Raw genomic sequence first — 55,925 nt, forward strand, 5'->3', positions numbered from 1 at the left:
GACGTTCCGATCGCCGCTGTTTCCACCATCACCCCAACCTCACTGCCGCCCGTTGCCCGCAGTGTATTGGACGTCGCCGGACGGGGTCCGGACTCGGTCCGCGCCACCGCGCTATGCGGCTCCGACCTCGCTGACCGCATCCAGATGCGCGGCGAGCAGGTGCACCCGCAGCCGCTGCTGCGCGAGTGTTTCCACCGGATGATGGATCTCGATGCTCAGCCGGTCATCGAACGTGCTGATGATGATGGTGCCGCTCGGCTGTTGTAGCCGCCGCCCGGCTTTGTCCGGCTTCGCGATCATAATCGTGCGAAAGTCGTTGACCCGCAGACCTTCCGGTAGGCGCGGCCGGTCGATTCGGCCCCAGTTGGTCGCCAGCACGATGCCGGGAGCCCGCGGCGGCGGGCCGGACGCGATGTCGGGGATGTGCAGTGGTGTCTGCTGCACGACGCCGGTCGCGAGGCCGTTGCGCAGGGCATCGCTGATGCCGCGGGCCAGCGAGGTCAACGTTGTTCCGCCGCTGAGAGCGGGGATGAAATCGGCGAACCCGAGGACGTTCGTTCCCTCGGTGCTGCCGATCGCGGGGGTGACCCGGTTGCGCAGGTCGACGGAGTAGGTGTAGCTGAGTTCGGTCAACGGCAGGTCGCGCAGCTCTGCCTCGGTGAGCAGGATCGCGGCCGAGGCCAGCCCGTTGATCGTGGTCCCTTCCCGGTGCGCGAGGTCGGCGAGCGCGACGGTCTCCTGCCGGGTCAGGCGGCAGCGTGCCGTCAGTGGCAGCAGATAGGGTCGGTCCGCCGCGCCGACCGGTGGGACGGTGGCGGTGGCCGCGCTGACGGCGAGCGGTCGAGCGGACACCGGCAGGCCGGACATCTTTTCGACGCATCGGGCGAGCAGCAGGTCCTCCACGGCGGCCGGAAAGCGATGTGGCGTCAGCATCGGCGCGTGGCCGTCGCTGACCTGGGTGTAGCACGACCACAGCTCGGCGAGCACCGCGAGCGAATGGCACGCGTCCGCGATGCTGTGGTGGGTTATCAGCGTTACCCCCGTGCTGTCGCCGTCGCGGACCACGCACAGTGCGGCGAGTCCGGTGCGCTGGTCCAATCGCGCACCGCTCAGCAATTGTTCGGGATCGCCGTCGACGACGGTGATTTCCGGTGCGGAATCGAGGGAGTCGACGAGAATATGGCCGTGCCCGTCCTCTTCCAAATGGGCGCCGAGTGCGGGGTACGCGCGGACCACGGCATCGAACGCCGCGGAAAGCGCGGATAAATTCAACCGACCGGACAGTCGCATCGAATAGCCGACGAGGACTTCGCTACCGGCGAAGATCTCTTCGCTCGGTGCCAACGGCCGGATGACGGTAGCCGTGGTCATGTCGAATCCCTCCACATGAGACTGCCCATCGAGGCTAGCTCGAATACCGGGCACTCCACGGTCTTTCGGGATCATCACCTCTGTGTGTTGTATCGCTCGTACCGAATGAGCTGTTTCCGGTTGTGGCCACAACGAGACCATGTTCGGCGATCAGCCACTGGCCGCACACGCAGCGCAGGTACCGGACGCAGCCGTGCGCGGACACGACCGTCGGTGTCGGCCAGGAACAGGAGGGGCAGGTCAGGTCCATGCGGTCAGCCTGATGTAATGACCTAGTGCATTTCAACCCTTACGGTGGCGCCGCGGCCGAACTCGCCGCCAGGCTGGTGAACGCCGGCCCCGACCAGGACCTCCGGCAACTGCTCGCCGAATCCGACTACAAACCGCTCGGGACGCTTACCGCGTCGCAGGCCGCGGAACTGCGGCGGTGGATCGGTGAACTCGATGCCGTATTCGATCGCCCCACGGTGGACCGCCTCAACGCGTTGCTCGCCAAAACGACCAGTCGGCCCTATATTTCGACGCACGACAGCCGAGCGCCGCACCTGCATTTCGCCGACGAGACGGCACCCGTCGACGAACGGGTCAAGGCGTACACCGCGGTCGGGCTCGCCGCGCTGTTCTGCGACGACCCGAACCGCATCGGTCGCTGCGCTCGCGAGGGGTGTGCCGAGGTCTTCGTCGACACCTCTCGCAATGGCAGGCGCCGCTTCTGCTCGCCGCGGTGCTCGAATCGGGTGCACGTGGCCGAACATCGGTCCCGTCGCTCGGACTGAGCCTCAGTACGCCTTCGCCGCCACCTCGACCCGCCCGGATTCGATTGCGGCGAGCAGGGTTCGGTGGTCGAGGGCGGTCTGGTCGGCGTAGGCGACCGCGAAGTCGATCATGGCGCGGTCGAAGGTGTCGCTCGAGCCGAGGTAGGCGGCGATGGCGACCCGGTCGCCGGAGCGGGCGTGGGCGCGCGCGAGAGTGCGGCCGCACAGTGCCGAGTAGTCGCGCAGGTAGGCGCGCGACATCTCCTCGATGACGGCCGAGCCCTTCATATCGCGCAGTTGGCGCCAGTAGTAGTGCCTGCCGTCCGCGCCCGTAGCCCAGCCGAGGAAGATGTCGCTCGCGGCCTGGGTCAGCCGCTGTCCGTGCACGACCCGATGCCCTTGGTTGCGGAACCTGCTCGGCGCGGTGTGCGGCGCGAGCACCGACGGCTCGGCCTCCTTCACCTGCAGGAACAGCGGATCGCCGGTCATCCGCCCGGCCAGCAGGACGATGAAGCAGCGGGTGCCGACACTGCCGACGCCGACCACCTTGACCGCCATGTCCAGCATCTCGTGCCGGTCGAGCAGGACCCGGCGCTCCTCGGCCAGGGTGCGCCGGTAGTCGGAGAAGACCCGCCGGATGGTTTCGGCGTCGATCTGCTCGATCGGAATGAGCAGCGGCGGCCGGTGCCTGATGCGGGGGACGCCCTCGGCATCCGGCTCGGTCAACTTCCCGAGCGCCTGCAGGTTGGTGCGCGCCCGCGCCTCGGCGAGTGCTTGCTCGACGCCCTTGCGGCGCTTGGGTTTGCGCACCAGCGCGGCCAGCTGATCGGCGTCGATCCGCTCGTACCAGACGGCCAACTCGCCGAGACCGGCCAGCCGGATCATCGTCTCCCGGTAGGCCCGCGCGGCGGCGCCGACCGCGGTTTCGGCGTCGGTATCGGCGAAGCCGTTGGCGCGCGCGGCCACCGCGATGCTGGCCGCCAGCCGCTTGACGTCCCACTCGAAGGGGCCGGGCAGGGTCTCGTCGAAGTCGTTGACGTCGAAGACCAGTGCGCGTTCCGGCGAGGCGAACAGGCCGAAGTTGGACAGGTGCGCGTCACCACACAGTTGGACCGTCAGTCCGGTGGTGGGGGAGGCCGCCAGATCGGCGGCCATGATCGCGGGTGCGCCGCGCAGAAACGGGAACTGCCCGGCGGCCATTCGGGCGTACCGGATGGGAACCAGCTGGGGCACCCGGGTCGCGGCCTGGCGTTCGAGCACGGCGATCGGATCCGCACGGTCGGCGGGCGGGTCCCATACCGCCAACGCGCGCCGCCCGATCCGCTTGCGCGCGCGCCGCCCCACGTCGACCGCGCCGGGTTCCGCAATCGCCGAAGAGTTCGCCATCGGGCCAGTTTGTCATCAGATGGCAACTAATTAGCAAATATGCGCTGAGTGTCGGCGACCGAAGCGGATCGCAGCTCATCGGCGGTCCGGAGCGCCCGGCTGGCCGCGGCTGCGGTTGTTTCTCGGAACCTCCTGGTGCTCCGGCTAATTCAGGAGGTCAGCGTGGTGGGCGGGGCCAATGTGCATCGGCAGGTGGGCAACAGACCTCCGCCCGCGTGCGTTGACCGCCGAGCGGTTGCGCATCGGCGGCGGGTGATCAACAGTGGGTTATCCAACGGTGGTGTAGCGACGGGAGGCCGCATGGACCGCGCGGATGTGGTTGTCGTCGGTGCCGGATACGCGGGACTCTGTGCGGCGCGGGCACTGCGCGCGGCGGGGCGCGAGGTCGTTGTGCTGGAGGCGAGCGGACGGGTCGGTGGCCGGGTGCTGACCGACCGGATCGCGGGCGACTGGGTCATCGATCTCGGCGCCCAGTGGATCTCCGGCGCCCACACCCGGTTCGCCGCGCTTGCCGAGGAGTACGGCGCTGAAACCTATGCGGCGCCGTCGAACGGCGTGAATCTACTGGTCGAGGGCGCGGTGCGGCGGCCGTTCGTCGGTGCGCGGCCGCCGCTGCCCGCGCTCGTGCTGGTGGTGCTCGCACAGGCCTTGTGGCGGATCGAACGATTGGCGGCGCGCATCGACCTCGCGCGGCCATGGACCACTCCAGGCGCGGACCGGCTCGATGCGATGACGGCGGCGACCTGGTTGCGCCGCAACCTGCCCGAGCGGCGTGCCAGGAACCTGGCCGAGGTGATGATCGGCGAGGAGCTGTGCGTCGACGTCGGCAGCGTCTCGATGCTCGCCGTACTGACCACCATTCGCGCCGCGGGCGGTGTCGAGGCGGGCGTGACGGCCGAGACGGTGACCCGCCTGTTCGTCGACGGCGCCGACGGCCCGGCCAACTCGATCGCCGCCGAGCTGGGCGACGCACTGCGGCTCGACGCCCCGGTCGCCTCGATTCGCCAAGTGCCGGAGGGGCTTTCGGTGAGCGGCGAGTTCGGGGAGGTCCGCGCCGGACAGGTGATCGTCGCGTTACCACCCGCGCTGGCCGGGCGGATCGCCTACGACCCGCCGCTGCCCGCCGCCCGCGATCACCTGACCCAGCGGATGCCGATGGGTGCGGTGTTGAAGGCCTTCGCCGTCTACGAGCGGCCCTTCTGGCGGGACGATCGGCTCACCGGCCAGGCGTTGAACCTGCACGACCCGGTCCCGGTCACCTTCGACGCCACCCGTCCCGGCGGGCCGGGCTGTCTCGGTGCCCTCGTCCCGGGCCGCGCCGCCCATCGCCTCGCCGCACTCCCCGCCGCCGAACGCCGGGCCATGATCGTCGGCTCGCTGGTCCGCGCCTTCGGTCGCGCGGCGCGCGATCCGATCGATTGGCGCGAGAAAGTCTGGGCCGACGATCCGTACACCCGCGGCGGATATGGCGCTTTCTTCCCGCCCGGCGTGCTGACGAGCATCGGTTCGGCGTTGCGTCAACCGATCGGCGCGATCCATTGGGCGGGCAGCGAAACGGCCACCGAATGGGCGGGATATATCGAGGGTGCGATTCGCTCGGGTGAGCGCGCCGCAGCCGAGGTGCTCGTGGTTTCTCGGGACGCCACCGTTGGTTAACGGATCGATTCCCATGCCGCGCTGCGCATTCCGAATCGGAAATTACTGCTCACATTTGCGGAATAGCTAAACTAGTCAATCGTCCAGTTATGAGATTTGGATCATAGATCGATTGATAGTGCCCGTATATAAGCATTAACGCTTCCTTGACGCGGGCTCGGATTCTTGAAGCAAAAAGGCGCTGCTGACCTCGGCAAATCGGCGAATGTGATCTCCATTATGTTGACTGTGATTCTGCTCAAAGCGAAGCATGTAGCGCATGGCACATCTAGCAAACATTCAGCAAAGGTCGGTGTCGTCCGGCACGGGCCGCGCCTTCCCGGCCACGCTGCTGCTGCTGTGCACAGTGCTGGTCGGCGGATGGTTCGTCGGACCCGGCTCAGCGGCCGCGGACCTGTCCGGTTGCACGACCGACTCCTCGGTTCCCAATGAACTGACGGTCACCTGCGACCCCGGCTCCGGTGTCGGCGAGCACGCCTTCATCCGCTGCCGCGACCTCCTCGGCATGCCGCACACCCACATCGGCCAAACCATCGGTCCGGGTGGCGGTTGGTCCAGGGCGACGTGCGCCCCGGCCGAAACCGGTCCGGTCTGATCCGGGCGGGGCTTGTCCCCGATATCGCCTTCCGCGCCGGGAGCCCGTGAACCACACGAATACAGGGCCAGGGCGCATCGTAACCAGCACGTCCGCGGGACGGGTTCACGGAAAGGCTCCAGTCATGCGCGTAGTCACGAAGGAACGTCAGAGAGAAACCAAAGCGTCGGCACGTCATCGCAAGGGGGTCGAACGGTCCCGGCGCGGGATGTACGCCGCGGCGACATTCGCCTCGATGGCGACCGCCATGATCGGCGCCGGAAACGCCGCCGCCGATTTCGAGTTACCGCCACCTCCCGGTGACCTGAACGGCGTTTTGTCGGGCGCGGGCGACGTGGCGGGACAACTGCTCGACCCGTCGCAGCAGGATGCGCTGAACAGCGCACTCGGTGTCGCGGGCACGGTCGGTGCGGCAACGCCCTTCGGCGACCAAGTGAACTCGGCGATCGATGCTTATCGCGGGGGCGGCGCACCGCCACCGGGACCAGCGCCGTTCGCCGCGCCGGGCACTCCTGCCGCGCCGGGCACTCCTGCGGCGGTCGTTTCGGATGTGGTGGGCCGGGTTCCCGCGCCGGTCGCCGATCTCGCCGCGACCGCCGCGCAGATCGCCGGTGCGGGAATGCCGCTCGACCAGCTGGCCACCTGGGCGGACCGGACCTTCCCCGAGGGCCCGATGCGGGGGCCGGTCAACGATCTGCTCGCCTTCGTCCAGCAGGCCACCGAAATGGCGGGTACCCGTCGCAACAGCGCGACCCCGGCCATCGACGACCTGATCGACCAGGCCCGCACGCTGTTCGGCTTCCCCAAGGACGGACCGGATCCGGTCCAGGGACTGCGCGATCTCCTCACACCGACTCTGGGACAACAAGTTCCGGCGGCGCAGCAGCTACCGCCCGGCCTGCTCGCGATCGCCGCGCCGATGATCGGCCTGTTCGCACCCCAGCTGGCCGGCCTCGCCCCGGTGCTCGCCTTCCTTGCGCCGCTGCTCGTCATGGCATCGAACCCGGCGGCCGCGATCGGCGCGGTGTTCACCGAGATACGGGACGCGGTGCGTGGCCTGGTGGCTGATGCCAGGACCCCCGCTGCGCTGCCGCTGCTGGCGTTGCCGGTGATCGCGCTGCTCGCCGCGGTACCCCTGCTGTTCGCCGGCGGCATCGCGGTGGCGGCTGTCCTCACCCTCGGCGCGGTGATCCTCGGCGCGATCGTGCTGGCTCCCTTGGTGATCGGTGCGCTGGTGATCGGCGGACTGATCCTCGCGGTGCTGGCGGTTCCGGTGCTACTCGTGCTCGCGGTGATCGCTATTCCGGTACTGCTCATCGCCGTTCCGGTCGCGTTCGTCGCGTTCCAGGTGCTGGCGCCGATCATCCTGATCGGCGGCATCGCCGCGATCGCGGTGGCGATCGTCGGCGGTATCGCGCTCGCCGTGGCGGCACTGGCCGGTGGGCTGGCGCTGGGCGTCGTCGGGTTCGTCGTGTTGACGGCGGCGGCCCTGCTGGCCACGGTGTTCGTGCCGTTCCTCGGACTGGTCCTCGCGCCGCTGCTCTTCACCGGTGCGCTCGGCTTCCTCGTCGTGAGCCTCATCGCCACGGCAGTCGCCTTCTTCGGCGTGCTCGGGGTCGCCGGGCTGGTCACCGTCGTGCTGATCGGCGGAGTCGGACTGCTTTCGCTGTTCACCCCGTTCGGGCTCATTGCCATTCCGATCCTGCTCGCGCTCGCGGCAGTCGCTGTGCTGGCGTTCGGCGCGGTGGGTCTGGCCGGTGGCGCGATCCTGGCCGTGGTCGCGCTCGCGGAACTCATCGTGCTCGCGGTGGTGGCACCGGTCGCGGTGACCGTGCTGCTCGCGCTGGCCTTGGTGGCCACCGCAATTCGTCTCGTGGCCGCGGCCCTGCTCTGGGCCGGACTGGCCGCGGCGGGCATCGTGTTCGCCGCGTTCGGCGCGGTCGGTACCGCGCTCGCGGTGGTCGGTGGGCTGATCGCCACGGCCGTGCTCGTCTTCGCGGTCCCGATTCTCGGCCCGCTGTTGGCGCCGCTGCTCTTCATCGGCCTGGTCGCCATTCCGGCGGCGCTGGGGCTGACGGTCCTGTTCGGCGGTTTCGCCCTGGCCGCGTTCTCGGTCTTCGCGCTGACCGGGACGATCCTGTTGGCGATCGCCGGGCTGGCATCCGGTGTGCTGGTGGCGAGCCTGCTCTTCATGATCACCATGCCGTATGCGATCCCGCTGATCCTGATCGCCGATCTGGCCTTCGCGATCATCGCGGGCGCGGGCATCGGGGTGGTGGCCGCGGCCTTCGTGGTGGCCACCTGGCTCGGCGGCGGCGCCATCGTGCTCGGCCTGCTCGCACTCGGCCTCGCCGCCGTCGCAACGGTGTTCGCGGGCGGGCTGGTGATCTCGGCGCTGTCCTTCGTCATGCTCACCCTCGCCGCGTTCGCGCTGATCGTGATCAACCCGCCGCTGGCGCTGCTCGCACTGCCACTGATCTTCGGCGGGCTGCTGTTCAGCGTGCTGGGCACCATCGGTGCGGTGGCGATTGTCAGCACCCTGCTCGGCGGGTTCGTCGCGGCGCTCGGACTCGGCCTGGTGGCCGCGTGGATGGTCTTCGGCGTCCTGGCGCTCGGGGTGTTCGTCGCCGTGTCGGCCGTTTTCCCGCCGTTCCTGTTGATTTCCGTGCCGCTCGCGGCCGCCGCCTTCGCGATCATGGCGGTGCTGGCGATCGCGACAATCGCGGTCGGTGGCGCCGGGCTCGGCGCGATCCTGCTGGCGGGCAACCTGATTGCCGCGGTGCTGGCAGTGGCAGCGGTCATCGCCACCGCCGCGGTGTCGATAGTCGGACTCGCACTCGCCGCTGTGCTGACGCTGCCGTTCCTGGTGTTCGGTCCGTTCGCGGTGGTGGTCTCCACCGCCCTGTCGCCGATCATCGCGCTGGCACTGCTCGCAGTGTGGTCACCGGTGCTGGTGGCCGGACTGGCGGTCGCGGCACTCGCGGTCGGCATCCAGCTGTTCGGTCTGTTCGGATTGACCGGACTGGGCGCGCTCATCGGCGTGGCCGTGGTGGGGATCCTCAGTGCCCTCGCGGTGACGCTGTTCGTGGGCAGCTTCCTGCTCGACTTCACCGCACTCGGCGTGCTCGCGTTGGTGCTCGCGCCACTGGTCGGTCTGGCCGGGGTCGGTGCGCTCGCGCTGCTCGCGCTGCCGGTTTCGGCGCTGCTCGCGGTACCGGTCCTGGGCCTGGCCGCGCTGGGAGCGCTTGCGCTGGTAGCGGTTCCGGTGTTGGCCGTGGTCGCGGTGCCGGTGCTCGGGCTGGCCGCACTCGGTGCGCTGGCCGCGGTGGCCGTGCCGGTGATCGCGGTGCTGGCGCTTCCGGTGCTCGCGCTGCTGGCCCTGGTCGCGGTGCCGCTGCTGGCCGTGGCCGCACTGGGTGGCCTCGCGGTGCTCGCGTCGCCGTTCCTGGTGGCCGGTGCGGTGGCGGTATTCGGGGCGCTGGCGATCGGCTTGCCGGTGGCGTTGCTGGCCATCCTGCCGCTGCTGGTCTTGGCCGCGGTGGGCGCGCTGGCGCTGCTCGCGCTGCCGGTCCTGCTGATCGGTGGAGCGCTGGTCGCGGCGGTCGGTGTGTCACTGGCGGTGCTCGGCGCACTGGCCGCGTTGCCGGTGCTGCTGATCGGTGGCGCGCTCGCTGGACTGGCCGCACTGGTCGGCGTCCCGTTGGCCGCCGTCGGAGCGCTTGCCCTGCTCGCGATTCCGGTGTTGCTGGTCGGTGCGGCGTTGGCCGCGGTGGTCGGTATCCCGTTGGCCCTGCTCGCCCTTCCCGTGCTGGCGATCGGTGCCGCGCTGGCCGCGTTGGTAGGCGTGCCGCTGGCCGTGGTCGGTGCGATCGCACTGCTGGCGTTGCCGGTCTTGGCGATCGGTGCCGGGCTGGCTGGGCTGGCCGCGTTGGTCGGCGTGCCGCTTGCGGCGGTGGGTGCGCTTGCGGTTCTGGCGCTTCCGGTGTTGCTGATCGGTGGAGCCTTGGCCGCGCTGGTTGGCGTGCCGCTTGCCGTGATCGGTGCGATCGCACTGCTGGCGTTGCCGGTCTTGGCGATCGGTGCCGGGCTGGCTGGGCTGGCCGCGTTGGTTGGTGTGCCGCTTGCGGCGGTGGGCGCGCTTGCGGTTCTGGCGCTTCCGGTGTTGCTGATCGGTGGTGCGTTGGCCGCGTTGGTTGGTGTGCCGCTGGCCGTGGTCGGTGGTATTGCGCTTCTTGCGCTTCCGGTCCTGCTGGTCGGTGGTGCATTGGCCGGACTTGCCGCTCTGATCGGTGTGCCCCTGGCAGCGGTGGGTGCGCTTGCGTTGCTGGCGTTGCCGGTGTTGCTGATCGGTGGTGCGCTTGCCGCGCTGGTTGGTGTGCCGCTTGCGGCGGTGGGTGCGCTTGCGTTGCTGGCGCTTCCGGTGCTGTTGATCGGTGGTGCGCTTGCCGCGCTGGTCGGTGTGCCGTTGGCGGCGGTCGGCGTGCTGAGCCTGTTGGCCGCGCCGCCGGTTGCTCTGGCCGGGCTGATCGGTCTGCCGTTGGCGGCGCTGGGGGCGGCCACGGTGGCGGCGATTGCCGTCGCGATTGCCGTGCTGCTGACGCCGGGGGCGCGGGTCGGCATCATCTCCGCCATTCGGGCCGCGCTGGACCGCAATGGACCGCTGGGTGGCTCGGGGGGCGGGACGGCGGCGACCGGAACGCAGTTCCTCGACGACATTCCCGACGATCCGAGCCTGGAGCAGTTGGCGGCCTCGCTGCAGAAGTTGCTCGCTCCGCTCCCGAGCAAGGCGCCCGCGGCCGAACCGGTCGCGTTCGCCGACCTGCCCTACACCGGAAAGGGGGCTGCCGAAGCGGTGGCGCACGATCCCGCCGCCCGCCTGGTCAGCGTTTCGCTGTGACGAATCCTGCACTGTCCCAAGCCAGCTAGCAAAGGAGATCAGACCATGACGCACACAACGGAAACCCTGCATCTGGAATACCTCTACGGCCCGCAGTGGCAGGAGGCAGTCCGCATCATCGAACGATCCGGCCAATTGACCGCCGACGAACGGGAAAAGCTGAACGCGGCGTCGAAAAAGCTGATCCAGGACAAGGTTTCAGCACTGTCCAACGGGGCGGGCCTCGAAGGCGGACTCAGCGGACTACTGGCCGGGCTCGGCATGGGCGCGAATGCCCAAACGGTGGCGGCCCATCCGGTGAATATCGCGGCGGAGACCGCCAAGGCTTTCGGGCGATCCCGCAATGTGCAGCTCGCGGGCATGATCGCCGGGCAGGCCGTCTCGCCGACCGCGGTGGGCACCACCGGTGACCTGAGCGGGTTGCTGGAGTCGTTCGGCTCGATCGGCGCGGTAACCGTCGTCGGGCAGGCCGTCACCGCCGCCGTGCTGAGCGACCTGGTCGGCCAAGGCGAATTCACCCAGGTCGTCTACGACGAGCTGATGCGGCCGTGGAGCAGCACCATCGAGATGTAGTCGGGCGACGAGTACGAAAGGGGTTGGCACCATGTTCGATTCGCGAAACATCGGCTCCGGTGGCCTCGCTACCGACGCACTGGGTGGTCTGCTCGATATCCGATCGGCCCCGGTCGCGTTCGGCTACTACGAAAGCGACGAGGTCGCCGCCGACACCGGTGTCGAGTGGAACACTCGGTCCCGCACCGATCCGATCGGTTGGTGGAATCGGCACCGGCACATGCAGACCGGGTTCGGCATGGCGGTCGTCATGACGCTCGCCTTCGTGCCCGCCGTGCAGAACGCGATCCTCACGGTGCTGACCCATGTCGGATAACTCGCGCCGACGCAGGCGGCCGGCTCGCCGAGGGAAAACCTCCCTCGGCGTGTCGGTTGCCGTCCTGTTCCTACTCGCCGCCGCCCTGCTCAGCGCGTGTTCGAACGGAGGGTCCACCGCGGCGGACCGCAACCGCGTCGCCGACGCGGACACCGCGGATTGCACGCTCGGCGGCCAAGCCATCGCCGGACTGCGCGACACCTTCCGTCAGCTGTCCGAGCAACTCGACGGGCTCGGTCCCGCCGCCACCCGCGGCGACTTTACCGAGGTGAAAACCCGTGTCACCCAGGGCATGCGGCTGTCCGGCCAGGTCTCGACGACCATCGATCCGGTGGTAGACCGGATGGGTTCGCGCTTGATCGGGAGCGCCTACCGTGACGTCGCGATCGCGGGTGGCCAACTGCACCACTCGCTGTCCGACTTCGTCACCGTCCTGGACAATGGTCATCCGGCCCAACCGGTCGCCGATTCGGTCACCGCGGCCCTGACCTCCCTCAACACCTCCATGGACCGCATGCGCCGCGCGTGTCCCGCCGTCTTCGCCGACGCGAAGGGCCCGCGGTACGGCCCACCGCTCGGCGCGCGCTGAGGCGAATCAGGCGCCCGCCGAACGCCTTTCGAACAGCTGATCACGAGCGACGGCGAGGGCCCGGGAAACGGCGCCGGTGAGCACCCCGTCGTCGCCGAGCGTGCTCGCGACGATGCGCGGCCGCAGCGGGCCCAGCTCGGCCATCCGCCGAGCGATCGCGTCCCCGAGCAGATCGAGGTTGTTCCCGATGCCGCCGCTGAGCACGACGAGCTCCGGATCGAGAATCGCGGCGACCGCGGTGATGAGCGCGCCGATCCGGCGACCCTCGGATTCGACGACGGCCCGAGCCCGCGGGTCACCCGCGGCCGCCGCGACGAAGACCTCCTTCGCGGACGCCGCCGGCAGCCCGGCCTGCGCGGCCGCACGCGCGACACCACCCGCCGCGGCAACGGTTTCGGTCATGCCGCGTTCGCGGGCGTCGAGCGGGGGAGCGTCGACCTCGGAGGCAGGCAGGAACGAGACCTCGCCCGCCGCACCGGTATTGCCCACGTAGAGCTCGCCGTTGATCACGATGCCCATGCCGACGCCGGTGCCGATCGAGATGAGCACGAAGTTGCGAACACCTACTCCCGCACCGAGCGTCAGCTCGCCGAGGGCGGCCAGGTTGATGTCGTTCTCGATGGTCGACTCGACCTCCAGTGCCGCGCGCAACTGTACGACGAGACCGGCGCGACCCCAGCCGGGCAGGTTCTGCGCATAGTCCAGGCGACCGGTCTGCGAGTTGAGCACCCCGGGACTGCCGATGACCGCGTAATGCACTGCCGACCAAGCGATCCCGGATTCGGCCGCGACCTCGTCGGCCAGCATGCGCACCCGCCGCACCAGATCGGCGGCCGAGCGTGCGGTGTTGCGCACGTCGCGGCGGCCGATGAATTCGCCACGCAGGTCGGCGATCGCGAGGCGAATCCAGTTCCGGCCGATATCGATGCCCGCCACCACACCGGCGCGTACATTCACGTCGTAGAGCGCGGTGGTCGGTCCTGGCCTGCCGCTCAGCGAACCGACCAGTTGCACGAGACCCGCTTGCTCGAGGCCCGAAAGTGCCGCCGACACCGTCGGTTTCGACAAACCGCTCGCCTTGGCGAGCTCGCCGCGCGAGGCAGGCCCGCTGACCCGCAGGTAGTCGAGCAGCAGCCGCTCGTTCATCGTCCGAAGGAGCTGGGGATTGCCGACCCTACTCATCAATCCTCCTGCTCGTTCCACTGGACACCTCCGAGTTAGTAAACTACCTTTCCTACCAACGCTCAACCGGGCGCTCTCGCTCTCCTCTCGGCACGGTGACCTCATGCGTCGAATTCAGCTCCTCACCGCGGCGGCGGCCGCATTCGTCCTGGCGGCAGGCTGTAGCTCCGGCGACAGCGCGAAGGACGCGAACTCGGGTGGCGACAACCCGACGATCGCGCTGCTGCTCCCGGAATCCAAGACCACCCGTTATGAAGCCTTCGACCGTCCGCTGTTCGAGGCGAAGGTCAAGCAACTCTGCGGCAAGTGCAAGGTGCTCTACTTCAACGCCGATCAAGACGCGGCAAAACAGCAGGGCCAGTTCGAATCCGCGCTCACCCAGGGTGCCGACGTCTTCGTGTTCGACGCGGTCAACGCCGATGCCGTTGCGCCGCAAGTGAACAAGGCGCAACAGAAGAAGATCCCGGTGATCGCCTACGACCGGCTGATCTCGGGCATCGGCTACGACTACTACGTGTCCTTCGACAACGTGAAGGTCGGCAGGGTGCAGGGCGAGGCCCTGCTCGCCGAGCTGAACAAACGCGGCACCGCCGACAAAGGACAGGTCGTGGTGATCAATGGGTCGCCGACCGACCCCAGCGCGGGCGACTACAAGAAGGGCGCGCACGAGGCGCTGGACGGAAAGGTGAAGATCGGCCGCGAATTCGACACTCCGGACTGGTCTCCCGACAAGGCGCAGCAGCAGATGGAGCAGGCCATCACCGCGCTCGGCAAAGACGCGATCGTCGGCGTGTACTCGGCCAACGACGGCATGGCCGGCGGCGCGATCGCGGCGCTGAAGCGGGCCGGTTACTCGACTCTGCCGCCACTTACCGGGCAGGACGCGGAACTCGCTGGTGTGCAACGGATTCTGACCGGCGAGCAGACCATGACCATCTATCTCGACTACCGCGCGCAGGCGGAGCGCGCGGCCGAGCTCGCGGTCGCCCTGACCAAGGGCGAACGGCCGACGGCACCGGCGAAGACCAACAACGGCGCGACCGACATCCCGTCGTATCTGCTCGACGCGATCGCGGTCGGCAAGGACAACATCAAGGACACCATCGTCAAAGACGGTCTGTACACCGTCGCCGATATCTGCACGCCCGACGTCGCGGCGGCTTGCCAAGCCGCGGGGATCAAATGACAGCTCGCCCAACGGTTCTCTCGGCCCGCGGGCTCACCAAGCGCTACGGTGCGGTGCAGGCGCTGGCGGGTGCGGATCTCCAAGTGCACGCGGGAGAAGTGGTCGCGCTGGTCGGTGACAACGGTGCGGGCAAATCGACACTGGTGAAGGCGATCTCGGGCGTCACCGTGGCCGACGAGGGCGAGATCGTCTTCGCGGGCGAAACTGTGCGGATCGCCCGGCCGCAGGACGCGCAGGCGCTCGGCATCACGACGGTGTTCCAGGATCTCGCGTTGTGCGACAACCTCGATGTCGTGGCCAACCTGCATCTCGGTTCGGAGACAAGGATTTGCGGCGTGCTCGACGAGATCGAGATGGAGCGCAGCGCCCGTGACATGCTCGCCTCGCTGGACGTGAAGATCAAGAATGTGCGCTCGCCGGTGTCCGCGTTGTCGGGCGGGCAGCGCCAGTCGGTCGCCATCGCGCGGGCGCTGCTCGGCCGACCGAGAATGGTGATCCTCGACGAGCCGACCGCGGCACTCGGCGTCGAACAGACCGCACAGGTCCTCGCGCTGATCGGCCGCCTACGCGAGCGCGGCCTCGGCGTGCTGTTGATTTCGCACAACCTGGTCGATGTGCGGTCCGTCAGCGATCGGGTCGTGGTGCTGCGATTGGGCCGCAACGCAGGCGAATTCGAGACCGCCAAAGCGACTCAAGAGGATATCGTGGCAGCGATCACCGGAGCGGCCGCATGAGCGAGCGGATCATGCCGAGCGCTGGCGAGGTGCTGTCGTGAGAGAGCGTAGCGAACGAACCATGTCACAGTGTGCGTCGCGCATGGCAGTGCCGAGCGCTAGCGAGGTGCTGTCATGAGTGACATTGTTGTGAAAAGATCTGTCTGGCAGGGGAATCAGGAGCGCGGATTGGTGGACGCCGCGATGGACCGACTACGCCGCGGCGAGGTGGGATCGGTACCGGTTGCGATCGGGCTGGTCATCATCGCCGCTGTGTTCTACCGGCTCAACGCCCATTTTCTGTCCGCGGAGAATCTCACCAACCTCGCTTTGCAGATGGCCGCGACCGGAACCATCGCGCTCGGCATAGTTTTGGTGCTGCTGCTCGGCGAGATCGACCTCTCCGCGGGCTCGGTCAGCGGATTGACAGCCGTGGTGATGACGCTGCTGTACGTGCGCCACGGCTGGAACGTCGTGTTCGCGGTGATAGCGGCCATCGCCGTCGGCGCCGCGATCGGCATGCTGCACGGGCTCATGCGGACGATGCTGAGCATGCCGTCGTTCGTCGTGACGCTGGCCGGGTTGATCGGCTGGCAAGGGCTGATGCTGTATCTGCTCGGCAAGGAAGGCACCGTCAACCTGCCGTTCGACCGCGGCATCGCGATCATCAGCGACACCTGGCTCGCGCCGTCGCTCGGCTGGCTGTTGGTAGTGCTGCTCGCGGGCGGGCACCTGGCCACCAGCCTGGTCACCCGGCATCAACGCGTGCACGCCGGGCTCGACGCCGCCGCGCCGGTCTGGATCGTGCTGCGTTCGGGCGGCCTCGCCGTCCTACTCGGCGCCACCGTGCTCGTGCTGAATTCCGATCGCGGCGTTCCGTTGACACTGGTGATCTTCGGTGGACTCGTGCTGGCCACGGACCTGATCCTGCGCCGCACGGTCTTCGGTCGCCGCATGTACGCCGTCGGCGGCAATGCCGAAGCGGCCCGCCGGGCGGGCATCAATGTCACCGGGATCCGCATCGCCGCCTTCGTCGGTTGCTCCGTGCTGGCCACCATCGGCGGCATTTTGGCCGCCTCCCGCCTCGTCGCGGTCAACCAGAGCTCCGGCGGCAGCGACATCCTGCTCAATGCCATCGCCGCCGCCGTCATCGGCGGCACCAGCCTGTTCGGCGGCCGCGGCCGCGCCTACGCCGCGCTGCTGGGAATCCTTGTCATCCAATCCATCACGAACGGCATGCTGCTGCTCAATGTGGACTCCTCGGTGCGCTTCATGGTCACCGGCGCCGTGCTCGCGGTCTCCGTCGCCATCGATTCGGTGGCCCGGCGCGGCGCCGAGGGAGCGCGCTGAATCAGGGCGATCGCGATCGCCCAACGGAGGGGCGCCTGGGCGCGGAGGGGTGTGTGCCGCGTCCAGGCGGGCCGTCGGAATGCCGCGCACGAATGGGCCCGCCGCGCCTGAACCAGCTAGCGATTCCGTGCGCGCGACGCCGATACCTGCGCGGGACCACCGACGGGGTGGCGTTGGATCGGCGGCTGGTGTGTTCGAGTGAACACCGGGATTCGGTAACGGGCTCGGGCGGATGACCGACACGTGGGGGAGTTGTGCCGTGCGGGTCGGGGTTTTGGGAGTGTGTTCGTGGATCGCAGATCGACCTGGGTGGTTCGGGCTCGGGCAGTAGTGCTGGCGGCCTCGCTGTGCCTCGGTGCCGGTATCGCGGCCGGGGCACCGGCGCAGGCGACGGCTTCGACCGCGGAGTGGGTGCATACGCCCGCCGCGCCCGACGGCTCGGTGATCGCCCGGGTGGAAGAGCCGGACGGACGCAACATTCGAATCTGGGTGCGCTCGACGGCGATGGAGGGGGCGACCTTTCCGGTCGATATTCAGCGGCCTGCCGATACCGCGCAGCCGCGGCCGACGCTGTACCTGCTGAACGGCGCGGGCGGCGGCGTAGACGATGCCAGCTGGCAGTTGCGTACCAACGTCCTCGATTTCCTGTCGGACAAGAACATCAACGTGGTCCAGCCGGTCGGCGGGCAGTTCAGCTATTACACGGACTGGATCAAAGACGACCCGGTGCTCGGACCCAACAAATGGCGGACCTACCTCACCGAGGAATTGCCGCCGCTGATCGACGCGGCGCTGGGCACCAACAAGGTGAATGCGATCGCGGGGCTCTCGATGGCGGGTACCTCGGTGCTCGCGCTGTCCATCGCGAAGCCGGAGTTGTACCGCAGCGTCGCCTCCTATAGCGGCTGCGCACAGACCAGCGACCCGATCGGCCAGTCGTTCGTCCAGATGACGGTGGAGCGCGGGGGCGGGACGATCGCCAACATGTGGGGCCCGTTCGACGACCCGCTGTGGGCGGCCAACGACCCGCTCGTGCACGCGGACAAACTGCGTGGGGTGAACCTGTTCGTCTCCAGCGGCAGCGGCCTGCCCGGCCCGCACGACACCCTCGACGGACCGTTCCAGATCAAGCCCGGCGTCTCGCAGTGGGCCGATCAGCTGGTGGTCGGCGGCGCGATCGAAGCGGGTATCCGGATGTGTTCGATGAACCTGCGGAACCGGTTGAACCAGTTGGGGATCCCCGCCACCTTCGACTTCACGCCCACCGGGACGCACTCCTGGGGCTACTGGCAGGACGCGTTCGTCGCCTCCTGGCCGGTGCTCGCCCGCGGCCTGTACAGCTGACGCGCCCGCCGACCGCGGCCCTGTGACCTAGGTCATTCAGATAGTAGGCTGCGGTCGGCATAGGGTCGGCTAAGGTGGGTAAACAGATGCAGATATGCGCATACGTGGCGGTGACGAAAGCGGGCGGTTAATGGGACACGAACACGAGCACGGACACGGTCATGGGAACGGTCAGGCGCACTCCCACGGTGTGTCCGTCGATGCCGACCGCCGCTGGCTGACGGTCGCGCTCACGCTGATCACCGGCTTCATGATGATCGAAGTCGTGGTCGGTCTGCTGGCGAATTCGCTGGCCCTGCTCTCGGATGCGGCGCACATGCTGACCGATGCGGCGTCGATCGTGCTCGCGCTCACCGCGATTCGCATCGCCGCCCGTCCCGCCCGCGGCAAATACACCTATGGTTTCAAGCGTGCCGAGATCCTTTCGGCACAGGCGAACGGCATCACGCTGCTGGTGCTCGCGGGCTGGCTGACCTACGAGGCCATTCGACGGTTGCTCGACCCGCCGGAGGTGACCGGTGGGCTGGTCGTCGTCACCGCGCTCGTCGGCATCGTGGTGAATGTCGCCGCGGCATGGGCGATCAGCAAGGCGAACCGCTCCAGCCTCAATGTGGAGGGCGCGTTCCAGCACGTGCTCAACGACCTGTATGGCTTCATCGCGACCGCCGTCGCCGGAGTCGTGGTGCTGCTCACCGGTTTCGCCCGCGCCGACGCGATCGCCACGCTCGTCGTCGTCGCGCTGATGGTGAAGGCCGGTCTCGGCCTGGTCCGTGAATCGGGCCGGATCTTCCTCGAAGCCGCACCGGCCGGGGTGGACCCGGATGCCCTCGGCCGCCGGCTCGTCGAGATCCCCGGCGTCGACGAAGTGCACGATCTGCACGTCTGGCAGATCACCTCCGGCAACGTCGCCCTCTCCGCGCACGTCCTCGTCCAATCCGGCGCCGACTGCCACGGACTGCGCCAGCAAATCGAACGCCTACTCGACCACGACTACGAAATCACCCACACCACATTGCAAGTCGACCATTCCCAACTGGTCTCCGCGGCCACAAGCCCGAACGCCAACCGCCTCCTGCCGGTCCTGGAAGAACACTGCGACGACTCCCACGGACCAGTCCACCGCGAAAGGCCTGGAGCCTCCCCCGGATTGGGGAACCCCCAGAACTAGCCAGCGACCGTCAGCACCGCGCCGAAAAGTTCTCGGCCGACGCCGAATCGGGACGCACCGCAAGTTGATCTCACAGAGCCTCCACCCGCCGCATAGGGCGTACACCCTCTGTAAGGCGCACGAAGGCTCTGTGAGATCGAATTCAGCCCGCTACTGGTCCAATCGCGGGAACGGGTGCTCGGCTTCGAGGAGGTAGGCGAGTTCGAGGAGGGTGCGTTCGTTGCCTCGGGTGCTTGCGAATTGGACACCGATGGGGAGGCCGGTCGGCGTCAGACCAGCTGGGAAGGTGATCGAGGGGGTGCCGGTGATGTTGTTGATGGGTGTGAACGCTACGTAGGCGCGTAAGCGGTCGAGGAGTTCATCGAATGGCACTGTGGGGCTGAGGTAGCCGAGTTCGGGGGTCTCGTGGCCGAGGGTGGGTAGCAGGATCGCGTCGTACGGGCCTAGGGCGCGTTCGTAGGTGGCGGCCGCGGCGCGTAGGCGATACAGCGTCATGGGCGCGCGCCACGCGCCACGCAGGAAGTGTCGGCGCAGGCCGAGGGTGAGATCGTCGAGTCGACTGGTGTCGAAACGGCGGTCAGCCAATTTGCCGGTGGCGGCGACGAACGTGGCGAGCAGACCCCAGTAGTGCAAAAATGCCGCCTCCAGCGCCGCATCGAACGGCAGCGGCACCGTCTCGACGCGGTGACCATGCGATTCCAAGGTGGCAGCGACCTTTTCGACGGCCGCGCGGATGGGCCCCGCAGGCACCGGACCGCCGATATTCTCCAGCAGGAGCGCGATGCGCAGCGGCTTCGACCCCGGCCCCTCGACCGAGCCGATCGGCGGCAGCGCGGGATTGCGCCAATATTCTTCCACCGCAGCGGTATACGCCGCGGTATCGCGCACCGTCCTGGTCAGCACGCCTTCGCTGACGATGTTGATCGGCAGCTTCCGCGCCATCGCCGAATCGATATGCCGCCCCCGGCTCGGCTTCAACCCGACCAGCCCGGCGCAGGCCGCCGGAATACGAATCGATCCGCCGCCGTCGTTACCGTGCGCGATCGGCACCACCCCGGCCGCGACCAACGCTGCTGACCCGCCCGACGAGCCACCCACCGAATAGCCGGTGTGCCAAGGATTTCGGGTGGTTCGCGCGAACGGCGGCTCGGTGGTCGCGTTGAATCCGAACTCCGGCAGCGTGCTCTTCCCGAGCACTGTCATTCCGGCACTGAGGAATTGGCGCGCGTACCCGCCGTGCTCCTGCGCGGGCTTGGCCCGGAACGCCGCGGTGCCATGGTTGGTCGGCATCCCGGTGATATCGGCATTGTCCTTGACGAAGGTCGGGACCCCATAGAACCGCCCACTGCGTTCCGCGGGCAGCAGCGGCTTGTCGTAACTCGCGTAGGCGACCGCCGCCAACTCCTCGACTCGGCGCGCGCGTTCCACCGCCGCCGCCGCGAGCTCGCGCGGGCTCCGTTCCCCGTTGCGCACCAGCTCGGCCAGCGCGACGGCGTCGTGGTCGCCGAGCGCGTCGTCGGCGAAGCAATGGAGGCGGGTGGGCGGAGCGTCAGCGGTCACCCTTCGAATCTAGCCGGGCCGGACAGGCAGCGACCGGACCGACTGACCGGTACGGATCGGCGGCCGCATACGGTGGAACGGCAAGCACGCTTGACGACTCGGAAGGATGTAGATGGCCCCGTCGGTCTCCGATCCGCTGCCGCCGCAGGGGCGGATCGGCTCACTGCTGTTCGCGCTTCCGCCCGCGGGACGGCGGTGGAGTCCCGGCCTGCGGTCCGCGGTGGCCTTCGCCATACCCGCCGCGATAACGGTGGCGGCGGGGCAGCCGGAGCACGCGTTGTTCGTGCTGTTCGGCGCCTTCGCGGTGATGTACGGCGAGCGGAGGGCGTATCGCATGCGTGCGATCGTGGTACTCACCGCGGGCATCGCACTGCTCGCGTCCAGCGGCGTCGGCGCGCTGCTCGGGCACGGGCTCTCCGGCGGACTCGGCGCCTCGCTGCTGACGGTGGCCTTGCTCACGGCGGTCGCGATGGTCGCCGTCTATGTGATCGATGCGTTGCGGCTCGGTCCGCCGGGTGCCCTGCTCTTCGTCATTGCCTGCGGTGGTTCCATGATGGCCGCCGAGGCGGGCGTGTCGACGGCGGTGCTGTTGTCCTGCACGGCTTTCGGCGCGGGCGTTTCGGTCATCGTGTCGATGGCCGGGGTGCTGCGTGATCGGCGCAAGCCGGAGCGCGTCGCCGTCGAGGCCGCGATCGGCGCCGTCGACGCGTACCTGGCGGCGCGGGCCGCGGGCCGACGCGCCATCGATCTGCGGCACCAGGCGGGCGCGGCGGTGGCGGAGGCCTGGGCCGCGGTGTACGACGCGGGCCTGCCGACCAGGGCACCGAACTCCGCGCTGATGGACTCGCTGGTCGCGGCCCGGCGCAGGCTCGCGGGTCCGGCCTACGACGACACCAATGACCTGGTCGTCGACCCGCTGATCTCCTTCGTCCGCCCCGGCGTCGGCTTCCGGCTGCGTCGATCACTGTCGTTCGATTCGCACGCCACCATCAGCGCCTACCGCGTCGGCGTTGCCTGTCTGGTCGCGGGCGGGCTCAGCGCATTGCTCGGCCAGGACCGGCCGCACTGGGCGGTGTTCACCGCGCTGATGGTGTTGCAGATCGGCCCCGATCGGGTGCGCGGCAAGGTGCGGGGCATTCATCGCTTCGTCGGCACGGTGGTCGGGTTGGTGCTCTTCGGGATCATCCACCAGCTCGCACTTACCGGTTACGCCCTCATCGTGCTGGTGGCGGCGTTGCTGTTCGTGATGGAGCTGTTCGTGCCACGCAACTACGCGCTCGCGGCGATCTTCATCACGCCGATAGCACTGCTCGCGGTCGGTGCGACACCGGACGGCTCGGTGGGGCCGTTGATTCGGGATCGCTTCATCGAGACGGTGATCGGCGTCGGTATCGCGGTGCTCGTCCCGCACGTCGTCGCACCGCACGCGCACCGGCGCACCTTCCGCTGGATCGAAGCCCGGGTCTGCGCCGTCGCCCGTGCCCTGCTGGAGCTGTCGCGCACCGAACCGGCCGGTGCCCCCGCGGCGGTGCTGCTGCAACAGTTGCAGTTCGAACTGGTCGGGGTCGCAAGCACTGGCGTGGACTCGGCCACCGAGGATCCGAAGTGGACCGCCGACCACTGGCCCGCACACGCCGCCACCGCCCACCTCGGCTACGACCTGCTCGCCGCGTACTGGGAGCTGCCGCCCGGTGCGCTGCTGGCCGACCCGGACGGCTGGGATGCGGCGTTCGCCGCGCTGGTCCCGTGTTCGGCCGCCGCAGACGGCCGGTAGCAAGCACCGGGCACCGACAACCCTCGATTCACTCAGGGGATGGTGCTACCGATCATCAGTTCACGCAGGGGATAGTGCTACCGATCGTCGTCGTGAGCGGCTTGCCGGAGTCGGGTGCGGGCTCGGCGGTGCTGGCCGACGTGGGCGGAATGGTCGTCGAGGTAGGACTCGAGCTCAGTTCGGCGGGCATGATGAAGTCGCTACCGAGCGTGACCAGGATGTGCCCGGGTGCAACCTGCGTCGACGCGGTGGGCGTGAGTCCGCCCAGGGTCTCGGCCAATTGGGCCGCGTCCGCTTCGGCACCGGCGCCGTAGGTGATCGTGGTTGTCGTCGTGGTACTGAGACGGTTGCTGACTTCACCCTCTCGATAGCCACGGGTGGTGAGCGCGGCGGACAGCTTGGCGGCCTGCCCGGTCAGGCTCCCCGCGTTCTGTACATCGACCGTGCTGGTCGGCGTGCGCGCCGGAGCGGTGCTCGGTGTTTCGACCCCGAACGCGGCCCGTACTTCCTTCTTGATGGCCGCCGGGTCGATGATGTTGACGTCTTGGCCGTTCACCGTGTCGTAGCGCACAACGGGCAGCGTCCGGAACTCGACCGACATGGATCCGGCGGCGCCCAGGCTGCGCGCGAAGTCGAGCAGGTTCCACCCGTCGGAGAGCACCACGTTCTCATGCGCCACATCCATCAATTTGCCGAGTTTGCCCAGATCGGTCAGCGTCCCGGAATCCTTGAGCGACTTGGCCACCGAGGTGAGATACGCCTGCTGCCGGTGTGTCCGGTCCAGGTCGCTGTTCTCCAGACCATGCCGCTGGCGGACGAAGGCGAGTGCTTCGGAAGCGTTGAGGTGCTGCGGCCCGGCGGGGAACTTGGCGCCGGAGTAGTAACTGTCGTCGACGGCCTTGTTGAGGCAGACGTCCACGCCGCCGAGTGCGTCGGCCAGGTGGTAGAACCCGGCGAGGGAGACTTCGGCGAACCGGTCGATCGGGACGCCGACCAGAGTGCGGACCGTGGACACGATGGACGCCCGTCCCGCCTCGCGACCCGCACGTTCCAGGGTGACCCGATCCTTCTCGCCATTGGCGATCAGCTTCGCTTCGGCGGCAGCCTTTTTCAGCCCGTACGCTTCCTTGATCTTGATGTGGTCGTAGCCGGGAATGCCGGAAACCGCCACGTAGTCGTCGCGTGGGATGGAGAACGCGACAATCTTGCGCATGTCCGCCGGAATGTGCACCAGGATCAGCGAATTGGCGTTGTAGCCGCCGTCGTCACTGTCACCCGCGTGCAGCTGGTCGAGGATCTCCTTCGGTAAATCGTTGCCGTTCTGATCTTTTCGGGTGTCCAGGCCGATCAGCAGGATATTGAGGTCGCCGCCCAGTGAACGGGGCGCGTCGGCGCCGATGGCGTCGGAACGGTTGAACCCGCGGTCGAAGTCGACCTTGGCCGACCAGGCGAACCCGGTGCCGGAGAGCACCGCGAGCGCGGTCACCGAGACCAGGACCCGCACCACGTTCTTCGCTACCCGACGCCCTCGATGTGGTTTCGGCGCGGCGCGGCGGTGGCGTGCCGGGCGTGCGGACGGGTCGGTGACTCGCGCGAACTCGACGGTATCCGCATCGAACATCGCGGGGGATTCCGTGCCCTGCGCTCTCTTCGGCACTCGTTCCACCGGATCGTTCCTCGCCGTCTCGTTCTTTGGTTCGCCTCAATCGAGAGTACGCACGCCCGCGTAATACCCACATCACCGCCGGATATGTGGCGGTGCTCGGCACCGGCTCTAGGCTCGTGGCATGTCTGCTCCCGTGCTTCTCGTGCTCGGCGCCGGTCCCGGTGTCGGTTTGGCCGTTGCCCGACTCTTCGCCCGTGACGGGTACGCGGTATCCCTGGCTTGTCGGTTACCGGAGGAGGCCGCGCCACTGGCCGAACAGTTACGTGGTGAGGGATTCGATGCGGAAGGTGTCGGAGTGGACCTGTCCGATCCGGCCGAGGTGACTCGGGTGGTCCGCGAGGTGGGGGAGCGGCAAGGCCGGATCGATGTGCTGCATTTCAACCCGAGCATCTTCCGGCAGTCCGACCCCTTGCAGCTGTCGGTGCCCGAGTTGATCGAGGACTTCACCATCGGCGCCGCCGCGCTGCTGCCCGCCGTGCAGGCGGCACTGCCGTTCTTCGCCGAGGGCGCACGGGTGCTGGTCACCGGAAGCGCCGCCGCCGACAAGCCGTGGAATCAGGCGGCCTCGCTCGGCGTGCAGAAGGCGGCCGTGCGCAATCTGGTAACCAGTCTCGATACCACGTTGGCGCCCAACGGCATTCGGGCCGTGGCCGTGCAGATCAACGGTGTGCTCGGCGCGGGCGCGTTCACCAGGGAACGGGTTGCCGAGGCGCTGCACGCCGCCGCGGGCCGGCCGCTCGACGACTGGACACCGCACGTGTCCTACAACGGGTAACGGCTGACTTATCGAGGCAGGATCGCGGCGAACTCCAGCGGCATATGCGCCGGTCCGCGCAGGTTCACGTGTTCGCGATAGACCGGCGGATCGGTGATCAGCCGCGGTGCTTCGACGCGCTGGGCGAACCGGGTGAGCGCCACCCGTGCCTCCAGCCGGGCGAGCGGAGCGCCGAGACAGAAGTGCGCGCCGAGTCCGAAGGCCAGGTGGCGGTTGTCGCGGGACGGGTCGAAGCGGTCCGGGTCGGTGAACACGGCCGGGTCGCGCTGCGCGGCGGCGATCAGCATCACCACCAGGTCACCGCGGCGGATGTCGATGTCGCCCACCGTCAAGTCGTCGGCGGCGATGCGCGGGATCAGCTGGACCGGTGGATCGAAGCGCAGTGTTTCCTCGACAATCGCCTGTGCCCGTTCGGGATTCGCGCGCAGTGCGGCGAGTTCGTCGGGACGGCGCAGCAGCGCCAGGGTCGCGTTCGCGATGAGGTTGACCGTTGTCTCGTGTCCGGCGACGAGCAGCAGCGCGCAGGTGGAGATCAGCTCCTCATGGGTGAGCATGTCTCCGGCGTCTTCCGCCGCGATCAGCTCCGACAGCAGGTCCGGTCCCGGTGTGGCGCGGCGGTGTTCGGTCAGCCGCTCGAAATAGGTGCTGAGTTCGGTTCCGGCGCGCTGCACTTGGGCCGGGTCGGCCCGGAATTCCGCAGCCTGCCGTGACGTCGGATCCAGCGTGCGGGCCAGCAGCGACGACCAATGGCTCAGCTGCGCTTCGTCTGCCAGTGGCACGCCGAGCAGTTCGCAGATGACGGTCACCGGTAGTGGATAGGCGAATTCGGTGACGGCGTCGAATGTCCCTGCGGCCGAGCGTTTGTCGAGAACGTCATCGACTATCTCGGTGATCCTCGGCTCCAGCCGCTGCACCACGCGCGGGGTGAAAGCCTTCGATACCAGTCGCCGCAGCCGGGTGTGGTCCGGCGGATCCAGGAAGAGGAACGATGGCTTGGCCTGCGCCGCTGTGGTTTTCGCCGCATCGTAGATCGGCATCGAGCCGAGCTGTAGTTTCGCCAGCGACCGGTCCACGCTCACCCGAGGGTCGCGCAGCACGGCCGTGCAGTCGGCATGGCTGGTTACGACGACGACCGGCGCGGTGCCGATTCGAAACGGCCCGGCCTCCCGTAGCCGGGCGAAGAGCGGGTAGGGATTCGGCCGGACCGCGGGGTCGAGCAAGCGTACGTAGTCGGCGGTCGACTCTGCTGCTGTCGTCATGGGACTCCCACCTGAAGGATCCGGCGGCAACCGGACAGGTAGTATTATTCCGATACTGACGGTAGGAATGCAATACCAAGATCAGGGGTAACGCCGCTTCGCTCCGACCGTGCGCGGCCACGGTCGCCGTTCGGTCGCACTCGTTCTGCGAGGATGTTTCCATGACCATCCGACGCCCGGCCGATGATTCGGTGTCCCGCGTCGTCGAGCTGCTCGGTGACCGGTGGACGATCCTGGTCATCGCCGAGGCGTTCTTCGGCGTGCGCCGGTTCAGCGATTTTGCCCGCAATATCGGCATCACCAATCGCAATCTGCTCACCAGCCGACTGCGCATGCTGATCGACGCGGGCATCTTCACCCGCACCGACGAGGGCGGCGGGCGGGTCGACTACCACCTCACCGCCGCGGGCCGCGAGCTCTACCCGATCATCATCGCGATGACCGCATGGGGCGACCGCCACCTGGCCGAGCCGGACGGCCCGCCGCTCATCCTCGAGCACCGCACCTGCGGGCACGCCATCACACCGCTGATGGTGTGCGACCACTGCCGTGCCGAACTCGACCCCCGCGACGTCGACCCGAGGCCCGGCCCCGGCTTCCACCCGGCCGCCACCACGGACGTGGCGATCTGACGATCAGGAGAGGGCGAGCGCGGCGGCGGTGATCGCTTCGGCCGCCCGATCCACGTCGGCGTCGGTGGTGCGCCAGTTGCTGAACGCGGCGCGCAGCGCCGGTATGCCGTCGTAAACCGTTGGTGTCACGAAGGTCTCGCCGCTGTCGGCGACCGCGGCGGCCAGCGCGTCGATCCGCTCGGGGGTGGCGCGGTCGGTGAGGGTGAAGCAGACGACGTTGAGGCGGACCGGCGCGACGAGCCGGAGCAGACCGGTCTCGGTGAGTTGCCCGGCCAGGCGGTTCGCGCCGGATATGTTGCGCTGCACGATGTCCCGGTGCCCGTCCCGGCCGTAGGCGGTCAGCGAGAACCATGCGGTGAGGGCACGCAGCCGCCGCGAGTTCTCCGGGACCAGGTGCCCGAAATCCGGTGTGCCGGTGGGGGCCGTCAGATACGCGGCGGCATTGAGGAAGACGCGTACCTGCAGATCCCGGCGCCGACTGAACTGGACCGCCGAGTCGTAGGGCACGTTGAGCCACTTGTGCAGATCGACACAGACCGAATCCGCCTCGCCGAGACCGTCGACGAGCGCGGCATGCTCCGGCGCCAGCGCCGCGAACGCGCCGAACGCACCGTCGACGTGCAGCCAGAACGGATAGCGTTGGCGCAGTGCGGCAATCGCGCGCAGGTCATCGAAGTCGACGGTGTTCACCGTCCCCGCGTTGGCGACCACGATGGCGGGCCTGCCATCGAGCGCGTCGAGGGCTTCGGCGAGCCGGTCTACGTCGACGGCTTCCCGGCCGGGCAGGGTCGGCACCAATCGCACACTGTCCCGGCCGATTCCGAGCATGGACAACGACTTCGAGATGCTCGAGTGCGGCGTCCCCGACAACACGGGCACCGGTCCGAGCGCACCGACACCGGCATCTGCCACCGAGATGCCGAGCTGTTCCCCCAACCACTCGCGCGCGATCGCCAGACCGACGAAGTTGGACATGGTCGCGCCGCTGACGAACGCGCCGGTGTGCTGGTCCAAGCCGAACAGCCGTCCGACCCAGCCCACCGTCTGGTGTTCCAGTTCGGTTGCCGACGAATCCTCGCCCGACATCGCGTTCTGATCGAGCGCCGCGGTCAGCCAATCGCCCGCGACCGAGGCCGGCGTGGCGCCACCGGTGACGAAGCCGAAGTAGCGCGGGCCCGCGCTGCCCGAGAACGCGGGCTCCCACCGCTCCCGGAACAGTGCGAGGGTCCGGCGCAGCCCGACGCCGTGTTCCGGAAGTTCCTCGGGCCCTACCTCTTTCGGTGTCCGGGCGACCGGCCGCGTCTCGATGCCGGTCAACACCTCCGTCGCCGACTCGCGCACGGCATCCAGCAGTGCGGGCAACTCAGCGAGATCGTTGGCTAGATTTTCGTCCACACCGCAGACGCTACGAGCCGCCTGCCCGGCTTGTCGGGAGCCAGTCCGAAGGTGCTGGCCTTACCGCGACGCCCCCTACCGCAGCGCGCTGCCCTGCACCCACTGATCCCACGGCACACCCCAGTCACCGTTCTGCCACACCTCCAGCGGCGCGCCGCCGGTATTGCGGACCTCGACCACATCGCCGGGGACCGAGAATTCGTAGAACCACCGTGCGTTCTCCGGACTGAGGTTCAGACAGCCGTGCGAGGTATTGGTATTGCCCTGCGCCCACATGGTGGAGGCCAGTTCGTGCAGGTAGATGCCGTCGGTGCTGATCCGGGTCGCCCAGTTGATGGTCTCCTTGTAGCCCAGCCGGGAGTTGACCGGCAGCCCGAAGGTGGAGGAGTCCATGATCACCGGGTTGGCCTTGCTCATCACCGTGTAGACGCCGGGCTGGGTCCAGAACGAGATCGTCTTGCCGCCGACGGTTTCGCTGCCGCCCATGCCCATCGAGGTGGGCATGGTGCGGACCAGCTTGCCGTTCTCGAAGACCTGAACCTGCTTGGTGTTGTCGTCGGCGATGGAGACGTGCGAGGCACCGATGGTGAACGACGCCTTGCTGTCCTCCTGGCCGTAGAGGCCGTTGCCGAGATCGACGGCGTAGATGTTGGCCGCGACCGTCACCTTCGTACCCGGTGTGTAGTACTCGCGCGGCCGCCAGTGCACGTGCCGGTTGTCGAGCCAGTACCACGAACCTTCGACCGGCGGCGTGGTGGTCACCGATAGCCGCTTCTCGGCAAGCGCCCGGTCGGGGACGTCCTCGTCGAAGTGGGCGGCGATGACGGCGCCGACGCCGAAGGTGCCGCCGTCGAGCAGCCCACCGCCGGTGGTCTCGAAGTAGACCTTGGTCTGGTTGTTCGGCGTCAATGTGGCGAACGACGAGGTCACCGGGCCACTGCGGCCGGTGATGGTGAGGCCCTCCGCGGTGATCGTGTAGGTGTGGCCGTAGCCGAGCGGTTCCGTTGGCTTCCACGCCGTCTTGTCCGGCGTGAAAATCCCCTCGATCCGCTTGCCCTGCTCGTTGGTCATGGTCACCGAGCTCAACATGCCGTCACCCGCGCTGACCTGCACCGGCGCGACCGGGTCGACGTCCTTCGCGCCCGGCGCCGGTGTGATGGAGATCGCGGCGGGTGGCGGGTCGGCCGAGGACGGCTGTTTCGACTCCGACGCTGAACAACCGGCAACCACCAGGGCGATGACCAGGATGACAATCCCGGCAACGCTGGATCGGAAGCGGCGACTCGACATGATTTCTCCTGTGTTCGCCGTGCGCTTCCCGCTGCGCACCCTCGACTTTCTGTCCCGCTCAGCGAGTTTACCGGCCCGGCGGCGCCGGATTTTCCATGCCGGAGCGCGGTCGGTGGCCGGGCCGGGGTCGTGTCATAGCGTCGGCCGGAAGAATTCGTGCAACGAGCCGGCCAGCGCCTCGGGAGCCTCCTCGGCCATGTGGTGGCCGGAGTCGATGCCGTGGCCGCGCACGTCGTCGGCCCAGTCCCGCCAGATCCGCAGTGGGTCGCCGTAGAGGTCCTCGAGATCGTCGCGCAGCGACCACAGAATCAGCGTGGGGCAGGTCAATCTGTTCCCGGCGGCACGGTCGGCCCGCTCGTGCCCGGCGTCGATCGTCACACCCGCGCGGTAGTCCTCGAGCATCGCGCGCACCACCTCGGGATTACGCATGGCCGCCCGCCACTCGTCGTAGTTTTCCTGACCCATGGCGCACGGGTCGCCCTGGTACCAGCTGTCCGGGTCGGCATTGATCACCCGCTCCGGAATGCCGGGCTGGGCGAAGAAGAACCAGTGCCACCATCGGGTGGCGAACTCGGCGGTGATACGGGACAGATGCTCGCTGATGGGCAGACAGTCCAGCAGTGCCACCCGCGAGACCGCCGCGGGGTGATCGAGGGCGAGCCGGAACGCGACGTAGCTGCCGCGGTCGTGCCCGGCCAGCGCGAACCGGCGATGGCCGAGTGAATCCAGCACTGCCACAATGTCGTTCGCCACGACTCGTTTCGAGTACCCCGCATGGTCATCGGTCGGCGCCGGACCACGTGACCGCCCGTATCCCCGCAGATCCGGGCAGACCACGGTGTAACCGCGTTCGACGAGTCGAGGCGCCACCCGATGCCAGGTCGCCGAGGTGCGCGGATGTCCGTGCAGCAGCACCACTGCCGGGCCGGACCCGCCATATCTGACGTGAATCGATGCGTCACCAACCGGGATTCGCGTGCTTTCGAAGTCGTCGAACATCACTCCAGCATCGTCGCCGGATCGCCGAACGTCTTGCGGTAGTTGCGCGGTGCGGTGCCGACCAGGTGGGCGAAGTGGTGTCGCAGGGAGGCGACCGAGCCGAAACCGGATTGCTCGGCGACGCGGTCGATCGGCAGGTCGGTGGTCTCCAGCAGGTGTTGCGCGTGCCGGATGCGGGCGTTGAGCAGCCAGTTCAGCGGGGTCGTTCCGAGCTGGGTCTCGAAGCGGCGCTGCAGGGTTCGGATGCTGAGGCCGGAGTGCTGAGCCAGGTCGGCGAGCGTCAGCGGCTGGGTGAGGTGCTGTTCGATCCAGCCCAGTAGCGGTTGCAGTGCGGTGGCGTCCCGCGGCGGCGCGGGACGGACGATGAATTGGGCTTGGCCGCCATCGCGTTGCAGCGGCGCCACCAGGAAGCGCGCGGTGTCGGTGGCGACCGCCGAGCCGTAGTCGCGGCGGACCATGTGCAGGCAGAGATCCAGACCCGCGGCGATACCCGCCGAGGTGAGGATCTTTCCGTTGTCGATGAACAGCACCGCGGGATCGACCTCGACGCGCGGATAGCGTTCGGCGAAGTAGTCGGCAATCTGCCAGTGGGTGGTCGCGCGCAGCCCGTCCAGCAGGCCCGCCGCCGCGAGCACGAAGGCGCCCGTGCAGATGGAGGCCACCACGGCGCCGCGGTCGGCCGCCCGGCGCACCGCGGCGACCACGCGTGGGTCCGGGTCCACCACGCTGGCCGCGCCGGGAACGATGACTATGTCCGCGTCGTCGGCGCTGTCGAGCGGCCAGATCGTCTGCAAGGTGAAGCAGTCTTGGCCGGAGGCGAGCGCCACGGTGGGTTCGCCACACATTCGCACGGTGTAGCCGGGAGTGCCGTCGGGGAGCCGCGCGGCCGCGAAAACCTGACCGCCTGCGACGAGGTCGAAGGCGTTGACACCGTCTGTGACGAGGATCGCCACCACCATCATGTCGCGATCTTAACGGAAGCTGTCATTGACGCCACTTGTTTGCCCATGATTTGCTGACTCACTATTGAGCGATCAACCGGCACGACAGGAAGGCTTGTGATGATCAGCATGACAACCGCTCCGCTGGACCGGAGACGTGTCGGCGCCCGGAGTAACGGATCCACCGGCTTACCTGACGCGGCGGTCGAACGCGCCGCGATCGAACGCTTCTACGAACTGCTGTTCCTGCAAGAGCACGACCAGATCTTGGACCTGGTCACCGACGACGTGCAGTTCCTCGCCCCATGGCAGTTGCCCGGCCTGCCCGGCCTCATCGATGGCCGCGAGGAACTGTACGAACACATGCTCTGGTGGAGTGCTGAACTGTGGCACGCCGGCCACCTCTCCCGCATCACCGTCCGCCCGTTCGCCGCCCCACATGCCTGGTTCGCCAACGTCGAGGGCGAATTCACCGGACGGGAGAGCGAACGGCTCTACCGTGCCGCGTATCTCGGTGAAGTCCGCTTCCGTGACGGCCGAATCGGCGAGGTGCGGCAGTATCACAACACGCTCAATCAGGTCATCGCATTGGGTGCGGACGTGCCGGGAATCAATGTCCCCGGATACGGGGTCGACTCGTATCGCGAAGACGCGAGCGGCGAGGGTGTAGCCGTCGCCTGACGGCTATCGGCCCGCTGAATCCTCCTGAGCGACGACCTCGAGCTGGGCGACCAGGAGTAGATCGAGTTGGTCGCGGCAATCGTGCAACGGCTGCACCGAGTGGGTGGCGCGGGCGTGCAGGACCGCTCCCTCGATCGCCGTGACAACGAACCCGGCCAGCGAGCGCGCGGCGGTGCTGCCGGCCTGCTCCAGTACCGCCGTGTACGCCGCGGTCCAGCTCTCGAACGCCGCGAGAGCGGCTGCTCGGATCGGCTCGGTCGTACCGTCGACGGTGGCGGCGGCGATCGGGCAGCCCAGCCGGAAATCGTGCTCGGTCAATGTTTTCTCCCACCGTCGCAACGCCGTGGTCACCGCTTCGCGTGGGCCGCCGCGCTCGGCGGCCGCGATGATCTCCGCCAAGATGCGATCGCCCGCGACCTGCGTCGCCGCCGCGATGAGCTCGTCTTTGCCGCCGGGAAAATACTGGTAGATGGACTGTCGCGCGGTCGAGCTGCGGTCGAGCAGGTCGCTGATTCCGGTGCCCTGGACGCCGCGCTCCTGGACGAGTCGGATCGCGGCATCGATCAGACGTTCGCGTGGTCCCGGCCTCATCACAAGCTCCTCGACTATCCCGAACTCCTTGAATAGAACGATCAGTCTATGATACACAGGAGTCATAGACCGATCGTTCTATCGAAACGGAGGTTCGACCATGACCACCAGCACGCACAACACCGTGACGGTCCGTCCGCAGCCTGGTGGCTGGGCCACCCTGCTCATCGACAATCCACCCATCAACCTGCTCGATGACCGGGTCTATCGGGAACTGGCCGATGCCCTCGACCAACTCGTGCGGGATCCCGAGACGCGGGTTGTCGTGCTGGAGTCGGCGGACCCGGACTTCTTCTCGGCGCATTTCGCCGTCGACCTGCCGCCCGAACGCCAGCAGGAACTCGCGGGCACCTACTCGCGGATCATCGCCGCCCTGCAATCGCCCGACCTGGTGAGCATCGCCAAAATCCGCGGCCGCGCGCGCGGCGGCGGGCACGAGCTGACCTTGCTGTGCGATATGCGCTTCGCCTCGGCCGACTCCGCCGTGATCGGTCAACCCGAGGTCACCAACGGACTGATCCCCGGCGGCGGCGCCCTCCAGCTGCTTCCCCTGCTGATCGGCCGGGCCCGCGCGCTCGAACTCATGCTGAGCGGACGCAATATCGACGGCAGCACCGCCGAACGCTACGGCGTGGTGAATCGCGCGCTGCCCGACGACGAACTCGACGACTACGTCGCCGAATTGGCGACGCGAATCGCCGGGCACTATCCCACCGCGCTGGCCGAGATCAAGCAGGCGGTCAACCGCCGCCACCTGCCGCCGGCGACCGAATTCGCCACGGACATCAAGGTTTTCGAGCGTCTGCTGAACGCGCCCGAGGTTCGCGCGATGCTCGACGCCAGGCTCGCGGAGGGACTGCAGACCAGGGGACCGCTCGAATACAGCCTCGGCGACTAGAGCCTGTCTCGGGTGCGCTACCCAGGTGGCCGCACATCCAGCAGTTGTTCGAAGAATCCGCCGATGTTGTTCGCCCGGTCCACCAGGTGGATCTCCAGAATCCAATGGCAGACACGGCCTTTGGGATCGAGGCGGCGCATCGGCGTGGTCGATCCCGCGGCGACGTACGAGGTGAGTTCGGTGCCGGAGATCTGCTTGTGCGGGAACTCGCCGACCAGATGCCCGGCGATCTCGGCGGTGAATTCCCACCCCTGTTCGGCCGCTTGCGCGGAAACCCAGGCGTAGAGCTGCTCACCGGTGATATCGGGATGCGCATCGAAGTAGGCGCGTCCCTGCTCCCACAACGGCTCCAGCGCGTCCCGCAACGCCAGCTTGGCCGGATCGTCGCCGAGCACATAGGTGCGGCCGAAATCGGCTTCCCATTCCGCGAAGATCGGCCCGAAGTCCAGGAAACAGATGTCGTCCGCGCCGATGATCCGGTCCGGCGGGTTCGCGCTGTACGGCTCGAGGGTGTTGATCCCGGACCGCACGATCCGCTTGTGCCAGTACCGTCGCGTCCCGAACATCTCGTCGGCCAAATCCCGCACCGCGTCGCTCACCTCGGATTCGCGCACTCCCGGCGCGATGATCCCGCGGCCGACCACCTCGTCGAACAACGCGACCGCCTTGGCCTCGGCGGCCAGCAGCGCCGAAACACGTTCGGCCTCGGCCACATCCAGCGTCTCCATGAAACGACCCTAGATCATCCGGACGCGTGGCCCCCCAGGCCGATCCGTCGCAGCGTGTTTCCCGCCGGATTCGCCGGGTAGGGCCACAGCAGAACGACCCCACACAAGAGGAAGGTATGGCAATGGCCATCGATCAGGAGACCGGCGCGATCACGGGGACCAAGGACAAGGACTTCAACCTCATCTGGTTCACCGAACAATGCCTGAGCAATGCGCTGCGCATGGAGATCTATGCCCAGGACGCCGAACGCGCGGGCGACACCGAGCTCGGTGAGTTCTTCCGGCGCGCACAGCGCGAGAGCCAGAAGGGCGGAGAACAGGGCAAGGCACTGCTCGCCAAGCGATTGGGCTGATACTCCACCGACACAGAATGGACGTGATCCCCATGGCCACCTGCGACACCTGCGGAAACGAATACGACAAAACCTTCACGGTCACCCGCGACGGCATTTCGTCGACGTTCGACAGCTTCGAATGCGCCGTCTCCGCGCTTGCCCCGGACTGCGCGCATTGCGGCTGCCGCATCCTGGGCCACGGGATAGAGGCCGAACACCACATCTTCTGCTGCGCCCACTGCGCCCGTAAGGCCGGTCACCTCGCAGTAGTCGATCACGTCTGACCCGACCCGACCCCGGCCGCATCCGACCGGAAAAATGTGCTCCTGAAGCAGGCCCCCTGCCTCAGGAGCACGTTCTGTGCATCGAGTCCGCCGCACCGGGAGAATTCCCGGTATGCCGGGGTTGACGAACAGGTTGGTCGGAGCCGAGATCTTTACGGGCTGCACGCCGACGGCTGGCATGACATGCATCTGCATGCTCGTATCAAGGGCGGGTATGCGGTGGGCATGAGTGGACCTGAGAAGGATCGGACGACGGCGGACGTGCAGGAACAAGAGGCGGACTTCGCGGACGAACATTCGAAGCCGACGCATGCCGAGGAGCATCCCAAGGGGGCCGAGCTCGAAACCGACGAGTCGACCCCGGACGGTCACGCCGGGATGGACGCCTAGATCCGGCGGAGCCGGGCCAGCCACGCCACCACATCGACCGAGCCCGATTCGGGCATGCCCAGTTCCGCGGCCTCCTCGGCCACCCACTCGGTGACCCGGCCGCGATACTTCGTGACCCGCAGGTCCTCCAGTTCCCAACCGGCGTCGAATGATTCGCGGATCACCGCATCACTGATCCGCGGACCGAACCCGGGCTCGGCATCGGAAAGGGCGAGGACGTGGACCAGTCCGCCCGGCTCGCACAGTGCGTGCAGGCTTCGCACGTAGGCGGCCCTGGCCTCGGGCTCGGTGCCGAAGACGTGGAACAGGGCGCTGTCCACGATGGTGTCGTAGGTGGGCACGGCATCGGGAGCTCGATCGCCGAAGGCGAGTGCGTCGGCGACTTCGAATCGGGCGGCCGGGATCTGCTGCGCGGCAGCGTTTTCGCGAGCGAACTCGACGGCGCTGGGCGATAGATCGATACCGAGCACGTCGTAACCCAGTTTCGTCAGCAAGATGGTGTGTTCGCCTGCCCCACACCCGATGTCGAGCACGCGGCCACGAATCCAGCCGTCGCGCTCCAACTCTACGATCGCGGGCTGCGGTTCACCGATCACCCATGGCGCGGTGTCGTTGTCATATGCGGAATCCCAGATTTCAGCAGGTCGAGTCATACGCCCCATGGTTCACCCTGAACTGAGGTTGAGGTCAACAGTCGACCGGCCGCGGGCGCCGGTATACCGGGCAATGCTCATCTGGGACTTCCAACTGGACGACGGCTGCCGCGCCCCGGCGAGCTCGCGGGATCGAGCTCGCCGGACGGCGTGGGAGTCAGGCGACGGCGACCAAGCGGGCCGCGTTCGCGGACTCGTCGTCGGCGGCCTGGTTGGCGGCCAATTCGGCGTGCACCCGGTCGCTGTAGCGAGTGAGCTCGCGCTCGGCGTCCGCGGCATCCCAGCCGAGCCGCGACCCGATCAAGAAGGCCACCTCGGCGGCCGCGGCCAGACCGCGGTCCGCCGCCTCGATGGAGATGCGGGTCCGTCGGGTCAGCACGTCATCGAGATGCAGTGCGCCCTCATGGGTTACCGCGTACACGACCTCAGCGCCGAGGTACTCGTCGGCGCCGGTCAGCGGCTTCGCCAGGTCCGGATCCACCGCGATCAGCTCGAACAGATCGTGCACGGCGGAACCGTAGCGTCCGAGCAGGTGCTCGACGGTGGCTTTCGGCAGCCCGGCACGCTGCGCCAGGCTGTCGAGATCGGCGGCCATCTCCTGGTAGCCGACCGCGCCCAGGATCGGCAGCTTGTCGGTCACCGACGGCGCGACCGCGCGGCCGAGGCCGTGCACCGCCGCGTCGACGACATCAGCGGCCATCACCCGGTAGGTGGTGTACTTGCCCCCCGCGATCACGAACAGACCCGGAACCGGTTCGGCCACCGCGTGTTCCCTGGACAGCGTGGCGGTGTCGCTGGACGCGCCGGACAGTAGCGGACGCAGCCCGGCATAGGTGCCGACGATGTCGTCGCGGGTCAGCGGATCGCGCAGCACCGCGTTGACGTGATCGAGGATGTACTGCACATCGGCGTAGCTCGCGGACGGATGGTCCTTGTCCAGCGACCAATCCGTGTCGGTGGTGCCGATGATCCAGTGCTGGTGCCACGGGATCACGAACAGCACGCTCTTCTCGGTGCGCATGATCAGCCCGGTGTCCAGGTCGAGCCGCTCGCGCGGCACCAGGATGTGCACGCCCTTGGAAGTCCGCACGTGGAACGGGAATTCGACGCCGGTCATCTTGTTCATCTCGTCGGTCCAGACGCCGGTCGCGCTGATCACCCGGCGCGCCCGCACGGTGTATTCGCGGCCGGTCTCCAGATCGGTGACGTGCGCGCCGATTACCCGCTCGCCGTCCCGCAGCAGCCCGGTGACCTTGGTGCGGGTGAGCACCGTCGCGCCGTGCTGGGCCGCGGTGCGGGCGATCATCATGGTGTGCCGCGCGTCGTCGACCTGCGCGTCGAAGTAGCGGATGGCGCCGGTCATCGAGTCCGGCCGCAGCGCGGGTGCCAATTCCAGTGCGCGCGTGCGGGTCAGGTGCCGGTGCATGGGCAGTGCCCTGGCCCCGCCGATCGTGTCGTACAGGGCGACGCCCGCGCCGATGTAGGCGCGTTCCCACACCCGGTGCTGTAGCGGCAGCAGGAACGACACCGGCCGCACCAGGTGCGGCGCCAGCTTGTTCAGCAGCAGGCCGCGTTCCTTCAATGCCTCACGCACCAGCCAGAAGTCCAGCTGTTCGAGGTAGCGCAGCCCGCCGTGGATGAGCTTGCTGGATCGGCTCGATGTCCCCGCCGCGAAGTCCCTGGCTTCCACCAGGGTGACGCTCAGGCCGCGCGACGCGGCGTCGAGCGCCGCGCCCGCGCCGACCACGCCGCCGCCGATCACCAGCACATCGATCTCGTTGTCGCCCAGCGCGTTCACGGCGTTGGCGCGGTAGATCGGATCTAATCGTGCGGACATCAATTTTCTCCTTCGTTCTGAAATAGGCGCAAGCTCAGTGCGGTTCGCCGATTTACTCGTCGACGTCGATCCAGTCGAGGGTGCGCGAGACGGCCTTCTTCCAGCGGGCGTAGCCGCGTTCGCGCTGCTCCTCGGTTCCGGTGGGATGCCAGCGCTTGTCTTCGTGCCAGTTCTGTTCGAGTTCGTCGGTGCTGCTCCAGAATCCGACGGCCAGGCCCGCCGCATAGGCGGCACCGAGCGCGGTGGTCTCCGCGACCACCGGACGCGATACCGGCACGCCGAGGAAGTCGGCCTGCAACTGCATGCACAACTCGTTGGCGGTCACGCCGCCGTCCACCCGCAGGACGTCGAGCGTCACGCCGGAGTCGGCCTGCATCGCCTCGACGACGTCCCTGGTCTGGTAGCAAATGGATTCCAGCGTCGCCCGCGCCAGATGGGCGTTGGTGCTGTAGCGGGACAGTCCGACGATCGCGCCCCGCGCGTCCGAACGCCAGTAGGGCGCGAACAGCCCGGAGAACGCGGGCACGAAGTACACGCCGCCGTTGTCCTCGACCTGCCTGGCCAGCGACTCACTTTGGGACGCACCGGAAATGATGCCCAGCTGGTCGCGCAGCCACTGCACCGCCGACCCGGTCACCGCGATCGAACCCTCCAGCGCGTACACCGGCTTCTCGTCACCGAACTGGTAGGCGACCGTGGTGAGCAGTCCGTGCTGCGACCGCACGATCTCGTTACCGGTGTTGAGCAGCAAGAAGTTTCCGGTGCCGTAGGTGTTCTTCGCCTCGCCGGGACGGAAACACACCTGACCGACCGTCGCCGCCTGCTGATCACCGAGCACACCGGCCAGCGGTACCTCACCGCCGAACGGTCCGTCGGCCCGCGTCTTGCCGTACAGGTCCGGGTTCGACGACGGTGCGATGGTGGGCAGCATCGCCCGCGGAATTCCGAAGATGGCCAGCAGTTCGTCGTCCCAGTCGGAGGTTTCCAAATTCATCAGCATGGTGCGGCTGGCATTGGTCGGGTCGGTGACGTGCACGCCGCCGTCGACCCCGCCGGTCAGATTCCACAGCAGCCAGCTGTCCGTGGTGCCGAAGATCGCCTCGCCCCGCTCGGCCGCCGCCGCGACGCCCGGCACGTTGTCCAGGATCCAGCGCAGCTTGCCGCCGGAAAAGTAAGTGGCAGGCGGCAATCCGGCCTTGTGCCGGATGGTGTCACCGTGGCCGGCCCGCTCGAGCTCGGCGGCGATGCGATCGGTGCGGGTGTCCTGCCAGACGATCGCGTTGCAGTACGGACGCCCGGTCCTGCGGTTCCACACCACGGTGGTTTCCCGCTGGTTGGTGACGCCGACCGCGGCGAGGTCGCTCGCGTCCAGATCGGCCTTGGTGAGCGTGCTCTGGATGACCGCCCTGGTGCGCTCCCAGATCTCGGTCGGGTCGTGCTCCACCCAGCCCGCGCGCGGCAGAATCTGCTGGTGCTCGAGCTGGTGACGGGCAACCTCGTTGCCGCTGTGATCGAACACCATGAAGCGCGTGCTCGTGGTGCCCTGGTCGATGGCGCCGACATACTGGCTCATCGTGGTCCTTTCGAAAAAAAATTACTGCGAGACAAGGAGATTCAGAAAAGGACCTGTGCGGCCAGCCCGGCGAGCACGCCGCCCGCCAACGGACCGACGATGGGCACCCAGGCATAGCTCCAGTCGGAACTCTTGCGACTGGGCCCAGGGGAAGCAGTGCGTTCGGGGACCTGTTCGGCCGAATACCCGCCGACACCCGCGGGCTCCCGAACCGGGGCCGCCGCCACCCCCTTGCTGACCGGCAGCAGCGCATGCGCGAGCCGAGGCCCGAGATCGCGCGCCGGGTTGATGGCATAGCCCGTCGGGCCACCGAGCGAAGCGCCGATACCGACGACGAGCAGCGCGGCGGCGAGCGGGCCGAGCCCGGTCGCGGTATGGCCGATGGACAGCAGCACCAGCACCAGGGCGAAGGTGGCGATCAGCTCGGTCGCGAAGTTCCAGCGCAGCCCGCGGATCGCGGGACCGGTGGCGAAGACACCCAGCTTCTTCGCGTCGTCGGTCTCCTCGTCGAAATGCCGCTTGTACGCCACATAGGCGAGATTCGCGCCGATGAACGCGCCGACCAGCTGCCCCGTGATGTACGCGATCGTGGCGGAGACCGTGATGTCGATGCCGGGTGCGTACTGGTCCGCTCCGCTGGCCAGGACACCGAGGGTGTACGCGGGATTGAGGTGGCCGCCGGTCTTGTAGGCGACATACACCCCGGCCATCACGCCGAGGCCCCACCCCATATTGATCAGTAGCCAGCCGCCGTTGAATCCCTTGGATTTGGTCAGCAACGCATTTGCGACCACGCCGACACCGAGTAGCACCAGCATCGCCGTGCCGAGTGCTTCGCTCAGGAAAATCGAGCCGAAGTTCACCGTTGAGCCTCCGTTCGCCCTGCCGGGCGCGGACGCGACCCTGCGAAAGTCGACGTTACGACGGGATCGCGGGACCGGACATAGCGCCCGTTCGACAATGCTGAACGGTCGGGGTGGTTGTGCCGAGCCGCTGCCGCTACTGTCAGGCGCCCGAGGGGGTGAACATGACGCACGTCACACCGGCGCGCCGGGTGCGTAGCCTGCCGTTCAGCACATGTTCGACATTGTCGAATCGAGAGATTAGGTTTCGGTGCATGCCCGGTCCGATCCAATCGATCGAACGAGCGGCGGCCATCCTGCGGCTGCTGGCCCGCGGCACCGGTCGGCTCGGCGTCGGCGAGATCGCCGGCGCGCTCGGCCTCGCCAAACCCACCGCGCACGGGATCCTGCGCACCTTGCAGGGCGTCGGCTTCGTCGAACAGGACCCGGCGACCGGCAAATACCAGCTCGGTGCGGCCCTGGTACACCTCGGCACCAGTTACCTCGACGCCAACGAGCTGCGTTCCCGCGCGATCAACTGGGCCGACGCACTGGCCGCGCGCACGGGCGAGTCGGTGCGCATCGGCGCCCCGGTGGATGGCAGCGTGGTGGTGGTCCACCACGTCTTCCGGCCGGACAACACCGAACAGGCGCTGGAACTCGGTGAACTGCTGCCGCCGCACGCCACCGCGCTCGGCAAGGTCCTGCTGGCCTACGACGCGGAACTCGCGGCCACGGTGCGCGGCGGCAAGCTGACCTCGCTCACCCGTCGCACCATCGTCGACCGGGCCGCCCTCAATCGAGCCCTTACCGCCGTCCGGCAGGCGGGCTGGGCCGGGGACACCGAGGAGTTCCGGCCCGGCGAAGCGGGCATCGCGGCGCCCATCCGCGCGCACGGTGGACTTGTGGTGGGTGCCATCGGGATCAGCGGCCCGGTCGACCGGCTGTGCGACCCGCAATTGCGGCACCGGCAGGCACTGGTCGGCCATGTGCGGGACGCCGCGCACGCGGTGTCCCGGGATCTCGGCGCCGGACACTGAACACATCCATTCGTCGTAGGAGAGGACGCGGATGACGCAACGTTTTGTGCTCGCGATCGACCAGGGCACCACCTCGACCCGGTGCATCCTGTTCGACCAGCGCGCACGCCTGGTCGGTGTGGCCCAGCGCGAGCATCACCAGCACTATCCGCGGCCGGGCTGGGTCGAGCAGGACGCGATGGAGATCTGGCGCAATGTCGATCGGATCGTGCCACAGGCGCTGCGCGATTCCGGCATTACCGCCGATCAGGTTGCGGCCCTTGGCATCGCGAACCAGCGGGAGACCACGGTGGTGTGGGATCGGCGCACCGGTGCGCCGATCCGGCGGGCTATCGTCTGGCAGGACGTGCGCACCGAGGAGTTGGTCCGCGAATTCGAGGAAAAGCCCGGCGCGGACCGGATTCGGGAGCTGTGCGGGTTACCGCTGGCCACCTATTTCGCCGCGCCGCGGCTGCGCTGGCTGCTCGATACCATTCCCGGCCTGCGGGATCGGGCCGAACGGGGCGAGGTGCTGTTCGGCACCATGGAAACCTGGCTCATCTGGAATCTCACCGGCGGCGTCGACGGCGGCCTGCACCTCACCGACGTCACCAATGCCAGCCGCACCCTGCTGATGAATCTCGCCACTCGCACCTGGGACACGGAACTGCTGAGCTTCTTCGGGATTCCCGCCGCAATGCTGCCGCGCATCCAGCCGTCGATCGCGCCCTACGGCACCACCCGCCGTGTCGTGCCGGGCATCCCGATCGCCGCCGCACTCGGCGACCAGCACGCGGCACTGTTCGGCCAAACCTGTTTCGCCCGTGGGGAAACCAAATGCACCTACGGTACCGGCGGATTCCTCATGATGAACACCGGCAGCGAACTGGTGCAGTCGAAGCACGGCCTGCTCACCACCATCGGTTATCAGATCGGCCCCGAGCCCGTCTACGCCCTGGAGGGGCCGATCGCGGTCACCGGCTCGCTGGTGCAGTGGGTGCGCGACAATATCGGCTTGGTCGCCAGCGCACCGGAGATCGAAACCCTCGCTCGCACAGTGCAAGACAACGGCGGTTGCTACATCGTGCCCGCGTTCTCCGGGCTGTATGCGCCGCATTGGCGCAGTGACGCCCGCGGTCTCATCGCGGGCCTGACGTCCTATATCACCAAGGGCCACATTGCTCGTGCGGTCCTGGAGGCCACCGCATGGCAGACCCGTGAGGTGGTCGACGCGATGAACGCCGACTCGGGCTTGCAGGCCCGTGCGCTGCGCGTGGACGGCGGCATGACCTCCGACAACCTGCTGATGCAGATCGTCGCCGATGTCCTCGATGTTCCGGTCATGCGCCCGTTCAACGCCGAAACCGTCTCGCTCGGTGCGGCTTACGCCGCCGGACTCGCCGTCGGCTACTGGCCGGACCTGGAGGGCCTGCGCAACAACTGGCGGTTGGCCGCGCAATGGCTGCCGCAGATGGACCCGATCCACCGCGCCGACGAATACGAGAACTGGCAGCGCGCCGTGCAATTGACCTTCGGCTGGCTGCGCGCAAAACGCCGACGGGATGAAGCCGGGACGCGCTGACTAGCCGACGCTGCTAGCCGCGCTCGGCACCGGAGCACGCAGCGACCCGGCGATATTCGCCCGGACCCGGGCGGCGGTCCGCCGCAACCGGCCACCCTCCAGCCCGGCTTCGAGTTCGAGCCGGATGCGGCCGTTCCGCAGCGCGGTCCGCAAACCCGTTGTCACGCCGGATATTTCGGCGACCGCCAGCGCGGCCCCGGTCTGGAACTTTCGTTCCGAAGCGGTCTCCGGTGCGTCGTCGGAGGTGGCGATCAAGAATCGGTCGGGGACCGAGAGCTTGTGGATGGTGCGCATGGTGAGCAGGTATTGGCGCAGCAGGGAACCGCTGGTGTAAGGCAAATCGTACTTGTCGCACAGTGCGCGAACCCGTTGCGCGATCTCGGCGTAGCGGTTGCTGGGGAGGTCGGGGAACAGGTGGTGTTCGATCTGGTAACACAGGTTTCCGCTGGCGAAGGCCAGGGTCGGACCCGCGTCGAAGTTCGCGGTGCCGAGCATCTGCCGCAGGTACCACTCCGACTTGGTCTCGTCCTCGAGCGCAGCGGGCGTGAACTTCTCCGCGCCGTCGGGGAAGTGGCCGCAGAAGATGACCACGTAGGCCCAGGCATTGCGGACGACATTGGCGGTCACATTCGCGGTCAGCGCGCGGCGCCAGCGCTTCCCGCTCAGCGCGGGGAACAGCACGTAGTCCTTGATGGCCTGGCGGGAGACCTTCCGCAGGAACGCCTGGGTCAGTGCGCGCTTCTCGGACTTCGTCTCGACCCGGTCCCGGTCCGCGTACAGCCCGTGCAGACCGATGCCCCACTCGAAGGTGGTGGCCAGCAACAGGTTTTGCAGCGGCTGCGCGAGATGGCTCGGTCGCCACTCCTGGTCCCTGGTCACCCGCATTACGCCGAAGCCGATGTCGTCGTCCATGTCCAGGACGTTGGTGTAGAGGTGGTGGCGGAAGTTGTGCGAGTACTTCCACTGGGTGGACAGCCCGACCATGTCCCACTCCCAGGTGGTGGAGTGGATTTCCGGATCGTTCATCCAATCCCATTGACCATGCGAGACGTTGTGCCCGATCTCCATGTTCTCGATGCTCTTCGCCGCCGCGAGCGCCGCGGTGCCGAGTAGCCAGCCCGTTTTGTTCCGGTTGACCGCGATCAGCAGCCGGGCGACGGTGTCGAGCGCCCGCTGGAAGCGGATGGTGCGCCGGATGTAGGCGGCGTCGCGGCCGCCGAGCGATTCGCTGACGTCCCGGTGGATCGCGTCGAGCTCGGTGCCGAGCGCCTCGATGTCTTCCTTGCTCAGGTGCGCGTACACGGCAATGTCGGTGATAGCCATTGGTCCTCTTCGGATGGATCAGCTGCGCGGGGGCAGGAAGCCGGGTCGGGCCGCCGTATGTCGGGATCGGCGTTGCTCGGGTGACCCAAGCTCGATGGTCGGCCGAATACGAGGCCGACGACGATGATTCTTACTTCGACGCTACCACCGCCCCGGACACCGGCACGGGAACAGCAGGCGGACGCGAGAACAACGGGACGTGGCGGCGTCGGATCGCCGGTCAGGACACGATGCGATCGCGTTGGCGAGGGATAGCGCGCGGCTCGACGCGCGGAGGGGGTTGAATAGAGGGGATTGGCTATTCGCGGCCGATCGGAGGAGGCTCGACGGATGAGTCAGGAAAGCGGGCAAGGGTCCGGGCTGTTCAGCCATGACACCATTCCCATTCAGGTGTATACCCCTGCCGAGAGCAGTGACGTACATCATCAACCGGTATTCAGTAGAGCCGAAGATGGTTCCGGGTCTGTTGTCGGGGAGGTCCCGCCGCACGCCTGACACCGGACATGACGCGAGCCCCCGCATCTCCTCGCGAGATGCGGGGGCTCGCGCGGTTTTCCTCCCCGGAGCTGACGACCTGTTGTTCAATAAGTGAACAGTCGCTAGTCAATGTTGATGGGAAGCACATGGGAACTCTCGATGGCAAGGTCGCCATTGTCTCCGGCTCAGGCCGCGGCATCGGCCGTGAGATCGCGCTGAAGCTGGCCGGTGAGGGCGCGAGGGTAGTGGTGAACGATCTCGACGCCGAACCGGCCAAGGAGACCGTCGCCGCGGTCGAAGCCGCTGGCGGGCAGGCGGTTTCGTGTGTCGGCAGCGTTACCGAGGACGGCTTCGCCGAACGGTTCGTGCAGACCGCGGTCGATGAGTTCGGCGGGCTGGACATCATCATCAACAACGCCGGCTACACCTGGGATTCGGTGATCCAGAAGATGACCGACGAGCAGTGGGACGCGATCCTCGACGTACACCTCAAGGCGCCGTTCCGAATCCTGCGGGCCGCACAGCCGGTGATCGCGGCCGCCGTGAAGAAGGCCAAGGCGGCCGGGGAACCGGTGCCGTGCCGCAAGGTCGTCAACATCTCCTCGCTGGCGGGCACCGGAGGCAATGCGGGACAGGCGAACTACTCGTCGGGGAAGGCGGGCATCATCGGCCTCACCAAGGCGCTCGCCAAGGAGTGGGGCCGCTACAACGTCACAGTGAACGCGGTCGCGTTCGGGCTGATCAAGACCCGGCTCACCGAGGCGCCCGCGGGCACCGGCGGCACGATCGATGTGCAGGGCAAGGAAATCAAGGTCGGCGTGAACCCGAACCTGCTCGCCGCGATGGAGCAGATGGTGCCACTCGGCCGCGGTGGCACGCCGACCGAGGCGGCGGGTGCGGTGTACTTGCTCTGCATTCCCGAGTCCGACTACGTCAGCGCGCAGACCCTGGTCTGCGGCGGCGGATTCAACATCTAGTACCCGCCGGTTTCCCGAGGGAGCGATAGTGGTGAACGGGCCGGGCCTGGTTCGTCCGGCCCGCAACACCAGGCCGGCGAACCGGCGTGCACTGATCATCGCCGCGGCCGCGGATCTGTTCTCCCGCAACGGATACCCGAACGTCGGCATGGGCGAGGTCGCCGAGGCGGTGGCCATCGGGCCGTCCGCGCTGTACCGGCATTTCCGCGGCAAGCAGAGCCTGCTGGCAACGGTCGTCGACGAGGCATTGACCGCCTTCGCCGCCGCGGTCGATACGGCGGCGGGACAACCCGACGAGGTCGCGACCACGCTGGCCACGACCGTGCTCGCGCGCCGCGATGTCGGGGTGCTGTGGCGGCGTGAGGCCCGCCATCTGTCCGTGCGAGACCGGGCGGCATTTCGCGCACAGGCCAGGCAGCTCGGCGCACGCCTCGCCGAGATCATCGCCGCCCGCCGCCCCGGACTGGATCCGATTGCCGCGGACCTGCTCTCCTGGGGCGCCTTGGCGGTCGCCAATAGCGTGTCATTCCATCGTCTTTCGCTGCCGGAACCCGAATTCACCACGCTGCTGGGCGAACTCATCGGCGCGGTGATCACCGCACCGAATCCGACGTTGGGTCAGCGGCGAGACCACGACACCGAACCCGCGCCGCTCGCCGTGCGCTCGCGTCGCGAAGCGACCGTCCCCTCGCGTCGCGAAGCTATCGTAACCGAGACGATCAACCTCTTCGCCGACCGCGGTTTCGTGCGCGTCAGCATGGATGAAATCGGTGCCGCTGTCGGCATTGCCGGGCCGAGCGTCTACAACCACTTTCCGGCCAAAGTGGACATCCTCCTGGCAGCCATCGTCCGTGGCGAAGAACGGCTCCGGATCGACATGCAGCGCGCACTCGCCCAGGCGGCCGATCCACGCGACGGCCTCGAACGCCTGCTCGCGGGTTACAGCACCTTCGTCTTCGCGAATCCCCACCTCATCCAGACCCTTGCCGCGGAGGCCGGACACCTCCCCGACGCGCATCGGCAGCGCGCCGAGCTGGCGCAACGCGCCTACATCGCCGAGTGGGTCCGCCTGCTCCGCGGGCTCTACCCAGACGTGGACCCGGTGCCCGCCCGCGTCAGAGTTCACGCCGCGCAATCGATGCTGAACGACCTCGCCCTCACCCCGCACCTGCGCGCGTATCCGGGCATAGCGTCTGCCGCCGCCGCCCTCGGCGCCGAAGTGCTCGCGCTATCCGGCGGCGCTGCGACGCCCACCCGATAGCGGCAGTCAGCGCGCCGACGAACCCGTGAGGATCTGGGCGGACGGCGCGGCGGCCACCGCACCGGCGACCGCCGCCTCGGCCTCGGCGACGTCGGAGCGTGGCGCGTCGGCGGGGTAGTAGTCGGCCGTTCTGGTGCCGGTGAAGAAGTCGCCTGCCCAGCCGATCGCCACTGTCCGCAGCGTCGAGATGTTCACGCTTTCCGGCGTGCCACAGAGCAGATCGCCCATCATGTCGCCGCTGGTGCCCTCGGCGTCGGTGTGTACGCCCGAGTCGATGCGGATGCCGACGTATGACCGGTGGAGCAGTTGCTGGACGGCGGCGGTGCCGCTGCCCAGGCTGTTGCACAGCGATGGAGGAGCCGAGATCGTCAGGATGGGGATGGCGGTGGTGTCGAGATCGGTGAGCGCGCGTTCGGTGTTGTTGCCCAGGAAGGACTTCACCGGGTCGAGCAGGACCAGGCCGCGCAGGGCGGGCCAGGTTTCCGGGTAGGTGGTGTGCAGGCGGTGGGCGACGTACTCGATCGCCTCCGCGCCCGCCGAGTGGCCGATGAAGACGAACTGGCCCGGCATCCGCAGTTCCGGTCGCCGGGCCGAGTGTGCGGCCACGGCAAGGCTTTGCGCGAGCGGACCACTGGGATCGCTTGCGGTGCCGAAGAGGTGGGCGACATTGTTCAGGAAGCCGGTGTTGTCGCCCAGGTTCTGCAAGGTACAGCCGGAGATGTCCAGAAACGGCAGGCTCGGCGCGAAAACGAGATAGCCTGCGGCGGCGAAACTTCGGGCCAGGTAGGCGACATTGGCATTGGTGCGGGCGAAACCGTGTTGCAGCCAGATCGAACCCCGCGGGCTGCCCGTGGGTAGATACCAGTCCGCGTTCTGCCGCAGTGTGCTTGCGGCGCACGGGATGTCGATGGTCGCCGGGATGCCGACGGGATCCGCGGCCGTCGCTGTCGCGGTGCTGAGGGTGAGGGCGGTGCAGAGGGTGGCGACCGCGAAGGCGGGACCTCGAAGGTTCATCGTGACTCCAGCGACGAGCGCGCTGTTTCCTGTAGCGAAATATCGTTTCTTTCTTGTTTGCCCATTAGCGCCCAGTCGTGGGTTTCTGTCAAGTGCGGCGACTGTGGCATCTGTCCTGCGACACGCGGGAACCTGACGGCCAGCGTTTCGCACAAAGAAACGATGTTGCCAAAATCTTGACCGGCGGTCGCGGGCGTGGTTACGTGAAGAACCGTCATCAACCCGCCTGTGAGGGAGCCGCTCCGATGACCGTGCATCGAGCCCAGATCGGGCGCTTCTACGAGGATTTCGCGATCGGCGACGTCTACCAGCACCCGCTCGGCCGCACCGTCAGCGAGGCCGACAACACCTGGTTCACCTTGCTGACGATGAACACCAACCAGAACCATTTCAACGCCGCGGTCGCCGAGCGCGCGCCCTACGGCCGGATGATCGTGAACTCCGGGCTCACCGTGGCGATCGTGCTCGGTCTTTCGGTCGTCGACACCAGCCAGCAGGCGATCATGAACCTCGGCTGGGAAGAGATCCGGTTGACGCACCCCGTCTTCGCCGGGGACACGATCTATGCCGAGTCCGTGGTGACCTCGGCCAGGGAGTCGAACTCACGGCCGTACGCGGGCATTGTCGGGTTCCGCACCCGGGGGCTCAATCAGGACGGCGAGGAGGTGCTGTCCTGGCGGCGCACCGTCCTCGTGTACAAGCGGGACGCACCCCATCACCAGAATTACTTCCCGCAGGCCAAGTCCGGGCAGTTGGCGCCATGAGAATCGACTACGCCCCGTGGGGCGAAACACTTTCCGAACTGACGGCGGCGGCGACGGCGGCCGAGGCGGCCGGTGCCGGGGTGCTGTGGCTGCCGGAACTGCACCGCAGCGCGACCGTCGTGGCGGCCGCTGTCGCGCCGACAGTGCGCACGGCCGGGGTGGGGACGGCCGTCGCTCTGGCGTTCGCCCGCAGTCCGATGGTCACCGCGTTGGCGGCGCTCGACCTCGACGAACTGGCCGGAGGCCGTTTCGTACTCGGCCTCGGGACAGGCGCGCGGCGGCTCATCGAGGAATGGCATGGGGCCGAGTGGGAACGACCGGTGGCACGGTTGCGCGACACCGTAACGGCGATCAGGGCTTTCGTGGCGGGAGCGCACCTCGGCGCGCCGATCGCGCACGAAGGGGCGGTGCGCCGGATGCGCGTCAGCGGGTATCAGCGACCGTATCCGCCGGTACGCCGGGAGATTCCGATCTATCTGGCGGCGGTCGGTCCACAACTGGTTCGGCTGGCGGGTGAGATCGCGGACGGTTGGTTGTCGCACGAGCTGTGCTCGCCGACCTATCTGACCGAGGTGGTGCTGCCTCGCCTCGATGCGGGACTGGCCAAGGCCGGTCGGGACCGATCGCGACTCGAAGTGGTCGCCTCGCTGTGCTGTTCGATAACCGACGATGCCATCGTGGCGCGGCGGCGGGCCGCCGGGACCGTCGGCTTCTATGCCTCGGTGGCCGGGTATCGCGAGTTCTTCGAGGCGCACGGCCTTGGCGCGGAGCAGGATCGGGTGATCGCCGCGCGCAAGGCAGGCGGCGGTGCGAACCGGCTCGCCGACTCGGTTCCGGATGCGATGATTGAACCGCTGGTTGCGGCGGGCACGCCCGAGCAGGTCGCGGCGCGGATCGGCGAATACGAGGGGACCGCGGATGTGGTCAAACTCAGCCCCGCGGTCTATGGCCTACCGCCGCAAGACATCCGGGCCTGCCAGGCCCGGCTCATCGATCTGATCCGGGAGCTCAGCCGATGAAACCTCTCCAAGACATCCGGATCATCAGCCTCGAACAGTACGGTGCCGGACCGTTCGGCAGCGTGCACCTGGCCGACCTCGGCGCCGAGGTGATCAAAATCGAGGATCCGCGGACCGGAGGCGACGTCGGGCGCTATGTGCCGCCGTACGCGGCGGGGGAGGACTCGCTGTTCTTCGAAACCTTCAATCGGAACAAGAAATCCGTGTCGCTCGACATGAGCACTCCGGCGGGCCGGGCCGTATTCGACGATCTCGTGCGTCGCGCCGACGCTCTCTACTCCAACTTGCGCGGCGACGTGCCCGCCAAACTCGGCCTCACCTATGCCGATGTGCGGCATCTCAACGAGCGGATCGTCTGCTGTTCCCTCACCGGCTTCGGCATGACGGGACCGCGCGCCGCGGAGCCGGGCTACGACTACATCCTGCAGGGCCTCGCCGGTTGGATGGAGCTCACCGGCGACCCGGCGGGACCGCCGACGAAATCCGGTCTGTCCGTGGTGGATTACTCCGGCGGGTTCGTCGCGGCCATCGCGCTGCTGGCCGGGGTGCACGCCGCCCGCCGCGACGGTGTCGGCATGGACTGCGACCTTTCCTTATACGACACCGCCGTCACCATGCTGAGTTACGTCGCGACCTGGTCGTTGAACACCGACTATCAACCACGGCGGCTGCGCGATTCGGCGCACCCGTCGCTGGTGCCGTTCCAGAACTTCGCCGCCGCCGACGGCTGGCTGGTGGTCGGCTGCGCCAAAGAGAAGTTCTGGCAGCGGTTGGCCGCGATCCTCGACACCGTCGTCGGGGCCCCTGAATTCAGTGGCGATCCCGGTTACGCGACCTTCGCCGAGCGGGGGCGCAACGGGGATCGCCTGACTCGCCGACTGGCAGCGGTATTCGCCACTCGCACAGTGGATTCCTGGCTCGCCGAGCTGCGTGCCGCGGGGATCCCCTGCGGCCCGGTCAACGACGTGGCGGCGGCCCTCGCCGACGAACACACCGCTGCGCGCGGCCTCGTCGTGACGACCGAACACCCCCGCTTCGGCACCGTCCGGCAGCCCGCCTCCCCGGTGCGAGTGGGCACACCGCCCACCGATCACCGACGGGCACCGCAGCGGGGTGAGCACACGGACGAGGTGCTGCGCGGGTTGCTGGGCTACTCGGACGAGCGGATCGCGAAGCTCACGGCCGATGCGGCCTTCGGAGCCGAACAATGAGCGCGGCAGCGACTTTCGCGCAGTGGTCAGTCGCGTTGCGGTCGGCGGATATCCCGATTCCGGTACGCCGCGCAGCCGTGCGCCATGTGCTGGACGGGCTCGGTTGTGCCGCAGCGGCACTCACCGAAGAGCAGCCCGTGCTGACGGTGGCGCGCGAGCTCGGCGGCCCGGCGGAAGCGACAATTCCAGGCACCGGTGAACGAATCGGCGCACCCGCCGCCGCCCTCGCCGGTGCGGTGCTGGTGCACGCGCTGGACTTCGACGACACCCACGCGGGCGGGCTGGTGCACGCTACGGCACCGGTGCTTCCGGTCGCCTTCGCGGTCGGTGAGCAGACCGGTGCCACCGGGGCGGAAGTACTGACCGCCATGGTGGTCGGCTACGAGACGATCTGTCGGCTCGCCGCGACCGTGCCGCACGGCTTCCATGCCCGTGGCTTCCACGCGACGTCGGTCTGCGGCGTCTTCGCCGCCGCACTGGTGGCCGCGCGGCTGTACCGCTTGTCGCCGACCCAGACCGCGCACGCGCTCGGGATCGCGGGGAGTCAGGCGGGTGGACTGCTCGAATTTCTCACCGATGGCGCGAACACCAAGCAGCTCCATCCCGGATTCGCCGCGCACGCGGGCCTTCTCGCGGCACGATTCGCGGCGGCCGGAGTCACCGGACCACGTGCGGTATTCGAGGGCGAGTACGGGCTGTATCGGGCACTGCTGGGGCGCGACGGTATCGATCCGTCGTCGGGGCTGGGCGAGCGGTGGGAGACCACCCGAATCACGATCAAGCCGTACCCGGCGTGCCAGGTGCTGCATGCGACGCTGGATGCGGCTCGCACGGCGGACGTCGACGCGGAGCGGATCGAATCCGTGGTGGCCGATGTCCATCCGGATGCCGTGCCGATCGTGTGCGGGCCGGACAAGGGACTGCCACGCACCGCCTACGCGGCGAAATTCAGCCTGCCGTGGAGCGTGGCCGCCATGTTGCTGGACGGCCGCGTCTCCATCTGCACGTACCGGCAGGTGACTCGTACCGACATCGCCGACCTCGCCGCCCGGGTCACTCATCGAGTGGTGGACGCGGACGGTGTCGTCGCCGAACAGCCGGGTCGTCTCCGAATCCGCCTGCGGGACGGTACCGATCTCGTCGCCACCGTGCCGGGCAGCCGTGGCGCACCGGACGACCCGGGCCTCGACAACCTCGTGCGCGACAAGGCAATCGGCAACGGACTGGCACCCGCGGCCGTCGACGCCATCTTGGCCCTCGCCGACCAGGAGAATCTGCACCCACTGCTGAAGGAGTTGCGGCAATGAATTCGGTAGTGTCCGAGATGGTCTGGCTGCCCGCGGTATCCGGCGACAGCGGCGCGGAAGCGTACGCGCGGGCAGCGGAACAGTTGGCGTCCGTGGACGCGACGGCTCGGGATCTGGTGCAGGTCACCGAGTTCCGCACGCCGGCGGTCGCGGATCAGCCATCCACCCGACCCGAAGGGGTCACGCTGTCGGTGGTGCCGGTCGACCGGCTGGTAGATCGGCCACAGCGCGTGACGGTGCAGTACACCGTGGTGCCGGGCGGCGGTGGCCGAGTGGTGACGCCGCACGGTGTGGTGACGACTGCGGGCGGCGTCGTCTATCTACCGGGAATCACCCCGCCGAATCCGGCCGCGAGTTTCGCCGATCAGTATCGCGCCTGCTTGACCATGGCCCGGGACATGCTGGAGCCGTTGGGTTTCGGGCTGGAGCACCTCGTGCACACCACCGACTACACGGGGATGGTTACGCGCGCCGAGTACCCGCGCTGCGGGCGGCCCCGGCGGGATCTGCTCGGCGGCACCGGCATCGACGGGCAACTGGTGTTCCCCGGTGCCGCTGGCATATTAGTGCCCACCGCGAACGGCCCCGCGGTGCGGTTGGACGCGATCGCGTCGACCGAACCGCTCCGCACCGTCAACCCCGGCTGGAGCCGCTACGACACGCTGACCTACCGACCCGGTGTGCTGGCAGGTGAGCTGCTGTTCCTGTCGGGTTTCGCCGCTCTCGACCCGGCCACCCAGCGCGCGTTTCCCGGAGATCTGGTTGCTCAGGCCGATTATATATACGCGGCCATCACCGAGGTCTTGCACGAGGCGGGCACGGATGGTCGTTCGGTGGTCCGGTTAGTGGAGTACGTGACGCCAGCGGCCGCCGAGTCGTATGCGGAACTGGATCCATTGCGGCACAAATACTTTCCGGGTGGTTGTGCGTTGACCTCGGTAGTCTGTTCCGGCCTGCTGCGCCCGGAGTTCCAGCTCGAGGTGGTCCCGACGGCGGTGCTGCGATGAGCATGCCGGTTGCCGAGTTCACCGCGCTGATCGGCCGCGAGGTGATTTACACCGCGCCGGAGCCGTTGGGGCGAGCGGCGATCCGATACTTCGCCGTCGCGGTTGGCGACCACAATCCGCTCTACACCGACGAAACCTACGCGCGGGCACACGGATACGCCGGCGTGATCGCTCCGCCGACCCTGATCTGCGAGACCAACCAGTTCACCGGCCTGCCGCGCGACGGCGACGGATTCGCCGGGCACAACTGGGGCATCGAAGTGCCCGGCACGACCCTGGTGCGCGGCGGCAACACCTACGAATTCCATCAACCGACCCGCCCATCGGACATCATCACCGCCACCTGGCGCATCGTCGACGTCGAAACGAAGGGCGGCAAACTCTTCGTCCGATCCCGCGCCACCTATCGCAATCAGCACGGCACGCTGCTCGCCAGCAACGACGAAACACTCATCTACGTCCCACTCGAGACTGCGAACCCGCGGCGGACACCGGAGGCGAAGTGATCGACATCGGCACCCGGATACCGCCGTTGCGCAGGCGCATCGAGCAGGCGGACATGATCGCCTACGCCGGTGCCACCTGGGACTGGCACCGCTTGCACTACGACACCGGCTATGCCACCGAGCGCGGACTACCCGCGCCGGTCATCGACGGACAGTTGTTCGGTGCGTTGCTCGCCGAGCAACTGCTGGACTGGCTCGGACCGCGCGCCAGAATCAGCCGCCTGCACTTCCGCTTCCGCGCCATGGCTTTCGCGGGCGAGACCGTCTGTTGCACCGGCGAAGTCATCCAAACCGAGCCGGACGGCGCACTCGTGGTGCGGCAGCAGGTAGCGGTGGCGGGCGATCGGCCGCGGGTGATCGTGGCTCCGGCCGGGGCAACGGTGCTGCCGGAATGAGCGCTGTCGCCATTGTGGGTGCCGCCGAATCCGATCTCGGCCTGACCGGCAAATCCATTGCGCACCTGCAGGCGCAGGCGATCACCCGCGCTCTGGCCGACGCCGGGCTGACGGTGCGCGATGTGGACGGCATCGCCACCGCCGGGTTCTCCCGGTTCTCCACCGTCCAGCTGGCCGAATATCTGGGCATCGAACCCTGCTGGACCGACTCGACCGCAGCGGGTGGTTCCGCATTCGAGATGTATGTGGCGCGTGCGGCGCAGGCCATCGAACACAATCAATGCCGCACCGTCGTGATCTCGCATGCCTCGAACCAGCGCAGTGCCAGATCCCGCTCCCTGGCTGGTGTTTTCGAGGAGCACACTCCGCAGGCGCAGTTCGAGGCGCCCTACGGCCCGCTCTATCCCTTGTCCTATTACGCGATGGCCGCGCAACGCTACCTGCACGAACATCGTTCAGGCCGCGCCGCTTTGGCGGAGGTCGCGGTGGCCGCACGCCAGTGGGCCCTGCTCAACCCTGCCGCATACCGCTACGGCGCAGGTGAACTCACCGTCGACGCCGTACTCGATGCGCCGATGGTGAGTTCACCACTCACCGCCGCCGACTGCTGCCTGGTCACCGACGGCGGTGCCGCCGTGGTGCTGACTTCGCTCGACCGCGCGAGAAGCCTGCGGCGGCTACCGATCCAGATCCTCGGTTACGGCGAATCGAACACCCAGGCCAGCATGGCGGCCGCACCGGATCTGTTGCGGCCCGGCTCTTTCAACTCGGCCCAACGCGCCTACGCGATGGCGCGGCTCGGCCCGGGCGATATCGACGTCGCCCAGATCTACGATTCGTTCACCATCACCGTGCTGCTCACCTTGGAGGGACTCGGCTTCTGCCGACCGGGGGAGGCGGCCGAGTTCGTGGCCGACGGCCGTATCCGCCCCGGTGGTGCCTTCCCGCTGAACACCAGTGGCGGTGGCCTTTCCTACTGCCACCCTGGCATGTTCGGCCTGTTGCTCTTGGTCGAGGCGGTGCGCCAGCTGCGCGGTGACTGCGGCGACCGCCAAGTACGCCGCGCGGACGTGGCTTTGGCGCACGGCACCGGCGGCATCATGTCCACTCACGCCACCGTCATCCTGGGGCGGGACCGATGAACGTGCCGGTCGACGAGATCACCGAGCCGTGGTGGGCGGCTACCCGGGACCGACGCCTGCTGCTGCAGCGCTGCCTGGAATGCGCACAGCTCCAGCACTATCCGCGTGCGCTCTGTACCGGGTGCGGGTCGACAGCCCTGGACTGGACACAAGCCTGCGGGCGCGGTGTCGTCGACTCGTTCACGGTCGTGCATCGCGCGCCGGGCCCGGAATTCGAGGTGCCCTACGTGGTCGCGCGGGTGCGCCTGACCGAGGGTCCGATACTGCTCACCAACCTGGTAGGTGCCGAACAGTGGCGCTGCGACGACCCGGTGTGGCTGTGCTGGCGCGAGATCGGCGACGGCCGGTTGCTGCCGGTGTTCGAGAAGGAGAACGATGGACTTCGAATTGACCGATGAGCAACGAGATTTCCGCGCTGTGCTGCGTGCGTTCGTGGACAAGCAGATCATGCCGGTGGCCATCGAATGGGAACACGAGGGTCGCTACCCGACCGAGATCGTCGACACGATGAAACAGCTCGGCCTGTTCGGTCTCACGGTACCCGAGCAATACGGTGGGCTCGACGTCGACAAGGTGTCGTTCGCCCTGGTCTTCGAGGAGATCTCGCGCGGTTGGATGGCCATCGCGGGCATCATCGGCTCGCATTCGCTGTCCTGCTGGATGATCGCCGAGCATGGCACCGAGCAGCAGAAGAACCGCTACCTCCCCGAACTGGCGACCGGAGCCCGGCGCACCGG

52 protein-coding genes (1 of these 52 cut by a window edge) are annotated in these 55,925 nt (G+C 67.9%); 34 read left to right on the forward strand and 18 right to left on the reverse strand.

Annotated elements, in window-relative coordinates; translation table 11 throughout:
• Positions 1–111: 111 nt before the first annotated feature.
• Positions 112–1,371 carry a hypothetical protein gene (locus ACFK0J_RS07925; protein WP_378737940.1) on the reverse strand — a complete coding sequence of 420 codons (1,260 nt, stop codon included), beginning with the start codon at positions 1,369–1,371 and terminating at the stop codon, positions 112–114.
• 275 nt (positions 1,372–1,646) lie between these two features.
• Between ACFK0J_RS07925 and ACFK0J_RS07930 the strand changes: the two genes are divergently transcribed.
• Positions 1,647–2,147 carry a CGNR zinc finger domain-containing protein gene (locus ACFK0J_RS07930; protein ID WP_378737942.1) on the forward strand — a complete coding sequence of 167 codons (501 nt, stop codon included), beginning with the start codon at positions 1,647–1,649 and terminating at the stop codon, positions 2,145–2,147.
• Positions 2,148–2,150: 3 nt separating this feature from the next.
• Here ACFK0J_RS07930 and ACFK0J_RS07935 read toward each other — a convergent pair whose 3' ends face one another.
• Complete coding sequence (locus ACFK0J_RS07935) at positions 2,151–3,512, reverse strand: DUF2252 domain-containing protein (protein WP_378737944.1); 1,362 nt, start codon at positions 3,510–3,512, stop codon at positions 2,151–2,153.
• A 300-nt stretch (positions 3,513–3,812) separates the two neighbouring features.
• Between ACFK0J_RS07935 and ACFK0J_RS07940 the strand changes: the two genes are divergently transcribed.
• The 6 genes from ACFK0J_RS07940 (at position 3,813) to ACFK0J_RS07965 (ending at position 12,138) form a co-directional block, all read left to right on the forward strand.
• Positions 3,813–5,168, forward strand: coding sequence for a flavin monoamine oxidase family protein (locus tag ACFK0J_RS07940; RefSeq protein ID WP_378737946.1), 1,356 nt, complete (start codon positions 3,813–3,815; stop codon positions 5,166–5,168).
• A gap of 259 nt (positions 5,169–5,427) precedes the next feature.
• Positions 5,428–5,763 (forward strand): hypothetical protein, encoded by a 336-nt coding sequence (locus tag ACFK0J_RS07945; RefSeq protein ID WP_378737948.1) that lies wholly within the window; start codon positions 5,428–5,430, stop codon positions 5,761–5,763.
• Positions 5,764–5,887: 124 nt separating this feature from the next.
• On the forward strand, positions 5,888–10,660 hold the full coding sequence (locus ACFK0J_RS07950) for a hypothetical protein (RefSeq protein ID WP_378737950.1): 4,773 nt from the start codon (positions 5,888–5,890) through the stop codon (positions 10,658–10,660).
• A 45-nt stretch (positions 10,661–10,705) separates the two neighbouring features.
• Entirely contained in the window at positions 10,706–11,233 is a 528-nt protein-coding gene (locus tag ACFK0J_RS07955) for a hypothetical protein (RefSeq protein ID WP_378737952.1), read from the forward strand.
• 31 nt (positions 11,234–11,264) lie between these two features.
• A complete protein-coding gene (locus ACFK0J_RS07960) occupies positions 11,265–11,549 on the forward strand; it encodes a hypothetical protein (protein WP_378737954.1) in 285 nt (94 codons plus the stop codon).
• 49 nt (positions 11,550–11,598) lie between these two features.
• A complete protein-coding gene (locus ACFK0J_RS07965) occupies positions 11,599–12,138 on the forward strand; it encodes a hypothetical protein (protein ID WP_378737956.1) in 540 nt (179 codons plus the stop codon).
• Between the two features lie 6 nt (positions 12,139–12,144).
• Here ACFK0J_RS07965 and ACFK0J_RS07970 read toward each other — a convergent pair whose 3' ends face one another.
• Positions 12,145–13,320: an ROK family protein gene (locus tag ACFK0J_RS07970; RefSeq protein WP_378737958.1), complete on the reverse strand. Its 1,176-nt coding sequence runs from the start codon at positions 13,318–13,320 to the stop codon at positions 12,145–12,147.
• A gap of 103 nt (positions 13,321–13,423) precedes the next feature.
• On the opposite strand from ACFK0J_RS07970, the gene ACFK0J_RS07975 reads away from it, so the two are divergent.
• The 5 genes from ACFK0J_RS07975 to ACFK0J_RS07995 all read left to right on the forward strand — a co-directional run bounded on the left by ACFK0J_RS07975 (position 13,424) and on the right by ACFK0J_RS07995 (position 19,081).
• Positions 13,424–14,506, forward strand: coding sequence for a sugar ABC transporter substrate-binding protein (locus ACFK0J_RS07975; RefSeq protein WP_378737960.1), 1,083 nt, complete (start codon positions 13,424–13,426; stop codon positions 14,504–14,506).
• Positions 14,503–15,240 (forward strand): ATP-binding cassette domain-containing protein, encoded by a 738-nt coding sequence (locus ACFK0J_RS07980; protein ID WP_378737962.1) that lies wholly within the window; start codon positions 14,503–14,505, stop codon positions 15,238–15,240. The genes ACFK0J_RS07975 and ACFK0J_RS07980 overlap by 4 nt, the downstream gene beginning before the upstream one ends.
• 114 nt (positions 15,241–15,354) lie before the next feature.
• Positions 15,355–16,569, forward strand: a complete 1,215-nt coding sequence (locus tag ACFK0J_RS07985; RefSeq protein WP_378737964.1) for a sugar ABC transporter permease — start codon at positions 15,355–15,357, stop codon at positions 16,567–16,569.
• 288 nt (positions 16,570–16,857) lie between these two features.
• Positions 16,858–17,913 carry an alpha/beta hydrolase gene (locus ACFK0J_RS07990; protein WP_378737966.1) on the forward strand — a complete coding sequence of 352 codons (1,056 nt, stop codon included), beginning with the start codon at positions 16,858–16,860 and terminating at the stop codon, positions 17,911–17,913.
• Positions 17,914–18,043: 130 nt separating this feature from the next.
• On the forward strand, positions 18,044–19,081 hold the full coding sequence (locus ACFK0J_RS07995; protein WP_378737968.1) for a cation diffusion facilitator family transporter: 1,038 nt from the start codon (positions 18,044–18,046) through the stop codon (positions 19,079–19,081).
• 150 nt (positions 19,082–19,231) lie between these two features.
• Here the strand turns inward: ACFK0J_RS07995 and ACFK0J_RS08000 are convergent, their stop codons facing one another.
• Positions 19,232–20,641: an amidase gene (locus ACFK0J_RS08000; RefSeq protein WP_378737970.1), complete on the reverse strand. Its 1,410-nt coding sequence runs from the start codon at positions 20,639–20,641 to the stop codon at positions 19,232–19,234.
• A gap of 112 nt (positions 20,642–20,753) precedes the next feature.
• Between ACFK0J_RS08000 and ACFK0J_RS08005 the strand changes: the two genes are divergently transcribed.
• The gene (locus ACFK0J_RS08005) at positions 20,754–22,415 is read left to right on the forward strand and encodes an FUSC family protein (RefSeq protein WP_378737972.1); all 1,662 of its coding nucleotides are present in this window, start codon (positions 20,754–20,756) and stop codon (positions 22,413–22,415) included.
• A 55-nt stretch (positions 22,416–22,470) separates the two neighbouring features.
• Here the strand turns inward: ACFK0J_RS08005 and ACFK0J_RS08010 are convergent, their stop codons facing one another.
• Positions 22,471–24,036, reverse strand: coding sequence for an LCP family protein (locus tag ACFK0J_RS08010; protein ID WP_378742701.1), 1,566 nt, complete (start codon positions 24,034–24,036; stop codon positions 22,471–22,473).
• Between the two features lie 166 nt (positions 24,037–24,202).
• Between ACFK0J_RS08010 and ACFK0J_RS08015 the strand changes: the two genes are divergently transcribed.
• Positions 24,203–24,856, forward strand: a complete 654-nt coding sequence (locus ACFK0J_RS08015; protein ID WP_378737974.1) for an SDR family oxidoreductase — start codon at positions 24,203–24,205, stop codon at positions 24,854–24,856.
• 8 nt (positions 24,857–24,864) lie between these two features.
• Here ACFK0J_RS08015 and ACFK0J_RS08020 read toward each other — a convergent pair whose 3' ends face one another.
• Complete coding sequence (locus ACFK0J_RS08020; protein ID WP_378737976.1) at positions 24,865–26,115, reverse strand: cytochrome P450; 1,251 nt, start codon at positions 26,113–26,115, stop codon at positions 24,865–24,867.
• Positions 26,116–26,276: 161 nt separating this feature from the next.
• Between ACFK0J_RS08020 and ACFK0J_RS08025 the strand changes: the two genes are divergently transcribed.
• Entirely contained in the window at positions 26,277–26,747 is a 471-nt protein-coding gene (locus ACFK0J_RS08025; protein WP_378737978.1) for a winged helix-turn-helix transcriptional regulator, read from the forward strand.
• Positions 26,748–26,750: 3 nt separating this feature from the next.
• On the opposite strand, the gene ACFK0J_RS08030 is transcribed toward ACFK0J_RS08025, so the two are convergent.
• The 4 genes from ACFK0J_RS08030 to ACFK0J_RS08045 all read right to left on the reverse strand — a co-directional run bounded on the left by ACFK0J_RS08030 (position 26,751) and on the right by ACFK0J_RS08045 (position 31,393).
• Positions 26,751–28,142 (reverse strand): pyridoxal phosphate-dependent decarboxylase family protein, encoded by a 1,392-nt coding sequence (locus ACFK0J_RS08030; protein WP_378737980.1) that lies wholly within the window; start codon positions 28,140–28,142, stop codon positions 26,751–26,753.
• A 75-nt stretch (positions 28,143–28,217) separates the two neighbouring features.
• Positions 28,218–29,432, reverse strand: coding sequence for an Ig-like domain-containing protein (locus ACFK0J_RS08035; protein ID WP_378737982.1), 1,215 nt, complete (start codon positions 29,430–29,432; stop codon positions 28,218–28,220).
• A 132-nt stretch (positions 29,433–29,564) separates the two neighbouring features.
• Positions 29,565–30,431, reverse strand: a complete 867-nt coding sequence (locus ACFK0J_RS08040) for an alpha/beta fold hydrolase (protein ID WP_378737984.1) — start codon at positions 30,429–30,431, stop codon at positions 29,565–29,567.
• The gene (locus ACFK0J_RS08045; protein ID WP_378737986.1) at positions 30,431–31,393 is read right to left on the reverse strand and encodes a GlxA family transcriptional regulator; all 963 of its coding nucleotides are present in this window, start codon (positions 31,391–31,393) and stop codon (positions 30,431–30,433) included. The genes ACFK0J_RS08040 and ACFK0J_RS08045 overlap by 1 nt, the downstream gene beginning before the upstream one ends.
• 99 nt (positions 31,394–31,492) lie before the next feature.
• Between ACFK0J_RS08045 and ACFK0J_RS08050 the strand changes: the two genes are divergently transcribed.
• A complete protein-coding gene (locus ACFK0J_RS08050) occupies positions 31,493–32,053 on the forward strand; it encodes a nuclear transport factor 2 family protein (protein ID WP_378737988.1) in 561 nt (186 codons plus the stop codon).
• A gap of 3 nt (positions 32,054–32,056) precedes the next feature.
• On the opposite strand, the gene ACFK0J_RS08055 is transcribed toward ACFK0J_RS08050, so the two are convergent.
• A complete protein-coding gene (locus ACFK0J_RS08055; protein ID WP_378737990.1) occupies positions 32,057–32,644 on the reverse strand; it encodes a TetR/AcrR family transcriptional regulator in 588 nt (195 codons plus the stop codon).
• Between the two features lie 100 nt (positions 32,645–32,744).
• On the opposite strand from ACFK0J_RS08055, the gene ACFK0J_RS08060 reads away from it, so the two are divergent.
• Complete coding sequence (locus ACFK0J_RS08060; RefSeq protein ID WP_378737992.1) at positions 32,745–33,542, forward strand: enoyl-CoA hydratase/isomerase family protein; 798 nt, start codon at positions 32,745–32,747, stop codon at positions 33,540–33,542.
• A gap of 17 nt (positions 33,543–33,559) precedes the next feature.
• On the opposite strand, the gene ACFK0J_RS08065 is transcribed toward ACFK0J_RS08060, so the two are convergent.
• Positions 33,560–34,270, reverse strand: a complete 711-nt coding sequence (locus ACFK0J_RS08065; RefSeq protein ID WP_378737994.1) for a M24 family metallopeptidase — start codon at positions 34,268–34,270, stop codon at positions 33,560–33,562.
• A 122-nt stretch (positions 34,271–34,392) separates the two neighbouring features.
• Between ACFK0J_RS08065 and ACFK0J_RS08070 the strand changes: the two genes are divergently transcribed.
• From ACFK0J_RS08070 to ACFK0J_RS08080, 3 genes are all read left to right on the forward strand, one after another.
• Positions 34,393–34,623 carry a hypothetical protein gene (locus ACFK0J_RS08070; protein ID WP_378737996.1) on the forward strand — a complete coding sequence of 77 codons (231 nt, stop codon included), beginning with the start codon at positions 34,393–34,395 and terminating at the stop codon, positions 34,621–34,623.
• A 32-nt stretch (positions 34,624–34,655) separates the two neighbouring features.
• Positions 34,656–34,889 (forward strand): hypothetical protein, encoded by a 234-nt coding sequence (locus ACFK0J_RS08075; protein ID WP_378742703.1) that lies wholly within the window; start codon positions 34,656–34,658, stop codon positions 34,887–34,889.
• 225 nt (positions 34,890–35,114) lie between these two features.
• Positions 35,115–35,279 carry a hypothetical protein gene (locus ACFK0J_RS08080; protein ID WP_378737998.1) on the forward strand — a complete coding sequence of 55 codons (165 nt, stop codon included), beginning with the start codon at positions 35,115–35,117 and terminating at the stop codon, positions 35,277–35,279.
• On the opposite strand, the gene ACFK0J_RS08085 is transcribed toward ACFK0J_RS08080, so the two are convergent.
• The 4 genes from ACFK0J_RS08085 to ACFK0J_RS08100 form a co-directional block, all read right to left on the reverse strand.
• Complete coding sequence (locus tag ACFK0J_RS08085; protein ID WP_378738000.1) at positions 35,276–35,932, reverse strand: class I SAM-dependent methyltransferase; 657 nt, start codon at positions 35,930–35,932, stop codon at positions 35,276–35,278. The genes ACFK0J_RS08080 and ACFK0J_RS08085 overlap by 4 nt on opposite strands.
• 157 nt (positions 35,933–36,089) lie before the next feature.
• Positions 36,090–37,769 (reverse strand): glycerol-3-phosphate dehydrogenase, encoded by a 1,680-nt coding sequence (gene glpD, locus ACFK0J_RS08090; protein WP_378738002.1) that lies wholly within the window; start codon positions 37,767–37,769, stop codon positions 36,090–36,092.
• Between the two features lie 52 nt (positions 37,770–37,821).
• On the reverse strand, positions 37,822–39,342 hold the full coding sequence (gene glpK, locus ACFK0J_RS08095; RefSeq protein WP_378738004.1) for a glycerol kinase GlpK: 1,521 nt from the start codon (positions 39,340–39,342) through the stop codon (positions 37,822–37,824).
• A gap of 41 nt (positions 39,343–39,383) precedes the next feature.
• On the reverse strand, positions 39,384–40,205 hold the full coding sequence (locus ACFK0J_RS08100) for an MIP/aquaporin family protein (protein ID WP_378738006.1): 822 nt from the start codon (positions 40,203–40,205) through the stop codon (positions 39,384–39,386).
• A 254-nt stretch (positions 40,206–40,459) separates the two neighbouring features.
• Here ACFK0J_RS08100 and ACFK0J_RS08105 point away from each other — a divergent pair, with 254 nt between their 5' ends.
• Together ACFK0J_RS08105 and glpK (ACFK0J_RS08110) are read left to right on the forward strand one after the other, a co-directional pair.
• Positions 40,460–41,224 carry an IclR family transcriptional regulator gene (locus ACFK0J_RS08105; RefSeq protein ID WP_378738008.1) on the forward strand — a complete coding sequence of 255 codons (765 nt, stop codon included), beginning with the start codon at positions 40,460–40,462 and terminating at the stop codon, positions 41,222–41,224.
• 31 nt (positions 41,225–41,255) lie between these two features.
• Positions 41,256–42,785: a glycerol kinase GlpK gene (glpK, locus tag ACFK0J_RS08110; RefSeq protein ID WP_378738009.1), complete on the forward strand. Its 1,530-nt coding sequence runs from the start codon at positions 41,256–41,258 to the stop codon at positions 42,783–42,785.
• Here the strand turns inward: glpK (ACFK0J_RS08110) and ACFK0J_RS08115 are convergent, their stop codons facing one another.
• The gene (locus ACFK0J_RS08115) at positions 42,786–44,108 is read right to left on the reverse strand and encodes a fatty acid desaturase family protein (protein WP_378738011.1); all 1,323 of its coding nucleotides are present in this window, start codon (positions 44,106–44,108) and stop codon (positions 42,786–42,788) included.
• Between the two features lie 623 nt (positions 44,109–44,731).
• Between ACFK0J_RS08115 and ACFK0J_RS08120 the strand changes: the two genes are divergently transcribed.
• The gene (locus tag ACFK0J_RS08120; RefSeq protein WP_378738013.1) at positions 44,732–45,562 is read left to right on the forward strand and encodes an SDR family NAD(P)-dependent oxidoreductase; all 831 of its coding nucleotides are present in this window, start codon (positions 44,732–44,734) and stop codon (positions 45,560–45,562) included.
• 31 nt (positions 45,563–45,593) lie between these two features.
• Positions 45,594–46,823, forward strand: coding sequence for a TetR/AcrR family transcriptional regulator (locus ACFK0J_RS08125; RefSeq protein ID WP_378738015.1), 1,230 nt, complete (start codon positions 45,594–45,596; stop codon positions 46,821–46,823).
• Positions 46,824–46,829: 6 nt separating this feature from the next.
• On the opposite strand, the gene ACFK0J_RS08130 is transcribed toward ACFK0J_RS08125, so the two are convergent.
• Positions 46,830–47,837: an alpha/beta hydrolase gene (locus ACFK0J_RS08130; protein WP_378738017.1), complete on the reverse strand. Its 1,008-nt coding sequence runs from the start codon at positions 47,835–47,837 to the stop codon at positions 46,830–46,832.
• A 245-nt stretch (positions 47,838–48,082) separates the two neighbouring features.
• Here ACFK0J_RS08130 and ACFK0J_RS08135 point away from each other — a divergent pair, with 245 nt between their 5' ends.
• The 10 genes in view from ACFK0J_RS08135 to ACFK0J_RS08180 are tightly spaced (each overlapping or abutting the next) and all read left to right on the forward strand, a layout consistent with a single transcriptional unit that may run on beyond the window.
• Positions 48,083–48,601, forward strand: coding sequence for a MaoC family dehydratase (locus tag ACFK0J_RS08135; RefSeq protein ID WP_378738019.1), 519 nt, complete (start codon positions 48,083–48,085; stop codon positions 48,599–48,601).
• Entirely contained in the window at positions 48,598–49,620 is a 1,023-nt protein-coding gene (locus ACFK0J_RS08140) for an LLM class flavin-dependent oxidoreductase (RefSeq protein WP_378738021.1), read from the forward strand. Before ACFK0J_RS08135 ends, ACFK0J_RS08140 begins: the two co-directional genes overlap by 4 nt.
• The gene (locus ACFK0J_RS08145; protein ID WP_378738023.1) at positions 49,617–50,831 is read left to right on the forward strand and encodes a CaiB/BaiF CoA transferase family protein; all 1,215 of its coding nucleotides are present in this window, start codon (positions 49,617–49,619) and stop codon (positions 50,829–50,831) included. Before ACFK0J_RS08140 ends, ACFK0J_RS08145 begins: the two co-directional genes overlap by 4 nt.
• The gene (locus ACFK0J_RS08150; protein ID WP_378738025.1) at positions 50,828–52,138 is read left to right on the forward strand and encodes an MmgE/PrpD family protein; all 1,311 of its coding nucleotides are present in this window, start codon (positions 50,828–50,830) and stop codon (positions 52,136–52,138) included. Before ACFK0J_RS08145 ends, ACFK0J_RS08150 begins: the two co-directional genes overlap by 4 nt.
• Positions 52,135–53,145 carry a RidA family protein gene (locus ACFK0J_RS08155; protein WP_378738027.1) on the forward strand — a complete coding sequence of 337 codons (1,011 nt, stop codon included), beginning with the start codon at positions 52,135–52,137 and terminating at the stop codon, positions 53,143–53,145. The genes ACFK0J_RS08150 and ACFK0J_RS08155 overlap by 4 nt, the downstream gene beginning before the upstream one ends.
• Complete coding sequence (locus ACFK0J_RS08160) at positions 53,142–53,651, forward strand: MaoC family dehydratase (protein ID WP_378738029.1); 510 nt, start codon at positions 53,142–53,144, stop codon at positions 53,649–53,651. The genes ACFK0J_RS08155 and ACFK0J_RS08160 overlap by 4 nt, the downstream gene beginning before the upstream one ends.
• Positions 53,648–54,046 carry a MaoC/PaaZ C-terminal domain-containing protein gene (locus ACFK0J_RS08165; RefSeq protein WP_378738031.1) on the forward strand — a complete coding sequence of 133 codons (399 nt, stop codon included), beginning with the start codon at positions 53,648–53,650 and terminating at the stop codon, positions 54,044–54,046. Before ACFK0J_RS08160 ends, ACFK0J_RS08165 begins: the two co-directional genes overlap by 4 nt.
• Positions 54,043–55,188, forward strand: a complete 1,146-nt coding sequence (locus ACFK0J_RS08170; RefSeq protein WP_378738033.1) for an acetyl-CoA acetyltransferase — start codon at positions 54,043–54,045, stop codon at positions 55,186–55,188. The genes ACFK0J_RS08165 and ACFK0J_RS08170 overlap by 4 nt, the downstream gene beginning before the upstream one ends.
• Positions 55,185–55,586, forward strand: coding sequence for a Zn-ribbon domain-containing OB-fold protein (locus ACFK0J_RS08175; protein WP_378738034.1), 402 nt, complete (start codon positions 55,185–55,187; stop codon positions 55,584–55,586). Before ACFK0J_RS08170 ends, ACFK0J_RS08175 begins: the two co-directional genes overlap by 4 nt.
• A protein-coding gene (locus ACFK0J_RS08180) for an acyl-CoA dehydrogenase family protein (protein ID WP_378738036.1) crosses the window boundary here: on the forward strand, positions 55,564–55,925 show its start. It continues 802 nt past the right edge of the window; only the first 362 of its 1,164 coding nucleotides appear in the window; its start codon is at positions 55,564–55,566; the stop codon falls past the right edge of the window. Before ACFK0J_RS08175 ends, ACFK0J_RS08180 begins: the two co-directional genes overlap by 23 nt.

It is taken from the genome of Nocardia brasiliensis (assembly GCF_042691675.1).
In the GTDB taxonomy this organism is placed as follows: Bacteria; Actinomycetota; Actinomycetes; order Mycobacteriales; family Mycobacteriaceae; genus Nocardia; species Nocardia brasiliensis_D.

What these genes read in the sequence shown, in the direction of transcription:
- ACFK0J_RS08130 (WP_378738017.1), bottom strand. Translation starts at nt 47,837, where the DNA reads ATGAACCTTCGAGGTCCCGCCTTCGCGGTCGCCACCCTCTGCACCGCC.
- ACFK0J_RS07935 (WP_378737944.1), bottom strand. Translation starts at nt 3,512, where the DNA reads ATGGCGAACTCTTCGGCGATTGCGGAACCCGGCGCGGTCGACGTGGGG.
- ACFK0J_RS08075 (WP_378742703.1), top strand. Translation starts at nt 34,656, where the DNA reads ATGGCCACCTGCGACACCTGCGGAAACGAATACGACAAAACCTTCACG.
- ACFK0J_RS08015 (WP_378737974.1), top strand. Translation starts at nt 24,203, where the DNA reads ATGTCTGCTCCCGTGCTTCTCGTGCTCGGCGCCGGTCCCGGTGTCGGT.
- ACFK0J_RS08055 (WP_378737990.1), bottom strand. Translation starts at nt 32,644, where the DNA reads ATGAGGCCGGGACCACGCGAACGTCTGATCGATGCCGCGATCCGACTC.
- ACFK0J_RS07970 (WP_378737958.1), bottom strand. Translation starts at nt 13,320, where the DNA reads ATGAGTAGGGTCGGCAATCCCCAGCTCCTTCGGACGATGAACGAGCGG.
- ACFK0J_RS08065 (WP_378737994.1), bottom strand. Translation starts at nt 34,270, where the DNA reads ATGGAGACGCTGGATGTGGCCGAGGCCGAACGTGTTTCGGCGCTGCTG.
- ACFK0J_RS08175 (WP_378738034.1), top strand. Translation starts at nt 55,185, where the DNA reads ATGAACGTGCCGGTCGACGAGATCACCGAGCCGTGGTGGGCGGCTACC.
- ACFK0J_RS08105 (WP_378738008.1), top strand. Translation starts at nt 40,460, where the DNA reads ATGCCCGGTCCGATCCAATCGATCGAACGAGCGGCGGCCATCCTGCGG.
- glpK (WP_378738004.1), bottom strand. Translation starts at nt 39,342, where the DNA reads ATGAGCCAGTATGTCGGCGCCATCGACCAGGGCACCACGAGCACGCGC.
- ACFK0J_RS07980 (WP_378737962.1), top strand. Translation starts at nt 14,503, where the DNA reads ATGACAGCTCGCCCAACGGTTCTCTCGGCCCGCGGGCTCACCAAGCGC.
- ACFK0J_RS08140 (WP_378738021.1), top strand. Translation starts at nt 48,598, where the DNA reads ATGAGAATCGACTACGCCCCGTGGGGCGAAACACTTTCCGAACTGACG.
- ACFK0J_RS08085 (WP_378738000.1), bottom strand. Translation starts at nt 35,932, where the DNA reads ATGACTCGACCTGCTGAAATCTGGGATTCCGCATATGACAACGACACC.
- ACFK0J_RS07925 (WP_378737940.1), bottom strand. Translation starts at nt 1,371, where the DNA reads ATGACCACGGCTACCGTCATCCGGCCGTTGGCACCGAGCGAAGAGATC.
- ACFK0J_RS07975 (WP_378737960.1), top strand. Translation starts at nt 13,424, where the DNA reads ATGCGTCGAATTCAGCTCCTCACCGCGGCGGCGGCCGCATTCGTCCTG.
- ACFK0J_RS08155 (WP_378738027.1), top strand. Translation starts at nt 52,135, where the DNA reads ATGAATTCGGTAGTGTCCGAGATGGTCTGGCTGCCCGCGGTATCCGGC.
- ACFK0J_RS08050 (WP_378737988.1), top strand. Translation starts at nt 31,493, where the DNA reads ATGATCAGCATGACAACCGCTCCGCTGGACCGGAGACGTGTCGGCGCC.
- ACFK0J_RS07955 (WP_378737952.1), top strand. Translation starts at nt 10,706, where the DNA reads ATGACGCACACAACGGAAACCCTGCATCTGGAATACCTCTACGGCCCG.
- ACFK0J_RS08045 (WP_378737986.1), bottom strand. Translation starts at nt 31,393, where the DNA reads ATGATGGTGGTGGCGATCCTCGTCACAGACGGTGTCAACGCCTTCGAC.
- ACFK0J_RS08170 (WP_378738033.1), top strand. Translation starts at nt 54,043, where the DNA reads ATGAGCGCTGTCGCCATTGTGGGTGCCGCCGAATCCGATCTCGGCCTG.
- ACFK0J_RS08060 (WP_378737992.1), top strand. Translation starts at nt 32,745, where the DNA reads ATGACCACCAGCACGCACAACACCGTGACGGTCCGTCCGCAGCCTGGT.
- ACFK0J_RS08025 (WP_378737978.1), top strand. Translation starts at nt 26,277, where the DNA reads ATGACCATCCGACGCCCGGCCGATGATTCGGTGTCCCGCGTCGTCGAG.
- ACFK0J_RS08135 (WP_378738019.1), top strand. Translation starts at nt 48,083, where the DNA reads ATGACCGTGCATCGAGCCCAGATCGGGCGCTTCTACGAGGATTTCGCG.
- ACFK0J_RS08080 (WP_378737998.1), top strand. Translation starts at nt 35,115, where the DNA reads ATGAGTGGACCTGAGAAGGATCGGACGACGGCGGACGTGCAGGAACAA.
- ACFK0J_RS08035 (WP_378737982.1), bottom strand. Translation starts at nt 29,432, where the DNA reads ATGTCGAGTCGCCGCTTCCGATCCAGCGTTGCCGGGATTGTCATCCTG.
- ACFK0J_RS08040 (WP_378737984.1), bottom strand. Translation starts at nt 30,431, where the DNA reads ATGTTCGACGACTTCGAAAGCACGCGAATCCCGGTTGGTGACGCATCG.
- ACFK0J_RS08070 (WP_378737996.1), top strand. Translation starts at nt 34,393, where the DNA reads ATGGCCATCGATCAGGAGACCGGCGCGATCACGGGGACCAAGGACAAG.
- ACFK0J_RS08115 (WP_378738011.1), bottom strand. Translation starts at nt 44,108, where the DNA reads ATGGCTATCACCGACATTGCCGTGTACGCGCACCTGAGCAAGGAAGAC.
- ACFK0J_RS07960 (WP_378737954.1), top strand. Translation starts at nt 11,265, where the DNA reads ATGTTCGATTCGCGAAACATCGGCTCCGGTGGCCTCGCTACCGACGCA.
- ACFK0J_RS07950 (WP_378737950.1), top strand. Translation starts at nt 5,888, where the DNA reads ATGCGCGTAGTCACGAAGGAACGTCAGAGAGAAACCAAAGCGTCGGCA.
- glpD (WP_378738002.1), bottom strand. Translation starts at nt 37,769, where the DNA reads ATGTCCGCACGATTAGATCCGATCTACCGCGCCAACGCCGTGAACGCG.
- ACFK0J_RS08010 (WP_378742701.1), bottom strand. Translation starts at nt 24,036, where the DNA reads ATGTTCGATGCGGATACCGTCGAGTTCGCGCGAGTCACCGACCCGTCC.
- ACFK0J_RS07995 (WP_378737968.1), top strand. Translation starts at nt 18,044, where the DNA reads ATGGGACACGAACACGAGCACGGACACGGTCATGGGAACGGTCAGGCG.
- glpK (WP_378738009.1), top strand. Translation starts at nt 41,256, where the DNA reads ATGACGCAACGTTTTGTGCTCGCGATCGACCAGGGCACCACCTCGACC.
- ACFK0J_RS08020 (WP_378737976.1), bottom strand. Translation starts at nt 26,115, where the DNA reads ATGACGACAGCAGCAGAGTCGACCGCCGACTACGTACGCTTGCTCGAC.
- ACFK0J_RS08150 (WP_378738025.1), top strand. Translation starts at nt 50,828, where the DNA reads ATGAGCGCGGCAGCGACTTTCGCGCAGTGGTCAGTCGCGTTGCGGTCG.
- ACFK0J_RS08005 (WP_378737972.1), top strand. Translation starts at nt 20,754, where the DNA reads ATGGCCCCGTCGGTCTCCGATCCGCTGCCGCCGCAGGGGCGGATCGGC.
- ACFK0J_RS07940 (WP_378737946.1), top strand. Translation starts at nt 3,813, where the DNA reads ATGGACCGCGCGGATGTGGTTGTCGTCGGTGCCGGATACGCGGGACTC.
- ACFK0J_RS08120 (WP_378738013.1), top strand. Translation starts at nt 44,732, where the DNA reads ATGGGAACTCTCGATGGCAAGGTCGCCATTGTCTCCGGCTCAGGCCGC.
- ACFK0J_RS08145 (WP_378738023.1), top strand. Translation starts at nt 49,617, where the DNA reads ATGAAACCTCTCCAAGACATCCGGATCATCAGCCTCGAACAGTACGGT.
- ACFK0J_RS07985 (WP_378737964.1), top strand. Translation starts at nt 15,355, where the DNA reads ATGAGTGACATTGTTGTGAAAAGATCTGTCTGGCAGGGGAATCAGGAG.
- ACFK0J_RS08160 (WP_378738029.1), top strand. Translation starts at nt 53,142, where the DNA reads ATGAGCATGCCGGTTGCCGAGTTCACCGCGCTGATCGGCCGCGAGGTG.
- ACFK0J_RS07945 (WP_378737948.1), top strand. Translation starts at nt 5,428, where the DNA reads ATGGCACATCTAGCAAACATTCAGCAAAGGTCGGTGTCGTCCGGCACG.